Source organism: Pseudomonas sp. RA_15y_Pfl2_54, assembly GCF_963971015.1.
GTDB classification, from domain to species: Bacteria; Pseudomonadota; Gammaproteobacteria; order Pseudomonadales; family Pseudomonadaceae; genus Aquipseudomonas; species Aquipseudomonas baetica_A.
This window is the reverse complement of sequence record NZ_CAXAPN010000016.1, coordinates 57672-115342: the sequence shown is the minus strand read 5'-3', so window position 1 is coordinate 115342 and position 57671 is coordinate 57672. Positions and strand designations below refer to the sequence as shown.

Annotated in this window: 48 protein-coding genes and 2 pseudogenes (1 of these 50 only partly in view); 25 read left to right on the top strand and 25 right to left on the bottom strand. The window is 57.4% G+C overall.

Annotated elements, in window-relative coordinates:
• Positions 1-375 precede the first annotated feature (375 nt).
• Complete coding sequence (locus AACY50_RS13845) at positions 376-1671, bottom strand: ImmA/IrrE family metallo-endopeptidase (protein ID WP_339538701.1); 1296 nt, start codon at positions 1669-1671, stop codon at positions 376-378.
• Between the two features lie 349 nt (positions 1672-2020).
• Between AACY50_RS13845 and AACY50_RS13840 the strand changes: the two genes are divergently transcribed.
• From AACY50_RS13840 to AACY50_RS13830, 3 genes are all read left to right on the top strand, one after another.
• Positions 2021-6607 (top strand): AAA domain-containing protein, encoded by a 4587-nt coding sequence (locus AACY50_RS13840; protein WP_339538700.1) that lies wholly within the window; start codon positions 2021-2023, stop codon positions 6605-6607.
• A 248-nt stretch (positions 6608-6855) separates the two neighbouring features.
• Positions 6856-7194, top strand: a complete 339-nt coding sequence (locus AACY50_RS13835; RefSeq protein WP_339538699.1) for a hypothetical protein — start codon at positions 6856-6858, stop codon at positions 7192-7194.
• A 313-nt stretch (positions 7195-7507) separates the two neighbouring features.
• Entirely contained in the window at positions 7508-8524 is a 1017-nt protein-coding gene (locus tag AACY50_RS13830) for a hypothetical protein (RefSeq protein ID WP_339538698.1), read from the top strand.
• A 488-nt stretch (positions 8525-9012) separates the two neighbouring features.
• On the opposite strand, the gene AACY50_RS13825 is transcribed toward AACY50_RS13830, so the two are convergent.
• The 3 genes from AACY50_RS13825 to AACY50_RS13815 form a co-directional block, all read right to left on the bottom strand.
• On the bottom strand, positions 9013-10725 hold the full coding sequence (locus tag AACY50_RS13825) for a hypothetical protein (protein WP_339538697.1): 1713 nt from the start codon (positions 10723-10725) through the stop codon (positions 9013-9015).
• 529 nt (positions 10726-11254) lie between these two features.
• Positions 11255-11863, bottom strand: coding sequence for a hypothetical protein (locus AACY50_RS13820; protein ID WP_339465023.1), 609 nt, complete (start codon positions 11861-11863; stop codon positions 11255-11257).
• A 99-nt stretch (positions 11864-11962) separates the two neighbouring features.
• Positions 11963-12160: a hypothetical protein gene (locus tag AACY50_RS13815; RefSeq protein ID WP_339494315.1), complete on the bottom strand. Its 198-nt coding sequence runs from the start codon at positions 12158-12160 to the stop codon at positions 11963-11965.
• On the opposite strand from AACY50_RS13815, the gene AACY50_RS13810 reads away from it, so the two are divergent.
• The 5 genes and pseudogenes from AACY50_RS13810 to AACY50_RS13790 all read left to right on the top strand — a co-directional run bounded on the left by AACY50_RS13810 (position 12159) and on the right by AACY50_RS13790 (position 16476).
• The gene (locus AACY50_RS13810; protein WP_339538696.1) at positions 12159-12431 is read left to right on the top strand and encodes a triose-phosphate isomerase; all 273 of its coding nucleotides are present in this window, start codon (positions 12159-12161) and stop codon (positions 12429-12431) included. The genes AACY50_RS13815 and AACY50_RS13810 overlap by 2 nt on opposite strands.
• Before the next feature lie 16 nt (positions 12432-12447).
• Positions 12448-12619 (top strand): annotated as a pseudogene (locus AACY50_RS13805) (hypothetical protein); the annotation flags it as partial.
• 40 nt (positions 12620-12659) lie between these two features.
• Positions 12660-13202: a triose-phosphate isomerase family protein gene (locus AACY50_RS13800; RefSeq protein ID WP_445261486.1), complete on the top strand. Its 543-nt coding sequence runs from the start codon at positions 12660-12662 to the stop codon at positions 13200-13202.
• A 2-nt stretch (positions 13203-13204) separates the two neighbouring features.
• Positions 13205-15436, top strand: coding sequence for a phosphoketolase family protein (locus tag AACY50_RS13795; RefSeq protein ID WP_339538695.1), 2232 nt, complete (start codon positions 13205-13207; stop codon positions 15434-15436).
• The gene (locus AACY50_RS13790; RefSeq protein WP_339538694.1) at positions 15433-16476 is read left to right on the top strand and encodes a class I fructose-bisphosphate aldolase; all 1044 of its coding nucleotides are present in this window, start codon (positions 15433-15435) and stop codon (positions 16474-16476) included. The genes AACY50_RS13795 and AACY50_RS13790 overlap by 4 nt, the downstream gene beginning before the upstream one ends.
• Here AACY50_RS13790 and AACY50_RS13785 read toward each other — a convergent pair.
• A complete protein-coding gene (locus AACY50_RS13785; RefSeq protein ID WP_339538692.1) occupies positions 16463-17155 on the bottom strand; it encodes an HAD family hydrolase in 693 nt (230 codons plus the stop codon). The two genes, AACY50_RS13790 and AACY50_RS13785, sit on opposite strands and share 14 nt — an antisense overlap.
• A gap of 205 nt (positions 17156-17360) precedes the next feature.
• On the opposite strand from AACY50_RS13785, the gene AACY50_RS13780 reads away from it, so the two are divergent.
• The 6 genes and pseudogenes from AACY50_RS13780 to AACY50_RS13750 all read left to right on the top strand — a co-directional run bounded on the left by AACY50_RS13780 (position 17361) and on the right by AACY50_RS13750 (position 28371).
• A complete protein-coding gene (locus AACY50_RS13780; RefSeq protein WP_339465029.1) occupies positions 17361-18008 on the top strand; it encodes a BON domain-containing protein in 648 nt (215 codons plus the stop codon).
• 58 nt (positions 18009-18066) lie between these two features.
• Positions 18067-22996: pseudogene (locus tag AACY50_RS28780) on the top strand (glucoamylase family protein); the annotation flags it as partial.
• Between the two features lie 13 nt (positions 22997-23009).
• Positions 23010-23633 (top strand): GH36-type glycosyl hydrolase domain-containing protein, encoded by a 624-nt coding sequence (locus AACY50_RS13765; RefSeq protein ID WP_339465032.1) that lies wholly within the window; start codon positions 23010-23012, stop codon positions 23631-23633.
• A gap of 195 nt (positions 23634-23828) precedes the next feature.
• Positions 23829-25499: a BCCT family transporter gene (locus tag AACY50_RS13760; RefSeq protein WP_339465033.1), complete on the top strand. Its 1671-nt coding sequence runs from the start codon at positions 23829-23831 to the stop codon at positions 25497-25499.
• A 101-nt stretch (positions 25500-25600) separates the two neighbouring features.
• Positions 25601-26722, top strand: coding sequence for a mechanosensitive ion channel family protein (locus AACY50_RS13755; protein WP_339465034.1), 1122 nt, complete (start codon positions 25601-25603; stop codon positions 26720-26722).
• 161 nt (positions 26723-26883) lie between these two features.
• Positions 26884-28371, top strand: coding sequence for a SulP family inorganic anion transporter (locus tag AACY50_RS13750; protein WP_339465035.1), 1488 nt, complete (start codon positions 26884-26886; stop codon positions 28369-28371).
• A 28-nt stretch (positions 28372-28399) separates the two neighbouring features.
• Here the strand turns inward: AACY50_RS13750 and AACY50_RS13745 are convergent, their stop codons facing one another.
• The 3 genes from AACY50_RS13745 to AACY50_RS13735 form a co-directional block, all read right to left on the bottom strand.
• Positions 28400-29122, bottom strand: a complete 723-nt coding sequence (locus AACY50_RS13745) for a 3'-5' exonuclease (RefSeq protein WP_339465036.1) — start codon at positions 29120-29122, stop codon at positions 28400-28402.
• Positions 29122-30996: a DUF294 nucleotidyltransferase-like domain-containing protein gene (locus AACY50_RS13740; RefSeq protein ID WP_339465037.1), complete on the bottom strand. Its 1875-nt coding sequence runs from the start codon at positions 30994-30996 to the stop codon at positions 29122-29124. The genes AACY50_RS13745 and AACY50_RS13740 overlap by 1 nt, the downstream gene beginning before the upstream one ends.
• A gap of 162 nt (positions 30997-31158) precedes the next feature.
• A complete protein-coding gene (locus AACY50_RS13735) occupies positions 31159-32613 on the bottom strand; it encodes a TrkH family potassium uptake protein (RefSeq protein WP_339465038.1) in 1455 nt (484 codons plus the stop codon).
• Between the two features lie 294 nt (positions 32614-32907).
• Between AACY50_RS13735 and AACY50_RS13730 the strand changes: the two genes are divergently transcribed.
• On the top strand, positions 32908-34203 hold the full coding sequence (locus tag AACY50_RS13730; RefSeq protein ID WP_339465039.1) for a DUF2254 domain-containing protein: 1296 nt from the start codon (positions 32908-32910) through the stop codon (positions 34201-34203).
• On the opposite strand, the gene AACY50_RS13725 is transcribed toward AACY50_RS13730, so the two are convergent.
• On the bottom strand, positions 34197-35519 hold the full coding sequence (locus tag AACY50_RS13725; RefSeq protein ID WP_339465109.1) for a chloride channel protein: 1323 nt from the start codon (positions 35517-35519) through the stop codon (positions 34197-34199). The genes AACY50_RS13730 and AACY50_RS13725 overlap by 7 nt on opposite strands.
• Positions 35520-35751: 232 nt before the next feature.
• On the opposite strand from AACY50_RS13725, the gene AACY50_RS13720 reads away from it, so the two are divergent.
• The 3 genes from AACY50_RS13720 to AACY50_RS13710 all read left to right on the top strand — a co-directional run bounded on the left by AACY50_RS13720 (position 35752) and on the right by AACY50_RS13710 (position 39198).
• A complete protein-coding gene (locus AACY50_RS13720) occupies positions 35752-36705 on the top strand; it encodes a TAXI family TRAP transporter solute-binding subunit (RefSeq protein WP_339465040.1) in 954 nt (317 codons plus the stop codon).
• Between the two features lie 82 nt (positions 36706-36787).
• Complete coding sequence (locus AACY50_RS13715) at positions 36788-38815, top strand: TRAP transporter permease (RefSeq protein ID WP_339494334.1); 2028 nt, start codon at positions 36788-36790, stop codon at positions 38813-38815.
• Positions 38812-39198 carry a DUF1850 domain-containing protein gene (locus tag AACY50_RS13710; protein WP_339465042.1) on the top strand — a complete coding sequence of 129 codons (387 nt, stop codon included), beginning with the start codon at positions 38812-38814 and terminating at the stop codon, positions 39196-39198. Before AACY50_RS13715 ends, AACY50_RS13710 begins: the two co-directional genes overlap by 4 nt.
• A gap of 68 nt (positions 39199-39266) precedes the next feature.
• On the opposite strand, the gene arcC is transcribed toward AACY50_RS13710, so the two are convergent.
• The 11 genes from arcC to AACY50_RS13655 form a co-directional block, all read right to left on the bottom strand.
• On the bottom strand, positions 39267-40217 hold the full coding sequence (gene arcC, locus AACY50_RS13705; protein WP_339465044.1) for a carbamate kinase: 951 nt from the start codon (positions 40215-40217) through the stop codon (positions 39267-39269).
• 29 nt (positions 40218-40246) lie between these two features.
• Positions 40247-41155 (bottom strand): F0F1 ATP synthase subunit gamma, encoded by a 909-nt coding sequence (locus AACY50_RS13700; protein ID WP_339465046.1) that lies wholly within the window; start codon positions 41153-41155, stop codon positions 40247-40249.
• Positions 41155-42753, bottom strand: a complete 1599-nt coding sequence (locus tag AACY50_RS13695; RefSeq protein WP_339538689.1) for an alternate F1F0 ATPase, F1 subunit alpha — start codon at positions 42751-42753, stop codon at positions 41155-41157. The genes AACY50_RS13700 and AACY50_RS13695 overlap by 1 nt, the downstream gene beginning before the upstream one ends.
• The gene (locus AACY50_RS13690) at positions 42750-43523 is read right to left on the bottom strand and encodes a F0F1 ATP synthase subunit delta (protein WP_339538688.1); all 774 of its coding nucleotides are present in this window, start codon (positions 43521-43523) and stop codon (positions 42750-42752) included. The genes AACY50_RS13695 and AACY50_RS13690 overlap by 4 nt, the downstream gene beginning before the upstream one ends.
• 3 nt (positions 43524-43526) lie before the next feature.
• A complete protein-coding gene (locus tag AACY50_RS13685) occupies positions 43527-43817 on the bottom strand; it encodes a F0F1 ATP synthase subunit C (protein WP_221731738.1) in 291 nt (96 codons plus the stop codon).
• A gap of 42 nt (positions 43818-43859) precedes the next feature.
• Positions 43860-44561 carry a F0F1 ATP synthase subunit A gene (locus AACY50_RS13680; RefSeq protein WP_339494339.1) on the bottom strand — a complete coding sequence of 234 codons (702 nt, stop codon included), beginning with the start codon at positions 44559-44561 and terminating at the stop codon, positions 43860-43862.
• Positions 44552-44878 carry an ATP synthase subunit I gene (locus tag AACY50_RS13675; protein WP_221731736.1) on the bottom strand — a complete coding sequence of 109 codons (327 nt, stop codon included), beginning with the start codon at positions 44876-44878 and terminating at the stop codon, positions 44552-44554. The genes AACY50_RS13680 and AACY50_RS13675 overlap by 10 nt, the downstream gene beginning before the upstream one ends.
• Positions 44871-45212, bottom strand: coding sequence for an AtpZ/AtpI family protein (locus AACY50_RS13670; protein ID WP_339538687.1), 342 nt, complete (start codon positions 45210-45212; stop codon positions 44871-44873). Before AACY50_RS13670 ends, AACY50_RS13675 begins: the two co-directional genes overlap by 8 nt.
• Positions 45209-45613, bottom strand: coding sequence for a F0F1 ATP synthase subunit epsilon (locus AACY50_RS13665; RefSeq protein ID WP_339494341.1), 405 nt, complete (start codon positions 45611-45613; stop codon positions 45209-45211). The genes AACY50_RS13670 and AACY50_RS13665 overlap by 4 nt, the downstream gene beginning before the upstream one ends.
• Positions 45594-47054, bottom strand: coding sequence for a F0F1 ATP synthase subunit beta (gene atpD / locus AACY50_RS13660; RefSeq protein ID WP_339538686.1), 1461 nt, complete (start codon positions 47052-47054; stop codon positions 45594-45596). Before atpD ends, AACY50_RS13665 begins: the two co-directional genes overlap by 20 nt.
• Before the next feature lie 89 nt (positions 47055-47143).
• A complete protein-coding gene (locus AACY50_RS13655; RefSeq protein ID WP_339538685.1) occupies positions 47144-47908 on the bottom strand; it encodes a Crp/Fnr family transcriptional regulator in 765 nt (254 codons plus the stop codon).
• Between the two features lie 470 nt (positions 47909-48378).
• Here AACY50_RS13655 and AACY50_RS13650 point away from each other — a divergent pair, with 470 nt between their 5' ends.
• The 6 genes from AACY50_RS13650 to AACY50_RS13625 all read left to right on the top strand — a co-directional run bounded on the left by AACY50_RS13650 (position 48379) and on the right by AACY50_RS13625 (position 53371).
• Positions 48379-49374: a TRAP transporter substrate-binding protein gene (locus tag AACY50_RS13650; RefSeq protein ID WP_401157649.1), complete on the top strand. Its 996-nt coding sequence runs from the start codon at positions 48379-48381 to the stop codon at positions 49372-49374.
• 62 nt (positions 49375-49436) lie between these two features.
• Positions 49437-50069: a TRAP transporter small permease gene (locus tag AACY50_RS13645; protein WP_339465049.1), complete on the top strand. Its 633-nt coding sequence runs from the start codon at positions 49437-49439 to the stop codon at positions 50067-50069.
• Positions 50066-51349: a C4-dicarboxylate TRAP transporter large permease protein DctM gene (gene dctM / locus AACY50_RS13640; protein WP_339465050.1), complete on the top strand. Its 1284-nt coding sequence runs from the start codon at positions 50066-50068 to the stop codon at positions 51347-51349. The genes AACY50_RS13645 and dctM overlap by 4 nt, the downstream gene beginning before the upstream one ends.
• Positions 51350-51530: 181 nt before the next feature.
• Positions 51531-51965: a YeeE/YedE family protein gene (locus tag AACY50_RS13635; protein WP_339494343.1), complete on the top strand. Its 435-nt coding sequence runs from the start codon at positions 51531-51533 to the stop codon at positions 51963-51965.
• A gap of 2 nt (positions 51966-51967) precedes the next feature.
• Positions 51968-52423, top strand: a complete 456-nt coding sequence (locus tag AACY50_RS13630) for a YeeE/YedE family protein (RefSeq protein ID WP_339465052.1) — start codon at positions 51968-51970, stop codon at positions 52421-52423.
• Between the two features lie 141 nt (positions 52424-52564).
• Positions 52565-53371, top strand: coding sequence for a PRC-barrel domain-containing protein (locus AACY50_RS13625; RefSeq protein ID WP_339465054.1), 807 nt, complete (start codon positions 52565-52567; stop codon positions 53369-53371).
• Between the two features lie 78 nt (positions 53372-53449).
• Here the strand turns inward: AACY50_RS13625 and AACY50_RS13620 are convergent, their stop codons facing one another.
• The 5 genes from AACY50_RS13620 to AACY50_RS13600 are packed head-to-tail and all read right to left on the bottom strand — an operon-like array spanning position 53450 to position 57279.
• Entirely contained in the window at positions 53450-53635 is a 186-nt protein-coding gene (locus tag AACY50_RS13620) for a hypothetical protein (protein ID WP_445261487.1), read from the bottom strand.
• 7 nt (positions 53636-53642) lie between these two features.
• The gene (locus tag AACY50_RS13615; protein WP_339538684.1) at positions 53643-54470 is read right to left on the bottom strand and encodes a c-type cytochrome; all 828 of its coding nucleotides are present in this window, start codon (positions 54468-54470) and stop codon (positions 53643-53645) included.
• A 25-nt stretch (positions 54471-54495) separates the two neighbouring features.
• On the bottom strand, positions 54496-55986 hold the full coding sequence (locus tag AACY50_RS13610) for an NAD(P)H-hydrate dehydratase (RefSeq protein ID WP_339538683.1): 1491 nt from the start codon (positions 55984-55986) through the stop codon (positions 54496-54498).
• 13 nt (positions 55987-55999) lie between these two features.
• Positions 56000-57034: an alcohol dehydrogenase AdhP gene (gene adhP, locus AACY50_RS13605; protein WP_339507647.1), complete on the bottom strand. Its 1035-nt coding sequence runs from the start codon at positions 57032-57034 to the stop codon at positions 56000-56002.
• On the bottom strand, positions 57031-57279 hold the full coding sequence (locus AACY50_RS13600) for a hypothetical protein (RefSeq protein WP_339465058.1): 249 nt from the start codon (positions 57277-57279) through the stop codon (positions 57031-57033). The genes adhP and AACY50_RS13600 overlap by 4 nt, the downstream gene beginning before the upstream one ends.
• A gap of 216 nt (positions 57280-57495) precedes the next feature.
• Here AACY50_RS13600 and AACY50_RS13595 point away from each other — a divergent pair, with 216 nt between their 5' ends.
• Positions 57496-57671, top strand: the start of a protein-coding gene (locus AACY50_RS13595) for a VIT1/CCC1 transporter family protein (protein WP_339494394.1). 526 nt of this gene lie beyond the right edge of the window; the window shows 176 of its 702 coding nt (coding positions 1-176); the start codon lies at positions 57496-57498; its stop codon lies off the right edge, out of view.

The window sequence follows — 57671 nt, the reverse complement described above, 5'->3', positions numbered from 1 at the left end:
CTGACCGCTTCAGGCGACTATTCCTATGTGGAGACCAGCTTCACTTTAACGATACGGTCGCATATCACCTCGATGCACATAACATCGAAGGTTTGTTGTATGCCTCGTCAGACTCCTTGGAACGAGAGCTGGCACTGGCGCGCTGCCAACGCTTCAATAATATCAACGTCGTATCGCTTGCTACGCAGTTTGGAGTATCCGATTCGGCAATGGCGTTACGACTCAAGGAACTTGGTTTAGTACGCTGGCCGTAGCTTGGGGGCTTGAAGTAGGCGCTAGGTATCGATCGGAGTGCAAAAGAGTGGCGGGGCGATAAAGAACTGTACGCTCAAGAACCGGCCGACCATGCGTCATAAACATCCCGTGAGATGCAGATCAATCTTGCCGACCGACCTCGACCAGCAGTTCCAACGCCCTCATGCGCAATCGGATCGCTGTCTTCGAAACGTTAAAATATTCGCTCAGAGAATTGCACACAGCATGAAACTGGATGACGTTGTCCCCCTGACTGTCCAGGTACAGATGGCCGTGACCACGGTTTCGGATGCCAAGATGCTGTAGTAACAACCCAAACGCAGCCTGAAAGTCCTCTTTAGGCATCAAGAGACATGAAGCAAACGTATTTGCTTGCCACTCCAACCGCTCGACTTCCCCTTTAGGGATGGTGATGAGCTGGCTCTGGTCAATGTCCTGCGCTCGGATGGCTTCTCGTGTCATGTAGCGCTTATGACCTAGAAAGTGATGCCCCAGCTCATGGGCGAGTGTGAATCGGGCCAAGTGGGATTGGCTATCTGCCCCGAAGATTTTGATCTCAAGCGGGTTGAACGTGATACTGCCGAGGGCTGAGCCCGAGTTTTCAATGAAGCTCACGGACAGTCCACTGACATCAGCTTCCCTGGACACTAGCTTAGTCAGATCGACCTCTCCCCGGATGTATGAAATGGATTTCAAAGCCTGCTGCGCCAAGCGATCTATTCTGTCCCGCGAAATGAACGCGACCCTGGGTGTTTCGATAAGCGTGGGCTGACGAATCAGACCCATATCGCTCTCTTTAAAAGCACTCTCAAAGTCGAGGCCTTTCCAGATGCCTTCCCAACCATCCGTAAAGCCGGCAGGAGTTACGGCATAGGCGCTATAAACGGTAGGCCGAAAATCCGCCTTGGTTAGGGCGTATTCGATCTCTGCGCGCTTACGGGCTCTAGCGCTCCGCGCCCCGGTTAGCAGGGCGCGAGGAAGCTCCCATCGAAACTCAGATTGATCGAAGTAACGCAAGACACCGAAGCCACGGTTCCGAGCAATGTTGAACGTGCCGGACTGAAACGCACTGGCGGACGCAAAAATACCCTTAGCATTGAAGCCGGCCACTTGACTGATCTTTGATCCAAACTCTTCGATGTCCCCCACAGGCACTTTGCCGCTGTAATTCTTGCATTCAATGAGCACAAGCAATGATGGGGTCTCGAAGCAAGGCAGGAACACTTCGACCGAAATGTCGAAAACGATGAAGTCTTCTCGGTCACGCGAGTAGTAGCCTTTCTTCCTGAAAATTTTACAGCACTCACGTCGGAAGACATAGAAGCGCCCCTCATTGATCTCACGAGACAGGAATTCAAAGACCTGCTCCTCGAACCGGTCGCCCTTGGCATAGGTGCTGAGCGATTTAATTTCCATATGTGGGGCAGGCTCCGGTTAACGGTTCAGAAAGTCAGTCGTACGTGAATAGATCGCGGTCGAGAAACGGGTTACCACCGGCCATGCTGGCTCTCAGCTCGTTAACATGATGGTCTTTTTTTCTACTTTTATGTCAATGACCAGAAGGTTAGCGTCCAGCCAACCGCTGACGACGTTGTTTGTTTGGCCCGCCGACGCCATCTGCGTATAGGTAGATTTGGCTCCGCCTGATTCTCAAGGACAATCGTCAAACAGCGATTATTTCAAAACCACACCTAGAGGCAATATGGCATCCTTGACTCTATATTGACTGCTGAAGTCGCATCCCCTGAATCATCGGAGTATTAACATGCAACGGACGCCTAACGAGCTCCTCAGTCGACTATTCGAGTACGCAGAGGAAAGCCTCAAGGAGCTTGATCCGTCGCGCTATCAACTCTCGAGTTCTGTTAATGACGTGTATCCGCCTACGAGCCTTCTAGGTCTTCCTGGGCTGCACTTTGATCTCCAGTTCCCAGGCGACAATGTCTGGTTGCAAATCGAACGACTCGAAGAGTCACGTGCTCCAGCACCAATTGACAGAGGTTATAGCTCCGTCATCAAAGCCAGTGACAATCCCACCAAGCCACCATTGCTCTCTGAGCAGGTGCTCCTCCAGTTAATCCGCGAACAGCAAGACAAAGATCCGGATGGGGATATCGCCGCAGTGGAGTCCGAAGTACGCGCGCAAGCTTCGGCTGCTCTTACGGCGTATCTTGTCCTGTGGCACGAATGGGCTGAGCTTGAGAAACCACGTCGCAAGACCATTAGTCTCTATGGCGACATGTTTGCATTGATGCAGCAGATGGAGACGGGAAAATCTGCTCGCGAGCTGGTATGGGGCGTGGGCGTTAGCGCTTGGACGTTAACGATCAACGATGCGCAGCAGGTATTCAATTATCCATTGTTGACCCAAGCCCTCGACATCTCTTTGAACGAGGAGAGCATGGCGGTCGAAGTTCGCCCGCGTGCCACAGAGCCGATGATCGAGTTCGATGCACTGATCAACGCCAATATCCCTGGCGCCAGCGAGTGCGAAAGAGCTATTCGCGATCATCTAGGCAGACATATCGACTCCCCTTTGAACCCATTCTTGCCATCGACATTTGCTGACGTGCTAAAGCTCTCGGCCAGAAGCCTCGACAGCAAAGGCAAATATTTGGAGGTGATGGGAGATGCAGCCCAGGGCTTCCCGGAACCAGGAGACTCGCTCCAAATAAGCGATGCGTGGGTGGTGTTTGCTCGCCCCAAACCCAGCAACTGGCTGATCAACGACCTTCGTAAGATCCGGGAGAAGCTTAAGGAATGTCTCGAGCTTCCTGCCGGCCCACTTGCGTTGGTGACCCCGGCCTCGAACATTGCAATCGATTACCAGGACGTTAACTTCCGCGGGCTTTCCAGCCGAAGCATGGATGGATCTAGAGCAGAACCCAAGGAACTGTATTTCCCCCTTCCATACAATGACGAGCAGGTCACTATCGTTCAGCGTCTGGAGCACGCACCAGGGGTTGCCGTTCAGGGCCCTCCTGGTACCGGCAAAACCCATACGATCGCCAACATCATTTGCCACTATCTGGCGACTGGCAAACGTGTCCTAGTTACCTCTCGGGGCGAGCAGGCCCTGAAGGTACTCCAGTCGAAAATACCGGCTGAGGTTCGGCCACTGACGGTTGCGCTGCTGACCAGTGACCGCGAGGGGATCCGGCAATTCCAAGGCTCGATTGAGGCTATCCAACACCAAGTTTCGCAAATCAATCCATCACTTGCTCGGGGAGAGATTGATCGCCTGCACCAGTCCATTGATCTTGCTCATACCGAGCTGGTGAGGCTTGATCGCCGCGTCAATGAGATTGCCCTGAATCAGCTTTCCGATATCCAGGTAGGCGATGCCAAGTATCGTGCGGAAGAGCTTGCTGAGCTTCTGATGAAGGGCGGCGACCAGTACGCCTGGTTTGACGACGAACTTTCGTTGTCTCCCGAACACTCGCTGCCTTTTGACGATGAGTTCGGTAGGGGCTTAAGACAGGCCCGTCGCGACCTCGGGCGTGACCTTGTCTACATCAATTCCAGTCTGCCTGAAGTTGAGCAATTACCGGCAGCTGCGGAGATCGGCAAGCTCCACGGCTCACTCTGCCAGCTAAAGTCGCTCGAATATGCTCTAGGTCAGGGGGATCTCATACCCCTGAAATCCGACAGTGAAACCGTGGTCGCTGCCGCCAAGAATCTAGATTTGGAGCTGGGTCATTGCGAAGAAAAGCTTGTGGCGCTGCACGACGACGGGGACTGCGAAATTCTTTGGTCGCAGGAGCTGCGACTCAAGGCGGCAGGTGGACGGTACGACAGTGAAATCTCAGTCCTAGTAGGCATGCTTCCAGCCGCCCAGGCCTTGATGCAACGGCGCAAGGTCATGCTGGAAAACTTTGTTGAATTCCCAGAGGAAGCCTTAGATTGCGAGAAAACATCTGAGGCCGTGGATAGAGCTACCGAAACAGGAAAGCCTTTTGGTCTGATGAGCTTCGGAGCATCCCAAGCCAAGACACACGTCAGCAATGTCCGGATCAATGGCTCAGCGCCAAAGTCTGCCGAGCAGTGGAAGATCGTCCAGGACTACCTGAAGCTTTACGCGGACGTGAGATCCTTCACTGCGCGATGGAACCCTCTGGCCGAGACACTGGGGATTCCGCGACTTCAAGCGGGAACGGCACATCTGCGGCAACTGGAGATCACCGTTAGTACAGTTCAGGCTGCGCTCGAGCTCACCTCACGGTACGCGGAAAAAGTACAGCCACTCTGCGAGGCGGTCTTCGCAGATGCGCCCGATAACATGCATAGGCTGACAATCGTCGAGATTCGTCGCCTGCGGGATCACCTCACTCAAAACCTTGCTCGATTAGATCTCAGCATGGCGGGCGCCTCACTCGCAATTCTGCAGGCCAAAGTCGCGGGCGACAGTCCAATCTCCTGCCGGCTTCGTACATTCGTTCTGGAGTGCCTGGGCAGCCCGGATCAGGATACGCATCGGGTCGTGTCCCAGTATGTCGACCTGCTGACAGAACTACAGCGGATCAGAGAACTCGATGGCCTCCTGAATTATGTCAGGGAGGGCGCGCATCGGGTGATGACAGCTGGAGCGGAAAATCTTTCCGGTCGGTTGCTGACCGTTCCTGTTGAAAACGGAGCTGAAGACCTGGCTTTCCCAAGTAGTTGGAAGGAGGCGTGGCAGCATGCGCAAATACACTCTCACCTGCAGAGCATCGAAGCGCGTCATGAGCTCGTCGAGCTAAATGGCAAGCGAGTAAAACTCGAAGCTGGCCTGGCACGTATGTATCGGGAAGTGGTGAGCCGAGCGGCTTGGCTGTCCACTAAAGCCAATGCCAGCCCGATGGTACTGCAAGCATTAGCCGGCTACTCGACAGCGATACGCAAAATAGGGCAGGGGACAGGGCCGAACGCGGAGCGTTATCGCCGCGATGCTCAACAGTGCATGCAGGATGCTGCCGGCGCCGTGCCATGCTGGATCATGAGTCACGCCAAGATTTCCGAATCCATGCCGGCAGAAATTGGCGCCTTCGACCTGGTGATTGTGGATGAGGCAAGCCAGTCAGACTTATGGGCTTTGCCGGCTATCGTCAGGGCCAAAAAGGTACTGGTAGTAGGGGATGACAAGCAAGTTTCTCCCGATGGCGGCTTCAAATCCGGTAAGAGGATCGGCGAGCTTCGTAACCGGTTCCTGAATGACCAGCCCTATGGCGCCGACATGACGCCTGATAAATCGCTCTACGATTTGGCATCGCGAGTGTTCGCTGGCCACATGGTCATGTTACGTGAGCACTTCCGCTGCGTCCCTCCCATCATTTCCTATTCCAACCAGTTCTACGGCGGTGCGATTCAGCCCCTTCGAATCCCTCGACCATCCGAGCGCCTCGATCCACCTTTAGTGGACATTTATGTCAAAGACGGAGTGAGGAACAAGAAGGGCTGCAACAAGCTTGAGGCAGAAGCCATCGTTGAAGAAATCCAGGCACTGATCAATGACGACAAGTATGCGGGTCGCTCGATTGGAGTGGTGACACTGTTGGGGGGCATGGAACAAGCCAAATTCATCGATTCGCTAGTACGGGAACGATGCCCGGCCGTGGAGCTCCACGCTCGCGAATTTGCGTGTGGTGACGCCAGCACCTTCCAGGGAAGCGAGCGCGACATCATCTTCATTTCTATGGTCGCAGATCCGGAGAACTGCCATCCGCTTTCAGGCATTGCTGCTGAACAGCGGTTCAACGTAGCCGCAAGCCGTGCACGCGATAGGATGTACCTGATTCGATCGGTGACCCTGGATCACCTTTCCCTGAAAGATGTTCGTCGTACACTCCTGGAGTACTTCAGCAAACCACTCACAGAGCAGGAGGTCGATCAGGACGGCCTCATCAAGCTTTGCGAGTCTGGATTTGAGCAGCAGGTCTTCAGCAGACTGGTTGAACGGGGCTACCGCGTCGTCCCGCAGGTGAAGAGTGGGGCATTCAGGCTCGACATGGTCGTCGAGGGAGCCAACGATAATCGTCTGGCAATCGAGTGTGATGGAGATGCCTTCCATGGCCCCGATCGCTGGGAGGCAGACATGAATCGCCAACGTATCCTCGAACGTGCAGGCTGGACGTTTTGGCGTTGCTTTGCCTCGTCTTGGAGCATGCATAAAGAGGAAATCTTCGAAGAACTTCTGCAGCGCTTGGTGGAGCTCGGGATCGAACCAACCAATGCCCTGGAGAAGATACCAGCCGTAGTAGAGCTACGGGAATGGTCAACCGCTGGTAGCACATCCCTGGATGAAGAGGAGGAAGACTTCGGCGGCCAGGCAGGCCTACCGAGTATCGATGAGGAGCAGCAATCCTTAGCGATCTGAAGAGTTAACTGACCGCGCGCAGGATGCTTTTACGCGTGGTTAGTTCCAAGCCGGCTGGTTCGACGTACTAGCTGGCGATGGAGATAGAGCTTCGTGGTCGAGGAAACCAGGGCGGGTAATCCCGGTGCTATCATCGGCATCCGCAGGTATCAACCATGCTGTCGAACCTACCACCTGCATACATAACCAATCCGAGTACGACGGGCACTCTACCCGTGACAGCTTTCAGTGCTTTCCAAGGTAGATTTATGGCTATTGAATTAAGTGAAGAGGAAATGCGAAAGGCACTCTTCGGAGCCAGTGTGGATCCGGTGACGGCTAAGGCAACAACACCAGTAGTTGATACAACATCTACTCCACCAACACCGAGTCCAGCCACCAGCCCGAAGAAAATTACTGGTTACCATACGTCTAAGCTACGTGTGACTTTGCATGTATCGAAGGTGTATGACGGTAAAGTCGAAGTCTTTGTTCACGACTCGAGCAGCCTGAGCAAGCTGGTAGCCGAGCAGGAGGCGAAGGCAGCAGCGAAGAAGCAAAAATACAAATACTTGGAATTGGTGTCTGTTGAGCCAATTTCGAAGTAGCCTGAAATCATGATAGGTGAGAGTTTTAGCCCATGGCTTAGGAAGCCAAGTGCGCAGATTAGCATGCGATGGTTGCGATAAAGACCGTCGCACTGAAGACAACACCTAAAGTGGATCGCCTCGATGCTGTTGAAGCTACCTATGTCTACTGGGTAGATGCTGCGAAAAAGTGATGGACTATCCCCGCCGTGTCCGCATGGACAGATTTTCTGCAGCTTGTTGTGGCACTGCACATCTAACCATTCTCGCTGTGTGGGCTACAGCGGTATCGCGGCTAGTCCGAGCCTGCAGCCGAGTACCCTAGGATCCAGATATGTCATTCGCAAACGCGCATCAGGCAGCGATGAAGCTGCAAAGCAAGAAGGGGCGCTGCCTGCATTTCAGTGATGGCATACAATGCAATGAGATCATCTCAGCCCACTCCATACAGAAACGAGGGCAACTGGGACTGATTGCTGAAGATGGTCATGTGTATCGACTCAATGCCGACCTGTCGACCCTGAAGGAAACGGGAGGCAAACCACTACCAAAAAAAATTGGGGTGAATCGCGCGTCTACGTTCCCAGGGATGTGCAAGCAGCATGACAACAAACTTTTCTCACCCATTGATGATCGTCCCCTTTCCGTCGATCCCCAACAGGTGGCGTTGTACGCTTACCGCAGTATCTGCCGAGAATATTTTGTCAAAGAGAACGCATCGAAGACCCTCACTGAGATGCTCGAGCACCCAGGACTGACACCTGAACAGCGCCATTTTCTGATCGGCGCGGCCTATGGACAGTCCCTTGGTTTTGAGCGACTCAAGCGCCACAAACTAATATACGATGATTGCCTAGCTGCCAGCGATTTTACCGAGCTGAAATTCATCATCTTTGGCTCGACGTCTCGATGGTCGATACAAGCCTCGGGGCTGATATTTCCTGATTTTGATTTTCAAGGGCACCAACTACAGAACTTGGGGCCCGAAACCAGTGATATGGATATTCTGGTCTTCTTTACGGCTCCGACAGAATACGGTTGGGCGTTTGTTCTGGCATGGCATGAATCAAGCAATCTGAGCTGCCAGCGACTCGTTCACTCCTTAGCGAAATCAGGACGCAGTGGAGCAAAAATTGAGGACATGCTGCTCAGATTCTCACTCGCGTGTTGCGAGAACCACGCGATCCGGATCTCCTGGTGGAACTCGCTACCCGCAGTAGCGAAAAATCAGGCCTTAGATTTCATGGCGTTCATGGCGGATCCTACATTGGGGATACGCGCTGACTACCTAATGGCAGGTTGCGAGGGGCTGGCGGATTGGTCATTTGACAACGTTCGAGATGTAAGTTGAACCGTACAAATGGTCAGAAAATACATCAGTCATGGGCCGACGTATCGCTTCTAACCCGATCAGAGCTCGCAGAGGAAGGGGCGACCTTCACGGATAGCCGAGCCTCGTCGGCGTTGTCTTCCAGAATCTTCGCAACGAGTCCGGCAGGGGCTTTTGGCTTCTTCTGGGGCTCAGCCTGCGGCGTAGTAACTCCCTCACTTACCTCAAAAGCTGGTGCCTTCGATGGTTTATTCGTGGGCGAGGGCAGGGTGTCGTCACGCGGCAATTCGATGTACACGATCTTGTCGTAAGCAAGCACGAACGGCTTCGTCGTTTTTACCTTTGATGTTTGCGAACTGTTGGATGGGCTTTATGAAGTGGTCGAGCAGGACTTTCCTTCAGCTTCCGAGCTGTGGCCCAGTCCAATCACCATAGACGTCGAATGGCGATGCCGACTGGGCACAAGTTGGTTGAATGGTTCGCGTCAAGCATGTCCCAGGTGTGCGCCCTCAAAGCCTGTCGGCGGTTGGCCTAGAGCCAGTTCCCCAAAGCTTACAGCTTAACGTATGAAATATGTTCGTTCTCACTAAACCATTTAGGAGGAGCCAATCCTGAGCTGATTCACAACACTGAATTATTCTAGCTGCACGCATAGAAAAGTTGGCATGGTCAGAATTGGACTCTATAAAAAACGGCTTCCATTCGGGGTTTGAAATCAACACAGACGGATCGTCAGTTTTAATAAACCTTCTGACTCGCCTATTACATACCCAAGACTCAGGCGGCCTAGAGCAGAAGTTATAAAAAGCGATTGCATCCTCCTCCAACAGCTGTGATGGCGGTGAGTCGCGCACAAGCAGTGACCAAAGCAGGAATTTTTCATAGGCTATAGACTTAAGCAATGATCCGCGTGAGCCAACTCCGGATAAAAACCTTATGAATTTAATAAGCTCCGACAGATATTCATCGCACACAACTAGATCACTCTTCGACCCTAAAAGCTTGAATAGGTTATCAAAATCAACATACCACGCAATCCTACTTGCATCTACAGGATATCTAAATAGTGGAAGGGGAACGAATATTCCCTTTTGACTTTCTAATTCGGCTCCAATTAAATTTTGCTCTTGATCAAAGCTTCTTATTGCATGCTGAATCTTTTCATAATACAAAGAGCTTTTATCCAGCCCGGTGTCTTTGGGATAGAGATCGATATCTTCTTCTAAATCAGAGCATCTTTTGGATAGCTGCTGCAACAACTTCGGAGCTGATATCCCTAATGCCTTGACCCGAGGGAGTCTCGCTCCCCAATCATACACTGTGTCGCGATTAGCCTGAGCATCCCAACCCTTTGAAGGAAATAATGGGCCTTTCTCTTGTGCATCTAGAGCCGGAGAAAGGCCCAGATGAGTTTTGTAGCGACTAAAATAGTGATTAAATTCTTCTGGGAGAACTCGTCGGACTTCAAATTGGGGTGATTTAGCTAAGATTTCAAATCGCCCTTCAGGTAAATATTTAAAATTTTCCATATGAAGGTAATCTGATAAGTTCGCGAACGCCGGAAGTGATATTTGAAGATAGTATGCACAAACAAATACAAATAGCTGTTTCTCATGCCTACCCCTTGGTGATGTGGAGCCCGAGATTATTTCCAAATATTTCGCAGCTGCAGCCTCGATTTTGCCAGGATCCACCGGCGCCTGTTGTGCTCGTACTCTTGCGTGCCTCGGAATGCGAACTGTCCGCCCGAAAAATACTTTGTTGATAGAAAAAAAATGGTTAATAAGTGGGCAGCACCACACCGAGTCATTTTGCTGACACCTGAATGGGCGCCAAGAGTCATTATTAGTGGTACCTTCCCGCGAGTGCAAAAATCTTTTCCCTATTGGCGCAATCCAGCTTTCCGGCGGTGATTCAAAAAAATCTAGAAATATTAATAATTCGCCACTCTCGATATCAAGCAACGATTTACGTTTGACCAAAAAGCACCAGAGAAGAAGCTTCTCGATTACCGATTTATAATCCTTCAGAGCACCGCGTCGGGTATTAGCTATCAGCTTCAAGTAGTCACATACCAACTGATGGCTTTCTACCGCACCAACTATTCTTGTGGAGCACAAGAAATCAGATATGAGGGAACGTTCCTCAGGATTCTCGCTGGCATGAGCGCACAAAAACGACGTCGCCTGTCCGAATAAAGGGGCAGGGTATAAATACTTCATAACATCAACTCACCATGACGCCGTTGGTCAATCTTAATTTAATGACTAATTTTTAAAGATCAAGCTAGGTTGATCAAATAATCGACCAGTTAATTTTTTGAAATTTACACCTATCGACGCTAAGGCGTGCAAGGGGCTTTTCAGGGTTTTTTCAACAGGTTGGAAGCTCGGGGGCGAAATCGTCCATTCTTCTTTTTGAAACTGATAACGAGCAGACGCAAAAATGACCTTTTGTGAATTAAAACAACAGATTAGCAAAGATTCCACCGTCCATTTAATTGCCGTAATCACCACAGCCGGCAATCCCATTTACGGGCATAACTTTCTGTTTTGAATACCATTTCCTGAGCGCTGAATCACCATGCAGTTAATTCGCAGCGTTCACATTTGTGCAAAACCGACCGGGGATAAGTGGAAATGAACATATCTGACATAGCACCTGATTTAACATAATATACATTATGCGTACCTTCCTATGCGGACTTGGGGGGCTCTGCTGGTCAGATTTCGAGCCAGGCCAAAGCCTCGATCATGAAGTGCCGCTAGGCTCGACAAAACGCTTTTCGATGAAGTCGGCCAACGTCAAGCCACTGCTCTTGAAATCTCCGGTGTATACGACCCGGCCACCATTGATAGCTGCATCATGGATTGGACCTTTCTTTCCTAGCTTTGCACCTTTCTTCTGGTCAACGGTGATCAGAACTGAACTCAGTGAGGCCACAGCCTGAGAAACGTCCGCTTCATTTTTTCTCAGGACCGAGGATTTACTCTTCGAAGCGCCGATCACATAACGCTTAGTATTCTCGCGCTGACGCCAATCTCGCTCGATATCAGATTCAAAGGTGCCTTGGCCAAAGCCGCCATAACGAGCAGGATCATCGGGGCTTTCTCCACAATAAAAACCAAACACGCAGGTGGTCTCAACCTGACGGCGCTCGATGCTATTGCGGATGAACTCCTTCAAGGGCCGCTTATCAACACCTTGCTTGGACTCGTCAGGGATCTGAAGCAGCTCTAATTCAACCTCGCGAGTGATGAACAAAGAAAATCTCTCAGCAGGTAACTCGACGCAAAGGTCGTAGTTATTGTCGAAAAAAAAGTCCCATGCACAACAATCAATCGTTACAGGTATGGTCATCTGATCCTCGTTATTCTTCGTTGCTGAAGCAAATTGTAGCCTTCCTAATAGTGGAAACTAATAACCTGAAGATATAACTACACTAAATAGCAATTTAGTTTAGTTATAAACAAGGAGCTTGCCTAAGTCCTTGCTGACGCGACCTACCGCTTCACCGCCCTTGCCTTTCAGTTCGCTCCTGTCGTTGAGCTTGGGCAATAACACGAGTCGAGCGCAGCGTGCGCTGGCGCACAGAACAAAGCGCTGTTCAAGCGCATCGTCGAGCCTTATTGATGAGCCTTGCGGGATGGTTTTCATGACGATGCTTGACCCAGCACAAGCGGTTCATCCGCCCAATGTCGATCCTGTGTCGCTCCAGAAGTACCGGAAGCCGCTGATCGCCGGCAACTGGAAGATGAATGGCATGGTGGCCCAGCTCAGTGAAGTTGAAGCGGTGGCGACTTCGGTGCAAGCGAAGCAGCCACCGGTCGAGGTTTTGATGTGCCTGCCCGCGACGCTGATTGCGCAAGCGGTGTTGACGGCCGCTGGCCGCATCGCCATTGGCGGTGAGGATTGCAGATGTGGGTGAGGATGAAGCCGGGCTGAAGAAGTTGTTCAAGCAGTTCTCCTTTCCGGGCGGTATTTCCAGTCATGTCGCACCGACGACGCCAGGCTCGATTCATGAGGGGGGTGAACTCGGGTATTCGCTCAGCCACGCCTTCGGTGCCGCATTTGATAACCCTAATCTGATCGTCGCCTGTGTCATCGGCGATGTGGCGATATTTCGGGGGCTTTTACCGGCGACCTCAGCGCAGAGATGCTTAAGGGGGCCGGCGCCAGCGCGGTCATCGTTGGGCATTCGGAACGCCGCCAACATCACGCGGAGACCGATGCAATCGTGGCGAGGAAGGCAAAAGCGGCGCGGCGCGCAGGTCTTCTGGCAATCATCTGCATCGGTGAAACGAGTGAACAGCGGCTGGCAGGGAACGCCATGTCCGTCTGTGGTGATCAGATCGCCGGGAGCGTGCCTGAAGGCATGACGGCGTCCAACGCGGTGATCGCCTACGAGCCTCTCTGGGCGATCGGATCGGGCCACATACCAACGTGCGAACAAATCATTGAAATGCATGCGCACATCCGGGCCTGCCTGACCCAGAGTCTGGGGGCTGAGGGTAAAAACCTGCGCATTCTGTATGGCGGGTCGGTCAAACCCGCCAGTGCCCACTCCATCCTCACGCTGCCGGAAGTCGGTGGTGTCCTCGTCGGCGGCGCCAGCCAGAAGTCTGCGGATTTTCTTGCGATCTGCCAGGCAAGCACGGTCACGTCTGCTCATTCCGCCAATTTCCCAAAGGAACAGTGACCATGAATGATGCGATCACGTTGACGCAAGAGAGTGAAAACGTAGAACTCCCCGGCCTTTCAGCCGCTGATGTCCCAACATTGGGTGCAGAAGAACTGCAGCGGATGAACGCCTACTGGCGCGCCGCCAATTACCTCTCGGTCGGCCAGATGTACCTCTACGACAACCCGCTGCTTCGCGAGCCGCTGACAATGGCGCACGTCAAGCCGCTTGTTGTCAGTCACTGGGGCACGACACCAGGACAAAACTTCATCTACGTCCATTTGAACCGAGTCATCAAGAACCACGATCTGGACATGATCTACGTTGCCGGTCCCGGCCACGGCGGCCCGGCAATCGTGGGCAACGTTTACCTCGAAGGCACCTGGAGCGAGGTCTATCCGGGCGAAGCCGAAACCGGCCCCTTGGCTACGGCGTGGCAGTCCAACAAGTTTCTCGATCCGGTCACCGACGGTGCGGTGCTTCCGATCCTGCATTTGAACGGTTACAAGATCAGTAATCCGACGGTACTTGCGCGCATCGGTCATGACGATCTGGAGCAGTTCCTTCGAGGCTCCGGCTGGGAACCGTACTTTGTCGAAGGCGACGACCCAATGACGATGCACGAGTTGATGGCCCGTGCCACTGACAAAGCCATCGCGCAAATCCAGCAATTGCAAACGCACGCCCGAACGACCGATACGCCCACACTCCCCCTCTGGCCGATGATTGTTCTCAGATCGCCCAAGGGCTGGACCGGGCCGAAAGTTGTCGACGGGCTGCCTGTCGAAGGGACCTTCCGCTCGCACCAGGTGCCGTTGCTGGTCGATGCCAATCACCCTGAGCACGTGGCCGAGCTTGAGCGCTGGATGAAGCGTTACAAGGCCGAAGAACTGTTCGATACCAACGGCCGATTGATCGAAGAACTGGCTGAAATGGCGCCCAAAGGCCTGCGGCGCATGGGTGCAAATCCAAATGCCAACGGCGGTCTGTTGCTACGCGATCTGCACATGCCCGACTTCCGTGTGCACGCGGTGCGTGTCCCCTCCCCCGGCGCCGTCTTCGCCCAGGACACTCTGGTACTCGGTGAGTTCTTCAAGGACATCATCCAGCTGAACCCCGACAACTTTCGTATCTTTGGCCCGGACGAGACCATGTCGAACCTGCTTGGCGCCGTCTTCAAGGTCACCAACCGCCAATGGGATGCGGCGACCGTTTCAAACGACGAGTTTCTTGCACCGGCCGGCCGCGTGCTCGATTCGATGCTCAGCGAGCATCAGTGCGAAGGTTGGCTGGAGGGCTACCTGCTGACCGGTCGGCATGGGCTTTTCAATAGCTACGAAGCCTTTATCCGTATCATCGATTCGATGTTCAGCCAGCATGCCAAATGGCTCAAGGTCACCAAAGAGCTGGCGTGGCGGCGGCCGATCGCCTCGCTGAACTATCTGCTCGCCTCACACGTCTGGCAGCAGGACCATAATGGTTTCACGCACCAGGATCCCGGCTTCCTCGATCATGTGATCAACAAGAAAGCCGACATCGTTCGCGTCTATCTGCCGCCCGATGCGAACTGCCTGTTATCGACATTCGATCACTGCCTGCGCACCCGCAATTACGTCAATGTCGTCGTCGCTGGCAAGCATGCGTTGCCGCAATGGCTGACCATGGATGAGGCAATCGTGCACTGCGCTCAGGGCGTTGGCATCTGGCAGTGGGCGAGCAACGATCAGGACAGCGAACCGGATGTCGTCATGGCTTGCTGCGGCGATACGCCGACACTGGAGATTCTGGCGGCGGTGTCCATCCTGCGCGAGTTTTTGCCCGAACTGAAAATCCGCGTGGTCAACGTCGTTGATCTGATGAAGTTGCAGTCCGCCAGCGAACATCCGCACGGGTTGAGCGATGCGGACTACGACTCACTGTTCACCAAGGACAAGCACATCATCTTTGGCTTCCACGGCTACCCCAGCCTGGTGCACCGGCTTACCTATCGCCGAAACAACCGCAACCTGCACGTGCGCGGCTATAAGGAAGAAGGCACGATTACCACGGCGTTCGATATGCGCGTTCAGAACGACCTGGACCGGTTCCATTTGGTACAGGACGTTGTCGACCGCCTCCCTCATCTCGGCAGCCGGGGGGCTTATCTGAAGCAGATGGCACGGGACAAGCTGGTCGAACACAAACTCTACATTAATGAGCACGGCGAGGATCTGCCGCAGATTCGTAACTGGAAATGGGGGGCGCCCGCATGAACGCTGTGCAACTTGTCGACACGGCGCGCCAGATGCTGGCTAACGGCAAGGGCCTGCTGGCGATGGACGAAAGTTCACCGACTTGCAACGACCGCTTCGCTGCACTCGGCATTACGCCGTCTGAAGCGTCGCGCCGGGCCTGGCGTGAACTGCTCATCACGGCGCCGGGGCTGTGCGAGAGTATCGGCGGCGCCATTCTCTACGACGAGACAATCCACCAGAAGTGTACCGACGGCACGCCGTTCGTGAAGGCGCTGACTGACGCCGGCATCCTGGTCGGGATTAAGGTTGATGCCGGTGCGAAAGCACTGGCGGGGCATCCCGGCGAAAGGATTACCGAAGGGTTGGACGGTTTGCGTGAGCGTTTGCAAGGCTATGCGGCCATCGGTGCGCGCTTTGCTAAATGGCGCGCAGTGATCTCATTGGGCGCCGATCTTCCCAGTGCGGCGTGCATCGTGGCCAACGCCCATGCACTGGCGCGCTACGCGGCCCTTTGCCAAGAGGCCGAGCTTGTCCCCGTGGTCGAACCTGAAGTGTTGATGGCGGGTGATCACTCGCTACGACATTGTGCCGACGTCAGCGCAAAACTGCTGCACGAGGTCTTCGAGCAGCTACAGGCACAGGGCGTGCTGCTCGAAGGCATGGTGTTGAAACCGAACATGCTCCTGCCGGGCCTGAGCTGCCGCCATCAGGACAGTGTCGACGAGGTCGCCGACGCCACCGTGACGACCCTGCTACGTGCCGTGCCAGCCGCCGTGGCGGGCATTGCGTTCCTGTCTGGCGGGCAGAGTCCCGAGTTGGCTTCTGCGCGGCTGAACGCGATGAACCGACGCTTCAAGTCGCGATTGCCTTGGGCGTTGACGTTTTCTTTCGCGCGCGCAATCCAGCAGCCAGCCCTCGAGATCTGGGGCGGCGACCCCGGTAAAGTCGCGCAAGCTCAACGTGCGTTACTGCACCGCGCCGCCTGCAACCGGGCGGCGCGGCAAGGTGATTACTCGGTCGACATGGAAAACCCGGTAAACCTGATCATCGGCGCATAGCCGGCGGACACAGGTGCGAGAGATCAAGCGTGGCGAGATCGCCGATGCACTCAATCGTTAAATCGGCTTGCGGGTGGGCGGCGATGATTCGCGGATCCATCGCGTAATGGCCCTGTCGCACAAAAACGCTGGTCAACCGTTCACCCCATATGGCCTTCATGGCCGCCAGAATCGCCAGCTTGTCGTCGACCATCACGTAATGCCGGGCGGGATAGTGGCGTTCTACGGCCTGTAGCATCTTTTCCTTGTGAACATAGACCAATGCACGGCCCTCCATGGCCTGCCACAGACCTGAGCGCTGTAACTTGCGCGGCTGTAAAACCACATCGCCGTCGGACAGGATTACGGTCAGGCCGTACAGGCCCAAATGCGTGATGACGTCCATTGCGTGGGGATAGAGTCGATCGGCAAACGGGTAGTCGATGAGGAAGGATGACATCAACAACAGTCTTTGTTCATCCGCACTGCCCTGCCCAATCTCCAGCCGAAAGCGCTGCAAGGCACCCAGGTAATCGACATAGCCGAGCTCTTTGCGCAACGCGTTGAAGACCGCCCAGTATCGCTGTGCAAGGACGTCACCCAATTGCGCCTTCAAGTGCCGGTGAAAATCGGCGACAACGCGGTCGCCGTCCAGCAACGTGTTGTCGACGTCCAGCAGGAACACCACGTCAGCCATCATCGGCAGGCTCGTTGGGCTTGACCGACCTGTAGCAGTGCATCTGGGGCAGTGCCGTGAGGATTCAAGGCGCGACGCTCCTTTGTGGTGTTGGCAGACGATCAGGCAGCGTGCGCGAGGTCGTTGCAGCACGTCTGTGTGCTGACGCACAGACGGCTGTTTTTCTTGAGGTCACTGTGGCTTCGGGCAAGCGCCAAAAGGATTGATGATGAATGACCTGACGTTACGCAGAACCATTCTGGACGAGCTGGAGTTTTTGCCGCACATCGATGCTGCGGCTATCGGTGTCACCCTCGAAAACGGTGTTGTCGTGCTCCGCGGGCATGTGCGGACTTACGCTGAAAAAATCGCCGCTGAGCGCGCCGTCCAGAGCGTTAAAGGCGTCGTCGCCGTGGCCGAGGAACTCGAAGTGCGGGTGTCCGGCGCTCACACTATCGATGATGGCGTGATCGCCTCGCGTTGCCTGGATCTGATCCGCTGGGACACGGCGATTTCCAAGGAACCCATTCACATCAAAGTGCAGCACGGGTGGGTAACGATTGAGGGAAACGTGGAGTGGCAATACCAGAAAGACGCCGTGAAAGCGCTCATACAACAATTGCAAGGGATTGTGGGCATCGACAATTGCCTAGCGATAAAGCCTAAAGACAGCATTCAAGACATCAAAACACTTATCGAAGAAGCCTTGGCACGAAGTGCCGAACTGGATGCCGGCAAGATTCACGTCACGGTTCATGGCAATCAAGTAACGCTCGAAGGCACTGTTAACAGATGGCTCGAACGTAAAGCGGTGGAACACACAGCCTGGGCAGTACCCGGTGTCTATCGTGTAGAAAATCACCTGCTCATCAGTTGACCCAGCACCGCGCGCGGTTATCCGGGTGTGCGCGCGCATGTCTCAGATCAGGAGAAATATGACCAGCATAGGGACACGCATCAGGCTGTTGTTACCTCGTTTGGCTGCCTTTTGTCGAACCGGCAAGTTCCCCAGTCTCAAGTTCGCCTATGAGCCGATTCTGCGCGCCGAACTGTTCAATGCTGACCAAATGGCCAGTCACGGCATCGCTCTGGCCAACCAGCATCAGGTCAGTGCCGTGTCTTCCCGCGACGCTCTACTGGGCAGGCTGGACGACAATGAGGTGGTGCTCAACCGCAGTTGCACCGCGCTGACACAGGCGCAGTCTTCCAGTCGGCCTGTCACCCCGGCCGCCGAGTGGTTACTGGACAACTACTTCCTCGTTGAAGATCACATTCGTACCGCCAGAAAGCATCTGCCCAAAGGCTATAGCCGAGAGTTGCCACGCTTGACCAACGGCCCTTCCGCGGGCCTTCCAAGGGTCTACGACATTGCGCTGGAAACGATCTCCCATGGCGACGGCCGATTCGATGAGTTGAGCCTCAGGCGCTTCATCGTTGCGTATCAGACCGTCATGCCACTGGCACTGGGGGAACTGTGGGCGATCCCGATCATGGTGCGCCTTGCATTGATCGAAAACCTGCGCCGAGTGGCGTCACGGGTAATGGCAAATTCGGACGACCGAAACAGGGCGGACGACTGGGCCGAACGTCTGATCGAGGTCTCCGGTCGCGATGTAAAAAATGTCGTACTGACCGTCGCCGACATGGCCCATTCGGGACCCCGTTTGAGCGCAGCGTTCGTCGCCGAGTTCGCCCGCCGCTTGCAGGGCCAGAGTGTGGCCCTCGCCCTGCCCCTCAACTGGATCGAACAAATACTGGGTGAAACGGGCTCCAGCACAGAGCGTCAGGTGCACCTCGACGCGCAGCAACAGTCTGCCGACCAAGTGTCTATCAGCAATAGCATCGCAAGCCTGCGCCTGCTGACGGCCACCAATTGGCGCGAGTTCGTCGAATCGATGAGTCATGTCGAACAGACCCTGAAGAACGACCCCGCCGCCGTTTACCCATTCATGGATTTCGCCACCCGCGACAGTTATCGACACATGATCGAACGGCTCGCCAGGCGTAGCCATCGCTCAGAGATCCAGGTGGCTCAGATCGTCGTGGATCTATCGGGACAGCAGCACGCCGCGGCACTCGACAGTGCGCTGCACAACCACATCGGGTATTACCTGATCGGCGCCGGCATCGGTGCTCTTGAGCAAAGGCTTGTCGCCAAAGTGCCTCTGCATGAGCGTTGGAAACGCCTTCTGCAGTTTTCTCCTTTGGTGTTTTACCTGACACCGGTTGGCGTTCTCACGCTGATTTTTGCCTTGCCATTGCTCGCATCTGCAAGTCGCGACGGACTGCCCGACGTTGCCTTGCTGGCGCTGGCAGTGCCCTGCCTGATCATGACCAGTCGCCTGGCCATCAGCCTGATCAACTGGCTGGTGACCTTCAGCCTGTTGCCCACGATATTGCCGAAGATGGACTACGCCGGCGGTATTCCTGAGGAAGCTCGCACGCTGGTAGCCATTCCTTCACTCATCGCCACGCGTGCCGATGTCGAGGAGTTGGTAGAAGGCCTTGAGGTCAGGTACCTGGCCAATCGTGACGGCAATCTGTTTTTCGCCTTGCTCACTGATTTTCTCGATGCGCCAGAAGAGGTCGAGGTTCACGACGCACAATTGCTGGCACTCGCCGCTCAGGCGATCAACCAGCTCAATCGTAAATATGCTGAAGGCACGGTCGACCGGTTCTTCCTGTTTCATCGATCGCGTTGCTGGAATCCCGGCCAACAGGTGTGGATGGGGCATGAACGCAAGCGCGGCAAACTCAATGACCTCAATGCGTTGCTGCGTGGCACGGGCGAGACGCGTTTCACGACGATTGTCGGCGACATACGCCCCCTTCTGTCCGTGCGTTACGTGCTGACCCTGGATACCGATACATTGCTGCCGCAGGATGTTGCTCGCCAATGTGTGGCCGCCATAATGCACCCACTCAGCCGGCCCTTGTTCGACACTGGCAAGGAAAAAATCGTATCCGGTTACGCGTTGTTGCAGCCGCGTGTCGGCATCAGCCTGGCGAGCACACCACGCACCCTGTATTCCCGGCTGTTTGGTTGTGACGGGGGTGTCGACCCCTACACCCGTGCGGTGTCGGACATCTATCAGGATCTGTTCCAGCAAGGGTCTTTCATTGGCAAGGGCATCTATGACGTGGATGCCTTTACCTGTGCGCTGGAAGGCTGCCTGCCCGATAACCAGATACTCAGCCACGACTTGATCGAAGGCTGCTACGCACGCTCGGGTTTGCTCAGCGATGTGCAGTTGTATGAGCAATACCCCTCGCGTTACAGCGCCGACATTAAACGCAGGCATCGCTGGATCCGTGGTGACTGGCAGTTAGTCCCATGGCTGCTCCCTTGGGCGCAATACACGAGGTGAATGGACGCGCAATCGCTTGGGTGTCATGGCGCGCTGGAAGATTCTCGACAATCTGCGGCGCAGCCTGGAGCCACTGGCGTTGCTGTCAATGCTGGTCTGGGGCTGGTTTGCCAGCAGTGAGCCCTTGGCCTGGACATTGGCGGTGGTCGGTTTGCTCGTCATCCAGCCGTTGCTCAGAACCCTTACCGATGTCCTGCAACCGCCGCTGAACGTGCCTTATCGGGCGTACCTCAGAGCCCTTCTTGATGGGCTGGCACAAGACCTCGCACAAGTCTGCGCCACCATCGCCTGGCTGCCTTTCGAGATGTACTACAGCGCTGGCGCTATTGCGCGGTCGCTGTGGCGGATGTTTTTCAGCCGGCGTTTGCTGTTGCAATGGCAACCGTCCCGCGAGGTGGAGCGCAGTTCGGCGAATCGGCTGTCCGGACTCTACCGCGAGATGTGGTTTGGGCCAGTGCTTGCGCTGATCGCGCTGGCCGGGTTATTGACTGAACCGCTCAGGCTGGCCATTGCCGCCCCACTGCTACTGGCCTGGTTGGTCGGCCCATGGATCGCCTGGCGCCTGAGCGCCAAACCTGAGCACGCGACATTCACCCCTTCGCCCGAGTCGTTGAACTTTTTGCGGGTGCTGGCCCGTCGAACCTGGGCGTTTTTCGATGAGTACGTAGGCCCGCAGGACAACTGGTTACCGCCGGACAATATTCAAGAAGAACCTAAAGCGGCGATTGCCCACCGCACCTCCCCCACCAATATGGGCATGGCGCTGCTCGCCCACCTGGCGGCCCACGACTTCGGTTATTTAAGTACCGATCGCCTGTTGCAACGCTTGGCCGCCTCATTGGACAGCATGAATGCGCTGGAGCGTCACCGGCAGCATTTCTACAACTGGTACGACACGCAGACCTGCCAGCCGCTGAGGCCGCAATACATCTCGACGGTGGACAGCGGCAACCTGGCGGGCTTGTTACTCACTTTGCGGGCGGGCCTGGTGCAACTGCCGGATCAACCACTCTTCGGCCTTTGCGTCATTAAGGGCCTGCAAGACACGTTGAATACACTGGCTGAAACCCAAGGCACGAAAGCGCTGTGTGATCAGCTAAGCCCGGTCCTTGAGCGCGCCGCGCAAACCATCGAACCCCATGCCTTGCTGGATCACTTGCAAACGGCTAGGGCCATCGCCGCCGCCGCGCAGGCAAACGCCGATGACGAAAGCGCCTACTGGCAGCGTGTGTTCACCGCTCAATGCGACGACTGGATCGCCACACTTGTTCGCTATCAACTGCCTGCGCCACTCAGCAACCACGAACCGTTCAGCCAAACGCTAAGGCAACTGGCCCGGCTCAACCGTGACGACTGGTCCGCCGAACACCATGATTGTATTGAGGCGGTACGTAAACACGCCGGCGAGGCCATCATCGTCCTGGACCGGTTGATCGAGCTGAGCGGCGACCTCGCGCAGATGGATTTCTCGTTGCTCTTTGACAGCAACCGCGATTTGTTCTTCATCGGCTACAACGCTGAAGAACGTCGCCTGGACACCGGCTACTACGACCTGCTGGCCTCCGAGGTGCGCCTGACCAATTTCGTGGTGATTGCTCAGAGCCAAATACCCCAACGGGCCTGGTTTACCCTGGGCCGATTGTTAGGCGTCTATGCCGGCGTACCGACCCTGATGTCCTGGTCCGGATCGATGTTCGAATACCTGATGCCGTTGCTGGTCATGCCCAACTATGACGGCAGCCTGCTCGACCAGACTTGTCGTGCCGCCGTCACTCTACAGATCGAACAAGGCAAAGGCCTGGGCATCCCTTGGGGCGTATCGGAGTCGGGCTACTACATGCTCGATACCCACTTCAATTACCAATACCGAGCGTTTGGCGTGCAGGCGCTGGGCCTAAAGCGCGGCTTGAGCGAAGACGTGGTGATAGCGCCCTACGCCAGTGCCCTGGCGCTGATGGTAAATCCCGAGGCGGCCTGCAAAAACCTGCAACGCCTGGCGAGTCAGGGGGCGGCGGGACGTTTCGGACTTTACGAAGCCGTTGACTACACCGAAGCCCGATTGCCGCGAGGCCAGCGGTTCGCCTTAGTGCAATCGTTCATGGCTCACCATCAAGGCATGAGCCTGCTCGCCTTGACGAGCGTACTGCTCAACCAGCCGATGCAACGTCGTTTCGAGTCCGACCCGGCATTGCGATCGGCCCTGCTGTTGTTGCAAGAGCGCGTCCCCAAGACCGCAGAGCCTTATCTGCAAACCGAACAACCGACAGCCGTGGGTGACAAAGGTCTCAACCAGGACAACACACTGCGTTTTTTTGCCCATCCAGGGCATAAGCGCACCGCCGTTCAATTGCTCTCGAACGGCAACTACCATGTGATGCTCAGCAGTGTCGGCGGCGGCTACAGTCGCCGTAGCGACATGGCCGTGACGCGTTGGCGCGAGGACATCACGCAAGATAATGGGGGCACGTTCTGTTATTTGCGGGACATCGCCAGCGGCGAGAATTCGCGCCGTGTTACTGCTTGATCCGCCGTTTGACAAAGGCGAACAAGACCCCGGTTATATCAAGGGCTATGTGCCAGGTGTGCGAGAGAACGGCGGACAATACACCCACGCCGCAATCTGGGCGGCAATGGCATTTGCTCAATTGGGCGATACCGAAAAAGCCTGGGAATTGCTGAACCTGATCAACCCCGCCGACCCGCTCAACAACGCCAGGATCGAGACCTACAAAGTCGAGCCCTACGTGATGGCCGCCGATGTTTACGCCAAAGCCCCCCACGCCGGACGGGGCGGCTGGACGTGGTATACCGGCTCGGCGGGCTGGATGTACCGCTTGGGGGTGGAGTCACTGCTCGGCCTGCAACGCAGTGGCAACACGCTCAGGATCGAGCCGTTGATCCCGCAGGATTGGCCCGGGTTTACGCTGACCTACCGCTTCGGTGCAACCCAGTACCATTTCCAAATCAATCAAGGCACGACAGACACCACCTCAATGACGCTTGACGACCAGCGCGTTGAAGAGGATGCACTGTTACTGATCGATGATGGCATCGAACACCGGGTTCACATCGAGTGCCGCGTTCGCTCGCCTGGCCGGCAGCAGCGCGAGTATGCGAAAGCGAACGATGAGTAGATATATCTGTCGACGTATAGGTGTCTGGACAAATCTATTCATTTCTACGTCGATATTGATTGGAGATTTCGATGGATTTTCGGGATTTGTGTCAAAACTTGTTAGGATAGAGCGGCAAATTTCTCGTTTAAACATAGGAACAGCGGGGCTACAGACCATCGCACGCACAAGCGTGCCACTACCAAGGAGGCTCTCATGGGGAAAAACCCTATGGATGATCTACCAGCTAATTCTCAATCTGCCAGTGAGGATGGCATCCCGGCTCCAAGCGGAGCAGCCAATCTGATCGATACCGACTACGTCATCGGTCAAGACAATATCAAAGGTGAGTTTTCGTTCTCGCTCGATATCCACGGCAAAGTTTTCATCATCTCGGCAGCCACGATCGTGCTCTTCGTCATCTTGACGCTGGCACTGCAAAACGAAGTAGAGCCACTCTTCAGTTCGATCCGTAACTGGTTGACCAGCCATTTGGCCTGGTTCTTCATGAGCGTCGCCAACATCTTTGTAGTGCTGTGTCTGGCGTTGATCGTTTCGCCACTGGGAAAGGTTCGGTTGGGCGGCCGCGACGCCAAGCCTGATCACACGTATCTGGGCTGGTTTTCAATGCTCTTCGCTGCCGGCATGGGCATCGGTCTGATGTTCTACGGCGTTGCCGAACCCATGTCGCACTACGCGGCCTCGATGGGGGGCGTCACGCTCGACGCCAACGGGGTTCGTACTGACTGGGCACCTCTGAGTGGTGCCGCAGGCGATATGAAAGGCTCAGCCGAACTGGCCATGGCCACGACGATCTTCCACTGGGGCCTGCACCCTTGGGCGATTTACGCGATTGTTGCTCTGTCGCTCGCGCTGTTCTCCTATAACAAAGGCTTGCCACTGTCGATCCGTTCGATCTTTTACCCATTGCTGGGTGAACGGGTCTGGGGCTGGCCGGGGCATATCATCGATATCCTCGCGGTATTCGCGACACTGTTCGGGTTGGCGACGTCCCTGGGCATCGGCGCGGAACAGGCCGCAGCGGGGATCGAATATCTCTTTGGCATCAAGTCGACGAATCTCAGCAAAGTACTGCTGATCATCGGCATTACCATGGTCGCGTTGTGGTCGGTGCTTGCCGGCCTGGACAAGGGCGTCAAGGTGCTGTCCCAGATCAACATGGGCCTGGCCTTGCTTCTGCTCGGGTTCATCATTGTCGTGGGCCCTACCCTGGCCATCTTCACGGGTTTTTTCAAAAACCTGGTGAGTTATGCCGAGTATCTGCCCGCCCTTTCCAATCCTTTTGGACGAACCGACACTGAGTTCACCGAAGGCTGGACGGCGTTCTACTGGGCGTGGTGGATCAGTTGGTCGCCTTTTGTCGGGATGTTCATTGCCCGGGTGAGCCGTGGTCGTACCGTACGAGAGTTCCTGATCTCCGTTCTGCTGGTGCCTACTGTGGTTTCGGTACTGTGGATGACGACGTTCGGCGGAACGGCGATTGATCAAGCGACCGTTCAAGGTTTTGTGGGCGTTAAAGATGCCGTCCTCGAACTGAAGCTGTTCGCCATGCTGGGGCATTTGCCGCTCAAGGAAATCACTTCATTCCTGGGCATTGTTCTTGTCATCGTGTTTTTCATTACCTCCTCGGACTCCGGCTCGCTGGTGATCGACACCATTACCGCGGGTGGCAAGGTCGACGCACCTGTTCCGCAGCGTGTTTTCTGGGCTGTGATCGAAGGTGTGATTGCTATCGCGTTGCTGCTCGGCGGTGGTTTGGTGGCGCTACAGGCCATGGCGGTCTCCACCGGTCTGCCTTTCGCTATTGTGCTGATGGTGGGATGTATCTCTCTGGTCAAAGGACTGCTGTCTGAACCCCGATCCTGATGCGTCATTGCTTTCAAATGGATAGGTAAGTTCGATTTACCTGCGAGACTGTGATTTGGTTGTTCGATTACATGTCTCGCAGGGCTTTACTGGAGACCTGCATGCTACAAAACACAATTGACCTCTTTGTAAATTACAGTTTTCTGGGGATCGCTTTAGGGCATTGGCTACTGGCGCTCCTGGCAACAGTCCTCAGCTTCATTCTGGCCAGAACGGCCATTCGATTTGCCCTCAAGAAAATCCGAAAGAGATCCTCGCTACCCGACGCTGACCTCAGTCACATCGCGCTCGAAGTGCTTTCGGTTACCAGCAACACCCTTTTGTTTTTAGCCTCGGTCCTTATCGGCATCGGCTTTCTTGATTTGCCTGAGCGCTGGCTGGGGCGTGTCAGCAGCCTGTGGTTCGTGGTTGCCGCCTTGCAAGCGGGCCTTTGGGCGAACCGTGCGATTGCACTGGCGCTAGCACGCTACTTTCGACGCCATGGCTCTGCCGAGACTTTCCAGGCCAGTGCCTTGGCAACGCTCAGCCTATGGGGTGCGAAAGTATTTCTGTGGGTCGTCGTGGTCATGGCAATGCTGTCAAACGTCGGGGTGAACATCACCGCCTTCGTTGCCAGCCTTGGCGTGGGCGGTATTGCGATTGCGTTAGCGGTGCAGAACATCCTTGGAGACGTATTCGCCTCTCTCTCCATCGCGGTCGACAAGCCTTTTGAAGTGGGCGACTTTATTGTCGTCGGCTCGCTGTCCGGTACGGTCGAACATGTCGGTCTGAAAACCACACGGATCCGCAGCCTCGGTGGCGAGCAGATCGTGATGGCGAATGCGCAAATGATCGGCAGCACCATACAAAACTATAAACGTCTGCAAGAGCGCCGCATTGTGTTTGAGGTTGGCCTGACCTACGACTGCTCTGCCCAACAGGTCAAGGAAGTACCGCAGCGGATCGAGAAAATCATCAAAGCGCAAAAGCTGGCGCGGTTCGACCGCTCGCACTTCCGCAGTTTCGGCGATAGCGCCCTGGAGTTCGAAACGGTGTATATCGTGCTTGATCCCAGCTACAACGTTTACATGGATGTTCAGCAAGACATAAACCTGGGGATGATGGACGCTTTTGCCGAACTGGGTGTGAGTTTTGCGTTCCCTTCGCGCACTGTTTATGTCGCTTCATTACCGGATGCCAAGGCGCCCGAGACGGCCAACATGGCCGCTGAACAGCACCGTTGATGCAGTGATCGAGCAAAAACCGGCCCGCCTCCCTGCTGCGGTCCAACTCTGCTGCACGCAATTTTTGCCGTAGCAAACCCACAACCAACTGGATACAGCCACGCCTGCATGGCTCAGCGCTCTGAGCTACGGGTCATGACGTGCCTGATATGGGTAAATGAATGCTTGAGAATATCAAAGCCGCTTGGCTATCAAACATCCGGGCGGATGTACTGGCGGGTCTCGTCGTTGCGCTAGCGCTCATTCCCGAGGCTATCGCCTTCTCCATCATTGCCGGAGTCGACCCCAAGGTTGGCCTCTATGCTTCTTTCTGTATCTGTACCGTCATCGCCTTTGTCGGCGGTCGCCCGGCGATGATCTCTGCGGCCACCGGCGCCATGGCATTGCTGATGGTCAATCTGGTCAAGGATCACGGTCTGCAATATTTGCTGGTTGCCACGCTCCTCTGCGGCGTCTTGCAGGTCATTGCCGGTTACCTGCGACTAGGCGAGCTGATGCGCTTCGTTTCGCGCTCGGTCGTGACCGGATTCGTCAATGCACTGGCGATCCTCATTTTCATGGCGCAACTACCGGAACTCACCGGCGTCACCTGGCCTGTCTATGCAATGACGGCTGCAGGTTTGGCGATCATTTACCTGTTCCCACTATTACCGGTCGTGGGTAAGGTGCTGCCCTCGCCTTTGGTGTGCATCCTGGTGCTTACCGCGATTTCCGTGTCGATGGGGCTCAATATCCATACTGTCGGCGACATGGGGTCGCTGCCGGACAGCCTGCCGATCTTCATGTGGCCTGAGGTGCCGCTGAATCTGAACACCCTACTCATCGTGCTGCCTTATTCCGCCGCGCTGGCGGTGGTGGGTCTGCTGGAATCGATGATGACCGCCACGATCGTCGATGATCTGACCGATACGTCCAGCGACAAGAGCCGCGAATGCAAAGGTCAGGGCGTTGCCAATATCGTGAGTGGGCTGATTGGCGGTATGGCCGGTTGCGCCATGATTGGCCAGTCGATGATCAACGTGAAGTCCGGCGGCCGCACTCGCCTGTCGACGCTCAGCGCGGGCGTGTTGTTGCTGATCATGATGCTCTTCCTGGGTGACTGGCTGGCGCGCATTCCGATGGCCGCACTGGTGGCGGTGATGATCATGGTGTCGATCAGCACGTTCAGTTGGGGCTCCATTCGCAACCTCAAGCAATACCCGCTGTCCACGAACGTGGTAATGGTTGTGACCGTGATCGTCGTCGTTGCCACCCACAACCTGGCCTTTGGTGTGATCGCCGGGACATTGCTGGCCGCGATGTTCTTCGCCAACAAGATTGCCCACTACCTGGACATCTCCTCAAAACGTGATCCCGAGCATCGTCACCGTACGTACTATGTGACGGGGCAAGTTTTCTTCGGCTCGGCAGATCGCTTTGCCAACGCGTTCGACCTCAATGAACAGCTCGAAACGCTCACCATCGATCTGCGCGAAGCGCATTTGTGGGACATCACCGCCGTCGCGGCCTTGGACAAAGTGGTACTCAAGCTTCGTCGCGAAGGCATTGAAGTCGATGTGATTGGCATGAACCGGGCGACAGCCACGCTCGTGGATCGATTCGGCGTGCACGACAAGCCGGATGGCATTGACACGCTGATAGGCCATTAATCGACAGCTCAAAGATTGAGAGGCGACCTCAGTTCCACAGCGCCTCAATCGGCGTCGACGGTGAATAGTGGTTGGCGATTTGTGCCTGCAACAGTTCGGCGGCCGCCAGGGCATCGGTCAAGGCATGGTGCGCGTGGTAAGCCGGCAGGTGGTAGCGCGCGCGACTGTCGGCCAGCCTTATTGAACGCCTGGGGCGGCGCAGCAGCCGGTCGAGCCAGGTTCGCTTTTGTCGATGCATGCGTGCTTCCAGCTGCATCGTGTCGATCACCGGAAATTGCACGCCCTCCCCCAACAGAAGGCGAAGCGCCTGATCGAGGAAGCCCCGCTCGATGTTTCGGTAATGCACGACCATGACTTTACCGGCCATGGCTTCCAGCAACGCCCCGACGATCTCGGAAAGTCGCGGGGCGTCCACAATATCGGTGTGGGTAATGTGGTGGAACGTCACCGACTGGTCGTTAAGCTCTGACGGCGGTTGTATGACCCAATACAACGCCTGACCGCAATGTATCCGCTGCAGCGTGAACGGGATCAGGCCAATGCTGACGATGCTGTGGGCCTGGGCATCAAGACCGGTCGTTTCAATGTCCATCGCCAGCAGTTGCACCTGCTCTATTGAGGTCTGTGCCGGCACAGCCCCGGCCTGATAGAACGTCTTCAGATGGGGATGGCAAGCGCCCTCTGCCAATACCTGAAACCTTGCAGCCCAGTCTATTTTCTCGAACTGTCGATCGACTTTTACGGTGTTCATTACGATTGACGCCCCTTGAGTGGGTAGCGGAATCGCAAGAAATTCTGCGCGTTGCTCAAGACCTGAAATGCATCTTTGAGGTTATGCCGTTCGCTGGTGGAAAACCGCTCCGGCTCGATGTAGTTGTCGGGCAGGGTTCCTTGCTCCAGCGCATCGGCCTGGTGCCGGATCCGGACCATGGACAGGAACTCCAGAGCGTAACGCAGGTGCATCAATGCGTCCGGTGGCATGAGCTGGGTATTGCTGATGGCATCGAGGCGATCAAAGGAGTTTTGCGCCGTGCTTGCGCAAGCAAGGGCGTGGATGCGAATAAGGTCAGTCAGCGGCGCAGTGCCTCGGCCCTTGAGGTTGATGATGCCCTTCTGCCGGCCGTCTGTTTCCACCACGAACGTGCGGAAGAACCCCAGCGGCGGCGTCCGATTAAGTGCGATCCGGGCCAGGGCATGGAGAAACCCTGGGTTGCGACTGGATTTACTGGCGCACAAATTCTTGAGCTCCTGCACTAACTCAAGTTGACCGTAGACCCCGTCCAGATCGAAAAAAATACAGCTGTTAAGCAAAGTGGCCGGATTGGGCTTTTCGATCCATTGCTCAAAGTACGTGCGCCAAACCCGCAGCGGTTGCCGCCATTGATCGTTGGTGGCCATGATTCCACCCTTGCAATAGCTATAACCGCAGGCGGCCAGGCCATCGCTGACAAATGTGGCCAGGCGCTTGAAGTATTCATCATGCTGAACGGGGTCGAATCGATCATCGAGTACCAGGGCGTTGTCCTGGTCGGTCACCAGCAACTGCTCGTCTCGGGCCATCGACCCCAGCACCATGAAGCAATACGGCACCGGTGGCGGCCCCAGTTGTTTCTCCGCCAACTCGATCAAACGCTGAGTGAAGGCACGACCAACACCTGCAATCGCGCTGCCGATCATGTGCGCTGTAGCGCCGTCACGCACCATGCGGATGTAGGTCGCGCGCAGATCACGCAACAGTGATCGCAGGCCCTCGACTGAAGTTTGATTGGAGATTCGGTTGACCAGGTACAAGCTGCTTTGGGATTCGTACCGGATGATGTCCGACAGGTTGATCAGACCTAAAGTCCTGCCTTTATAGACGACCGGGAGGTGATGGATATTGCGTCGCAACATGACCAGCATGGCTTCGAATACCGAGTCATCGCCCTGGATCGCCGCCGGATCGGTCGACATGATTTCACTGATGCAGGTAGCACTGTCACTTCGTCCTTCAGCGACCACACGGGTACGCAAGTCGCGGTCGGTGACAATGCCGACCATTTCCGCTTGCCGCCCCGCGGGTCCCATGACCACGACACAAGAAACGCTTTGCTCGGTCATCACTTTCGCCGCTTCATGAACTGAAGTGTCGCTGCTCACCCATACCAGTTCACGCGATATCAAGGCGCGGCATTTCAACTGGATGAGTTCACTCGCGCGGCCCTGTGCCTCGACGGCGGTCTGTAGCCTTGAGTGACCTTCAGCCTCGACGAAGTCAGCGAACGCATCATGCTGCGCGCACAAGTCTGCGAACATATCGGCGGGAATAAAGTAGATCAGGCTGTCTTCGAGAGCCCTGGCGGGAAAACGAACTTTGTTGCTGCGTAATAAACCCGCCTGCCCGAAGATATCGCCCTCGACGAGGCGGTTATAGAGATCGCCGTTGCGCCGATAAATCTCCACGGCGCCGCTGCGCACGTAGTGCAAATCCTGAATGACGGCGCCGGCCACAAGAATTTCGCTGCCGGCCTTGAAATAACTGACGTCGATACGCCGGGCGATTGCGTCCAGCGACTCCTGAGGCAACTGATCAAAGGGAGGGAAACGATGAAGGTGGTCGCGAATCTCCTGTAACTCGATTTGCATGGAACCTCGGAGATGATCAAGAAAAAGATGACTGAGCCTGGCACCTGCCTATGGGGTCTGGCGCACTGAAGACAGCGCTTACCAGACCATATCCAGTCACGTTGTTCAACCTTTGGCAGTGATCACGTCGCGTCCCACCTTCGTGAGCCATGACATCGACGGTCAATATCTCCAGAACACCGGCGTTATGAGCACCAGCACCGTCAGGATTTCCAGCCGTCCGAGGAGCATTCCGATGGTCAATAGCCATTTGGCAGCGTCAGGCAAAGATTCGAAATTACCCGCCGGCCCAATGATCGTGCCAAGCCCAGGCCCGACGTTACACACTGCCGTCGCTGCGCCGCTCAGGGCTGTTGTCCAGTCAAGCCCGATAAGGGCCAGGCCCAAAGCGATGGCGGCAATGGTAATGGTGAAAAAAAACGAGAAGGTCAAAAGCGAACGCAAGATCTCCTCATCGATGGGGTGACCGTTGTACTTCTTTTGAATCACGGCACGAGGGTGAATCAGTTGTTTCAAGCTGCTGACCAGCAACGTGGCAGCCACTTGAAAACGGAAAATCTTCAGCCCGCCCGCCGTGGAGCCTGAACATCCGCCGACGAAGGTCAGGTAGAAAAAGAGCAGAACGGCGAAGCTGCCCCATAGGGTGTAATCACCCAATGCAACACCCGTGGTGGTGACGACCGAGGTCACATTGACAGCCACGATACGCAGGGCATTCCACCATCCGTAGTCGCTGTTAAAGCACAGCCAGGTCCCCACCGCCAGCCAGGTGACGATCAAGAATCCGATAAAACCGCGTACCTGATGATCCTTGAGCAGCGCACGTCGATGACCACGCAAGGTCGCGACATACAAGGTAAAGGGCAGACTGCCCAGAATCATGATCACCACCGCCACCCAGTGAATCGCGGGCTGCGTCCAATGCCCAAGTGAGGCGTCCGAGGTTGAGAATCCCCCGGTGGAGATCATCGACATGGCGTGGTTGATCGCTTCAAACGGCGTCATCCCGGCGATCCAGAGCGCAAGTGCGCCGGCCCCGGTAAGCCCCAGGTAAAGGAAGAGGATGTACTTGGCAGCCACATGAGAGCGCGGAGTGACCTTCTCCGACCAGTCCGAGGATTCAGTCTGGAAAAGACGCATGCCCCCCACTCGCAGCAGCGGAAGGATCGCCACGGCCATACCGATAAAGCCGATGCCGCCCAGCCACTGCAGCATCGAACGCCAGATCAACAAACCCGGCGAGGCCGTATCCAAGCCACTCAGAACGGTTGAGCCGGTGGTTGTGATACCGGACATGGTTTCAAAAAAAGCGTCGGTGTAACTGATGTGGCTGATAAAGACCATTGGCAACGCGGCGAAGGTACACACCACCACCCAACTGCCGGTCGTGAGCAAGTACATATCCCGGGGACGAAGTTGTGCCGTCTCCGGGCGCCCGCGCACGATCAGCAAAAGACCGCAGATGAAGGTAATCAGACTGGACCAGAGAAAGGCTGACAGATCGTCGCTGCGGTCATAGAGCACTAACGTCAGCATGGGGATGGCCATACTGACAGCCAGCGTGATAAGAAAAATACCCAAAATGAAGCCAATAAGCCGTATTGCCGCTATGGACATAGAACTAACCTGAAATATGAGTGCCGCGCGGTATCGGAGGCTCAGCCTCCGGGACCCGCCATTCTAAGTGCGATCAGCAGGATCACAATGCGTTGGCGTGATTCTCGCCGATTAAGGGGGGCGTCCACCTCAAAACTTTATTATCTCCCCGGTTTTATCCCAATATTGTGTGCTCAGGGCGACTGTTGGATGAACCATCCGTACCCATGGGAACTCAATCATGGGGCGTGATCTTGCGGTCTTTACTGACCGGAACCTGAAGATTGATCACACCACTATTCAAAGGTATGAAAAATGATCGCTCGCTGGCGCTGGCTGTTACAACAACTGACCAAACGGCTGTGGTTCAGAGCTAGCCTGTTTTCCTTACTGGGCGTGGCAACGGCGTTGCTCGCCGTTGTCTTCAAGGACTACATTCCCGCCTCACTGCCTGCACGTATTGGCGCCGACGCCGTCGACAAGATACTGGGCATCATCGCCTCAAGCATGCTGGCAGTGACCACCTTTTCTCTAAGCACGATGGTCACCGCATACGGTGCGGCCAGCAGCGGCGTCACGCCCCGCGCCACCACGCTGGTGATGGAAGACACCACAACACAAAATGCCCTCGCAACCTTCATCGGCTCATTTCTGTTCAGCCTCGTGGGGATCATCGCCTTGAGTACAGGGGCTTACGGCAGGCAAGGAAGGGTCTTGCTGTTTGCAGTGACGATTGCCGTCGTGATTCTGATTGTCTACACCCTGCTGCGCTGGATCGATCATCTTTCCAAGCTTGGACGGGTGGGCGAAACCATCGATCGTGTCGAACAGGCGACTATCGACGCAATAGACAATCGCGTGCAATGGCCTCACTTGGGCGGTGCGCCCTACCCTGACGTCACGAGCATTCCCTCCAGCGCCTATGCGCTGCAAAGTCAGCAAACCGGGTATGTGCAGCACATCGATGTGAACGCGTTGGGCGCCGTCGCCAAGGCTTGCGAGATACAGCTTTTTCTGGAGGTGCTTCCGGGGAGTTTTGTTCACCTTGGCATGCCGCTCGCCCGGATCGTGAGTTTGAACACTGAGCGCGTCGATGAGCAGCATGCCTGCAACGAGAAGATCCTCGCGGCCCTTACCATAGGCGTGCGGCGCACCTTTGAACACGACCCCCGGTTTGGGCTGTCGGTGCTGTCAGAGATCGCCTCACGGGCCCTGTCGCCAGCGGTCAACGATCCCGGCACGGCGATTGACGTGATTGGCCGCGGACTCAGAAGCTTTACTTGCTGGGGCACACCACAAGACCCCGTGGCCAAGGTCCATTCAGATTGCGAGCAGGTTTACCTGCGCGGTCTGGTGGTCGACGATCTGTTCGATGACTTTTTCGCGCCGATTGCCCGGGATGGGGCGGCCCTGCTTGAGGTCGATCTTCGGATGATGAAGACCCTTGTCAGCCTCGCGCAGATCAACCCGGTGTTGTTCAAAAGCGCCTGTACCCGGCACGCGATCCTATTACTCCAGCGGGCAGACCATGCACTCACGCTCAAGGAGGACAAAGAACGGCTGCGAGCATCGGCCGGGGAGCTATTGCACGAGAACGTTCCTGACTACTGATTGGCTTTGTCGACCGGCGGTTTCACCGTTGATGATTGCAGAAAGCCCCGTGCCAACTGCTGATACAACTCGGGGCCCATCCTTGTACTGACCGCTTTGGCAATCAGCGCGACCGCCATGAGACTGATCACCATCCCATGGCTGTCAATCATCTCCATAACGATGATGGCGGACGTGATGGGTGATTGCGTGACCGCCGCCAGGAAACCGACCATGCACAGCGCAATGATCGGCTGCGCAGCCAAGTGGAAGAATTCGGCAGCATTGGCCCCCACCGCTGCCCCTACCGCCAGGGATGGGGCAAAGATACCGCCCGGGATACCGGAAAAATATGTCACCACGGTCGCAAGAAAACGCGTGATCGGCGCGTGCCAGGGCAGGCCGACATCCGACGCAATGATCTGCGACGTCACCCCGTAACCACTGCCAAATGACATCCCGCCGCTGAGCCAGCCCAGTATTGCCACGATCAATCCACACGCACCGGCGAACCAGACCGGATGCATGCGGCGCCACTCCCAGACCACAAATCGATGATGCCGTTGCGGCCACAGGAGCATCCGGCTAAACAGCCCACCCAGTAGACCGCAGCCGATTCCGCTTGCCAGCACCGGCACCACAATACCCAGATTGATGCCCTGAACGTCGAAATGGCCGAAGTAGTTGTAATTGCCCTGCAAGGCGATAGCGACCATCCCTGACAGGATGATCGTGCTGAGCAATACCCCGCTGGTACGGGTTTCCAGCTTGCGCCCCAACTCCTCGACCGCAAAGGCGACACCGGCCAGAGGCGTATTGAACGCCGCCGCGATGCCTGCAGCGCCACCGGCCAGGATGAGATCCTCGGGACGGATGATTCGTGCATTGGGCAGGTAACGGTGAAAGAAGTGCATGATCGAGGCGGCAACCTGAACCGAAGGCCCCTCGCGCCCGGCAGAAAAACCACCGGTCAGTGCCAGGGTGCCGAGGCCTATCTTGGCGAACGCAATACGCAGCGATATCAGCTTGCCAAGGGGTTTGCCTTGATGAGCAAGACGTGTGGCCGCGATGACCTGGGGAATGCCGCTGCCTTGAGCGCCTTCAAAGAACCGCGTGGTCATCCATACCACGAGCATGCCGACCAGAGGCGTGTAAATGAACGGCAGCCAAGGGCGTTCGGCGGTCTGTTGGGCAAATTGCGTCAATGCCAGGTCGGCCAGTCGAGCGAACATCACCACCAGCAGGCCCGCGAGGGTGGCGGCGGCCCAGAGCGTCACTCGAGTGCGCCAACGGATCGAGGTAAAACGACGTCGTATCAGCAATAGCGGTTTGATCACCCGAGCGGATTCCCGTGGAAGTTCAAGAATGTGAAGCACCAAGATTAACCGGTTAGGGGGTGACCTCCAACCGCGGCGGCCCTGATCCATCAAAAAACCGCCAAACACGGCTAAGTCACGCCTCTCGCTCGCCAGGCGATTGCGATATTGACGATCAGTTGCCACTTCTGCGGCGCGATCAACTACAGTTGAGACACTCTGCATAAAGCCATAAAAAGACGGAGAGTTTCCCATGCCAGTAAAAAACCGCCTCACCCTCCTGGTCGCCGCTGCAACCTTGGCAATAACGACCGCGACGCATGCTGCGCCGGTGTTCATCAACATACTGACGGGGGGAACCAGCGGGGTGTATTACCCGATAGGTGTCGGTCTGTCGCAGATCTACAGTGACGGCATTCCAGATGTAAAGACGTCGGTGCAGGCCACCAAGGCGTCAGTGGAGAACCTGAACTTGCTGCAGGCCGGTCGAGGCGAGTTGGCCTTGGCACTGGGTGACTCCGTGGCCGATGCAAAAAACGGCGTTGAAGATGCAGGCTTCAAAGCGCCGCTGAGCAAATTGCGCGCAATTGCCGGGGCATACCCCAACTACATTCAAATCGTGGCCAGCAAAGAGTCCGGAATCAAGACGCTTGCAGACCTCAAAGGCAAGTCCATCTCGGTCGGGGCGCCGAAGTCGGGCACCGAACTCAACGCCCGGGCGATCTTCAAGGCGGCGGGTCTGACCTACGAAGACATGGGCAAGGTGCAATACCTGCCCTTTGCCGAATCGGTCGAACTGATCAAGAACCGGCAACTGGATGCCACGTTGCAGTCCTCCGGTTTGGGCATGGCGGCCATTCGCGACCTGTCCTCGGTAATGCCATTGAACTATGTTGCGATCCCTACTGACGTCGTCGCCAAAATCGGCAATCCGGCGTATCAGAGTGCAATGATCCCGGCCAATACCTATGACGGGCAGCCTGAGGCGGTGCCCACTGTTGCGATCACCAATATCCTCGTCACCCGCGCGGATGTACCCGACGAACTGGCCTATCAGATGACAAAGCTGCTGTTCGAAAACCTCACCCGTCTGGGGAACTCTCATTCGGCGGCCAAAGACATCACGCTTGAAAGCGCCGCCAAGAACCTGCCCATTGCCCTGCATCCAGGCGCCGAGCGCTACTACAAGGAAAAAGGCGCGTTGTAACGGCTTAGAGGCGCAGCGTCCGCCCATTGTCGCTGCGCCCATTGTTCGCCCTTGTTCAATGCAGTCATGAGGCAGGCAACTAATGAGTGATGATCATCACGGCATCTCCACGAATCCGCGAGAGTGGCCGAAAACCCTGTTTTACGTAGCCTTGTTGTTCTCGATCTTTCAGATCGTCACCGCCGCATTTGCACCGATCTCAAGCCAGGTCTTGCGCGCCGTCCACGTAGGTTTCCTGCTGTGGGTGGTTTTTCTGAGCTACCCCGCTTATGGCAAGGACCGTCCATGGCAGCCGCTGGCCTGGATACTCAGCCTGGCCGCCATTGCTACGGCCATCTATCAGTGGGTGTTTGAGGCTGACCTGATTCAGCGCTCCGGGGATCTGACGCTCACTGACACGGTGACGGGCATTGTGTTGATCGTGCTGGTGTTCGAAGCCGCACGGCGAGTGATGGGGATTGCCCTGCCGATCATTTGCGGCCTGTTCCTGGCCTACGGTCTGTTCGGCGAGTATCTACCGGGAGAGTTGGCGCATCGCGGCTACGGCTTCGATCAGATCATCAACCAGCTCTCTTTTGGCACCGAAGGGCTGTACGGCACTCCGACCTATGTTTCGGCAACCTACATCTTTCTGTTCATCCTGTTCGGCGCGTTCCTTGAACAGGCGGGCATGATCAAACTGTTCACCGACTTCGCCATGGGCCTGTTCGGCCACAAGGTGGGCGGCCCGGCCAAAGTTGCGGTCGCGTCGTCGGCGCTGATGGGCACCATCACGGGCTCAGGGATTGCCAACGTCGTGACCACGGGGCAATTCACCATTCCGTTGATGAAACGCTTTGGATACCGGCCCGCGTTTGCTGCCGGCGTTGAAGCGACCTCCAGCATGGGTAGCCAACTGATGCCGCCGGTGATGGGCGCTGTCGCCTTCATCATGGCCGAAACCATCAACGTGCCGTTCGTGGAAATAGCCAAGGCGGCGTTGATTCCTGCCACCCTCTACTTCGGCTCGGTGTTCTGGATGGTTCATCTGGAGGCCAAACGCTCCAATCTCATGGGCCTGCCCAAGGATCAATGTCCCAGCGCACTGGGCGCCGTCAAGGAGAAATGGTACCTGCTGATCCCGCTGCTGGTTCTGGTCTATCTGCTGTTTTCCGGGCGCACGCCGTTGTTCTCCGGCATGGTCGGACTGGCCCTGACCGCCATCGTGATTCTCGGCTCGGCCATCATTCTCAGGGTGCAGAGTTTCGGCCTGCGCTGCGCCTTCTGGATCGCGCTCGGGATTCTGTGTACCGGTTTCTTCCAGTTGGGGATCGGTGTGATCTTTGCGGTCGTTGCGGTGCTGGTGTTGATTTGTGCGTTCATCAAAGGAGGGCACGACACACTGATCATCTGCCTGCACGCGCTGGTCGAAGGCGCGCGCCATGCCGTTCCGGTGGGCATTGCCTGTGCACTGGTGGGCATCATTATCGGTGTGGTGTCACTGACCGGTGTGGCCTCTACGTTTGCAGGCTACATATTGGCCATTGGCCGAGACAACCTGCTGCTGTCGCTGATACTGACAATGATCACCTGCCTGGTGCTGGGCATGGGCATTCCGACCATTCCCAACTACATCATCACCAGCTCGATCGCGGCCCCTGCCCTGCTGGAATTGGGTGTACCGCTGATCGTGTCGCATATGTTCGTGTTCTATTTCGGCATCCTCGCCGACCTGACACCCCCTGTCGCCCTTGCCTGCTTTGCTGCGGCACCGATTGCCAAAGAGTCCGGTTTCAAGATCAGCCTCTGGGCGGTGCGAATCGCGTTGGCCGGATTTGTCATTCCATTCATGGCGGTCTACAACCCGGCGCTCATGCTGCAAGGCGATAATTTGTGGATGACCGCCTACATGGTGATCAAATCGGTATTGGCGGTCGGACTCTGGGGAATGGCCTCCACCGGTTATCTACAACGAAAAATGCCCGCATGGGAGCGCTTATTGTGCGTGGCGGCTGGAGGCTTGCTGGTGGTGGCATTGCCGTTGACCGATGAACTGGGCTTCGCCCTTGGGGCCGCCGTGATCCTTCAGCACATCTGGCGTTCCCGCCAGGCCAGGATAGCCCGCGCATGATCGGTTTGTGTCTGGGCCTCACAGGGGCGGTGTGGGCTCAGCTACCGATTTCGCACTTCACGCTGGCGTGGAATCACACCATCGAAAAGATTCGCTGGGAGGAAGATTACCGCGTCACTGCCCAAGGCCTTGTGCTGGAAGAGGCTCGGGTGCGCGGTAACGGCGCGGGCATGGAAATTCCCGAGGGTGCCCGACTGGACAATGGCAGTTGGCACTACCGCCGCACACTGGCGCCTATGCAGCCACTGAGTCTGGGGCGCACCCCCGAGGCTGGCGACTACCAGTTGTGCTTCAACGGCCAGTGCCAGCCAATGAGCCAATGGGTTGGTATGCCGACTTCCAGCCAGCCGTCCATTGAGATGTGGGCCTGCGAGGCGGGCTGAATGAATTCCCGTTCCGGTTGACAGTCCAGCCAGAGGCTCCGGACCTGTCAGCGTGTCAGCGCCCCCATTCAGGACCTCAACGGGCCACCGCCATCAGTGCTTTTCGCAAGGGCCACTTGAGTGCCCGCATGGCCGGCGATCATTTCTTCGATCTGCTCGAGCGAACCGATGACAGCGCGATGCCCCGTGGCGAGTACAAAGCTTCGCGCCGCCTCGACCTTCGGCCCCATCGAACCCTCAGGGAACGGGTACTGGGCAAGTTCCTGCGGTGTGACGTTGCCGAGCGCGCGCTGCGTGGGCAAACCCCAGTCGAGATAGACCGCCGACACGTCAGTGGCGATGACCAGCAAGTCGGCTTCAAGGTCGCGGGCGAGCAGGCTGGTGCACTGATCCTTGTCGATCACCGCTGACACGCCGTGCAGTTTCTTGTCGCCCTTCTCCCCCGTGGCCGCCACCGGAATGCCGCCACCACCGGCGGCAATGACCAGTGCGCCATGTTCCAGCAGCCAGCGGATCGATTGCAGCCCGAGCACTCGCAAGGGCGCTGGTGATGCAACGACGCGCCGAAACGCATCACCGTCCCTGGCCATCACCCAGCCCTTTTGCGAGGCGATACGCGCAGACTCGGCCTGGTTGTACATCGGTCCTATCGGCTTGCTGGGATGGCTGAACGCAGGATCGTGCGGATCGACCTCTACGCGTGTGATCAGTGTGGTTACCGTGCGCGTTTGCGGCAGCAGGTTGGCCAATTCCTGCTCCAGCAGATAGCCCAGCATGCCGTCGGTCTGCGCGCCCAACACATCCAGCGGATAGGCTTGCACTTTTTCATAGGCCGCCGCCTGAAGCGCCAGCAACCCCACCTGAGGACCATTGCCATGCGTCAGCACCAGATCGTGATGCGCGGCCACGCGCGCCAGTTGTGCGGCTGCACCGCGAATGTTCTCCAACTGATTTTCTGCCGTCGGCGGTTGGTCGCGCCGCAACAGTGCATTTCCGCCCAAGGCGACCACGACTTTCATGATTCGGTTTCCTGTTCACAGTTGTCTGTTCAGTGCTGAGGGCCAGAATCTGCACTCGGCAGCAAGGCGTCGAAGCCAGAAATCACGTCGAACAGCTCTTCGTCGATGCCGGCCTGGCGTAAACGGTGGTAGTTGGCGTTCAGCGCTTGCAGAAGTTCGCCGATGTTGCGATCGGCGCGCTGCATGGCGGCGAGACGACTGGCGTTCTCGCTGGCCAACGACTCGGCGCTGGCTCGAAACAAAGACACGAACAGGTGCTCGCGAATGAACGCGCGCAGCGTCTGCGCATTGGCGCTCAGCACTTCGGGCCGTTGCGCCGTGGGCCAGGGCTGGTGTGCCAAGTCCCGCTGCCAATGTCCGTCCAGAGGCAGCAATCGCTGGCTCACGGGCGTGTAGCCAGCGCCATTGGGTCGGTTATAGAAAAGAATCAGCGTGGTGTTGTGCGGTTCAACTTCGCTGCCGGCCATGGGGATTCTTTGCAGAATCTGGCCGACCAGTCGCGTGATTTGCTCGACCGATCCCGGAACGACAAAGGTGCCTTCGAGTTCTCGGCCCGCATCAAGCAATCGCTCATGCACGCGTTCGCCCACGGCCCAGAGCTTTGTCGCCGGGGATGCCGACTGGCCCAAGGCATAGTCGACCACCGCCTCGTTGAACCGCCCCACCAATCCCTGATCCGACCCGAATACCAACGCGTGCACCACGATGTCTTCGGCGCGCGCTGCCGATAACCGTGGAGGCGGCCCACTGGAATCGACCGAGCGCAAACACACCCCCAATCCCAGTTCGACCGTGCGCGCGTAATCGGCCAAGGCCGCCACTGAGCGCTCGTACTGCCCGATCGCCGAGGCTGCCGACGCTTTCATGACACGGACCACGGACTTCAGGTCCCCTGCGCTGCTGATCTGGCGGCGCAGTGCGGTGATGGTGGCAGCCATCAGGCTTGGCCGGTGTCGGTCACGGCACCGGCCTTGGGTGCAACCGTGTTTGGCTGCGCTGGCGCCAGGAACGCGGCAATGGCTTGGCGCGCCACCTCGGTGACCTGCTCGCGATCGGCGTCGGTCAGTTTACCGGCGGCTGTCAGTCGTTGGCTCACGTCTTCGGGCAGCCCATCAGCGGCTTTCTCCACGGCTTGCTGCGCGGCAAGCATGCTGTCGAGCGGCACCGGGTCGAACAGCGCGGCATTTAACGCCAGCAAAATGGCAATCTGTGCAGGCACCGTCACCGGCGAGAACTCGGCCTGAGCCAGGCAGGCGCGGATACGCTTGCCATGGACGATGGACTGTCGCGTGTCTTCGTCCAGTCGGGCGCCGAAGCGCGCAAAGGTTTCCAGTTCTTCGAACTGCGCGTAGGCAAGCTTGAGGTCGCCCGCCACCGCACGATACGCCGCGCGCTGCGCCTTGCCGCCCACCCGCGAGACAGACTGCCCGACATCGATGGCCGGCAGCACGCCCAGTTCGAACAGCGATGGCGACAGCACAATCTGCCCGTCGGTGATGGATATCAGATTGGTCGGGATATAAGCCGAAATATTCTGTGCTTCGGTTTCAATGATGGGCAGTGCGGTCATCGAACCGCCTCCGCGCTCCTCATTGAGGTGCGTGGCGCGTTCCAGCATGCGCGAATGGATGTAGAAAATATCCCCCGGAAACGCCTCGCGGCCCGGAGGACGACGCAGCAGCAGCGACAGTTCGCGATAGGCGCGGGCGTGGTGGGTGAGGTCATCGTAGACAATCAGCACGTCACGACCAGACTCCATGAAGTACTCGGCGATGCTGGTGGCCGCGTAAGGCGCAATGTAGGCCAGCCCCGGCGCCTCGTTACCTTCGGCCACCACGACAACGGTGTAGGCCAGCGCCCCTTTCTCACGCAGGTTGGCCACCGCTTTGGCCACTGCCGACGCGCGCTGGCCGATGGCGCAGTAAACGCACAAAACGTTTTTGTCACGCTGGTTGAAAATGGTGTCGATGGCGATCGCGGTCTTGCCGGTCTGGCGGTCGCCCAAAATCAGTTCGCGCTGGCCACGCCCGATGGGGATCAGCGCATCAATGACCTTCAATCCGCTTTGCAGCGGCTCGGTCACGGGCGCGCGGTCCATGATCGGCGCCGCCGGCCGCTCGATTGGCAGGCGTTCTTCAGTCGCCAACGGCGCACCACCATCCAGCGGCCGGCCCAAGGGATCAATCACTCGGCCCAACAACGCCTCGCCCACCGCCACGTCCATCACGCGGCCGGTGCGGTGGACTTCCTGACCCGCCCGCAGATGAGCGTAGTCACCCAGCAGCACCACATCGACACCCTCCTCGTCCAGGTTGAAGGCGATGCCCGACAAGCCACCGGGAAACCACACCAGCTCCTCAAAGCCCAGGTGCAGCAAGCCTTGGACGCGGGCAATGCCGGTTGAAACGCTGACCACCGTGCCCACTTCGTGCAATACCAATTGCGCAGTGAACGCCTGGAGCCCTTGGCTGATGCTGGCGAACGCGTCTTCAAGGACGCTTTGCAGCGTCACGTCCAGCGACGCGGGCAAGGTCACGCGTGCTCCGTTGTCGGCTGTGGTTTTTTCAGGGTTACTGCCAAGGCGTCAAGGTACTCGGCAATGCTCCAGGCCAGTTTCACGCCCTTCACACTCAGTTCAATACCAGTGACCAGGTCAGGGTCCGACTCGAACGTCAGCGTGATCGGCTGGCCGAGCAACGCGTCGAGCGCGGCCTGAATCGAGGCACGTTGTGCGTCCGGCAATTCAAAGGCGCTGCGCACCCGCGCCGATTCGCCTTGGCTCGTCGCCTTGAGTGCAGCGATCAATGCGTCCAGCGTGGTGCCCTCCAGAGCCTGCAAGCGCTGAATGAACACCTCGCAAGCACGCTGTTCCAGGCTGACGGATGCGAGGTCGCCCAGCACCCGGCGTGAGATGTCGTAAACCTGCCGTTGTGTGCGGCGCACGATCTCGGCGTGCAGGTGCTGCCTCTCAGTCGCCAGAGCCTTTGCTCGCGCCACACTGGCAGCCTCGGCGGCTTGGCGTGCCTCGGCCAACAAGCGCAGACGCTGCGCGTTGGCCTCCTCGGTGGCTTTGCTCAGCAAAGCGTCTCGCTGTTCGTCGAAAGCCTGATTCTTGTGCTCAAACTCATCTTGCTGCTGATGGGCCTTTGCTTTGGTGTCGGCGGCGTCCTTGAGTTCGGCGGCAATCTTCGCCTCCCGCGACGCGATGGCGTCCAGCACCGGTTGGTACAGAAAACGCTTCATCAGCCACACCAGAATGAGGAAGTTCAGCACCTGCGCGCCGACGGTGAACCAGTCGATAAGCACGGTCTATTTTCCTGCCGCTTGGGCCGCCGCCGTGACGGCGGCATTCCAGAACGGATTAGCGAAGATCAGGATCATCGACACAACAAAGCAGTAGATGGCCGTCGACTCGATCATCGCCAGCCCAACGAACAGCGTCCGGGTGATGGTGGCCGACGCGTCGGGCTGTTGGGCCAACGAGCTGAGCGCCGTAGCAACCGCCCTGCCCTCCGCCAGTGCGGGCGCCATTGTGCCGAAGCCGGTCGTCAGGCCTGCCATGACGATGGAGGCGACGGCGATCAAGGTGAGAGAGTCCATAAGCGTGCCTCTGTGTGAGTTGACAGGAAATCGAGCCGCGGCTCAGGTGTCCGGCGTCGATGAAGGGGGGTTGACCGCTGGGCTGCGGCGGGTGGCGGCGGCGATGTAAACCGCCGCCAAAATGGTGAAGATGTAGGCTTGCACCATGCCGGTGAGCAGGCCCAGAACCGTCATCACGATCGGGAAGACAAACGGCGTGATGGATAACAGGATGGCGATGATCATCGCGCCGCTCATCATGTTGCCAAACAGACGCACAGCCAGCGCCAGCGTGCGCGAGGCTTCACTGATGAGGTTGAAGGGCAGCATGATCGGCGTCGGTTGCATGTACGATTTCAGGTAGCCGGCCAGCCCCTGACCCCAAATACCGAACAGCGGAACCGCCACCAGTACGCACAGGGCCAGCGCTACGGTAGTCGACAGCGATGCGGTGGGCGGTTCGTAGCCGGGGATCACGGTGGCTAACGCCGCCGCCGCGATGAACAGGAACAACGTACCGAGAAAACTCAGGTAGCGCTGAGGTTGCTGCAGGCCGACGTCCTTGATCTGCCCGCTGATGGCGGTGACCACAATCTCCAGCAGGTTTTGCCAGCGTGAGCGTTGGTGACCGGTGGCAAGACGTCGCGTAATCAGCGCGGCACCCAGCACCAGCACGATCATCAGTGCCCAAGTGAAGACAATGGTCGCGTTGAGCTTGAACAAACCGTATTGCCAAAAGATCCAGGCATCGGGGGTCAGGCGCATGGTGGCGGTCCGGAGGTTGGCGGCGCCATGGCGACCGCACTCGGTTGAGTGACACGCAAGACAATCACGCGAGCCATGACGAAACCCAACATGCACAGGCCCAGTCGCAGCGGTTGACCGGCACCGACCAGGTAAAAGCCAAATAGCACGGTAGCGGTTCGCAGCAGCAGGCTGGCGAGAAACCAGCGTGCCGGTGTCGGCGATGACGCGCCCCGACGCACCGTCCACCACAGACCGCCGAAAAACACGCCGCCCAGCGCGGCACCCGCCAACAACGCCGCCAGCCAAACCAGCGCCCAAGTACCTTGATCAATCATCACCCTGCTCCTTCTCATCGGGTTCGTCATACATGGCCTGATCTTCCTTGGACACCCAGTGCCAGGCGTTCAGGCAACCGAGGGTGAGCCCCGCCACCAGCAGGGCCAACGTCCAGGAGTGGCCGCCGGGATGGTGCCGATCGATCCACAGTCCAAGGGATGCGCCCAGTAACGTAGGGACCACCACCGACCAGCCAATCAAGCCCATCATGCCCAGGCCGAACCACACCACGGGTGTGCCCCTGCGCCGCGCTTTGAGTTTTCGGGCGGCTTTGGCGCCGACTTGTTCAGCCAGTGTCGGGCCGGCAGGCGTGCGCTTGGGATCCGTTTTCATGACGTGTGATCACGCAACGAAACGAACCGGCGCATGAACCCGGTTTCCAGCCGTGTCATGGTCTGGCGCATGGCTTGCTCTTGCGCATCCAGGGCCAGGAATTGCTGCTCGATGGCGCCGCGCAGGTGGTCCAGATCATCACCACGAAGCGCCCGACGCACCGAAATCACCACATCCGCCCCGGTCTTGACCAACACACCCTCGTCCAGCGCCAGAAACACTTCGCCGTGCGCCTCGCTCTCGAAACTGAGGATGCCCGGCACAAGCGCCGCGACGCAGTCCAGACGCCTGGGCAGCAAGCCGAATGCCCCTTGTGCCGTCTCGGCAACGATGCTCGACACGTTCGCTTCGACGGCAAACACTTCGAAGGGCAACAACACTTTAAGTGTCATCAACAGCATGAGTGGGCTCCTTGGCAGCCTTGCTGGCAGGCGGTTTAACCTTGGCTTTGGCTTCGTCGACCGCCCCGATCATGTACAGCGCGCTCTCGGGGAAATCCTTGAATTCGTCCGCCAGAATGCGCTCACAGCCATCCAGCGCATCCTCCAGGCTGACGAGCTTGCCGCTCATGTTGGTGAACTGCTCGGTGGTGAAGAATGGCTGTGTGAGAAAGCGCTCCAGACGCCGCGCACGGGCCACCACGTTGCGGTCGTCGGGCGACAATTGCTCCAGCCCGAGCATGGCGATGATGTCCTTGAGTTCGGCGTATTGAGCCAGCGTGCGGCGGATGGCCTGCGCCAGTTGGTAGTGGCGCTCGCCGACGATACCCGGCGTCAGCACTTTGGAGCTGGACTGCAGCGGATCGATGGCTGGAAACAGGCCTTCGCTGGCACGTTTGCGCGACAGCACGATCGACGCCGAAAGGTGCGAGAAGGTATGCACCGCCGCCGGGTCGGTGAAGTCGTCGGCGGGCACATACACCGCCTGAATCGAGGTGATCGCACCGCTGTCGGTGTTGGCGATACGTTCTTCCAGTGCCGCCAGTTCGGTGCCCATCGTCGGCTGGTAACCCAGACGGGATGGCATCTGCCCCATCAGACCAGAGACTTCCGAGCCGGCCTGGATGAAGCGAAAAATGTTATCGATGAGCAGCAACACATCGCGTTGTTCGTCGTCGCGAAAGTATTCGGCCATCGTCAGCGCCGCATGCCCCACGCGAAAACGCGCGCCGGGCGGCTCATTCATCTGGGCGAAGATCATCACCATGTTGGGCAGCACGCCGGCGGCCTTCATTTCCCGGTACAACTCTTCGCCCTCACGGGAGCGCTCACCGATACCGCAGAAAATGCTCACGCCCTCCTGATGACCGATCATGTTATGGATCATTTCGGTCAGCAGCACCGTCTTGCCGACGCCGGCCCCACCGAAGAGGCCCGCCTTGCCGCCGCGTTCCAGCGGCGTCAGCACATCAATGGCTTTGATACCTGTCTCGAAGACTTCGGAGCGGGTTGAACGACGCACCAGAGGCGGTGGCGGCTGATGCACCGAACGCCATTGCACAGCATACAGCGCGGGCTGGCGATCGATGGTATTGCCAAAGACGTCGAACATGCGCGACAGAATCTGCTTGCCGACCGGGGCCTGCAACGGCCCGCCGGTGTCATGTACCGGCATCCCTCGCGCCAGGCCCTGCGTGGGCGTCAGCGCGATACCCCGCACATGATGTTCGTCGCGCTGGGCCAAGACCTCGATGGCTATCTTGCCCGCATCGCCTGCGCGCAACAGGGTGTGGATGGGCGGCAGCGCGGCAGCGAAACGAATGTCCACGACGCTGCCACGTATGGCCGCGACCACACCGATGTCAGCCGCATCCTTCCCGGTTCCAGCCTGGCGTTCCTTCATCGTGTCGTCTCCCGTCAAACCTTGCTCCATCATCACTCGCGCGCTCACTGGCCGCTGTGCGGTAGCGAACACAGGAGGCCGTCACAGCATCAGTGGACATGCGCCGTGAGTGCATGACAGACAGGCCTGCGCAAGTGCTCTGGCTGGGCGCAAGGCAGAAGTCGGTCGGTTTCATGCTTAACGACGGCGTAACACTCGCAACTTAATTCCTCGAGTTGGGGGCGGTCGAGCACGGTGATCAGCCCTCGGCAGTACTCGATCACACCAAGCTTCTGCAACTTGCGGGCGGCCTCGGTAATGCCTTCACGCCGCACACCGAGCATGTTGCCAATGAGCTCTTGAGTCATGACGAGTTGGTTACCCGGCAGGCGATCCAGCGACAACAACAGCCAACGGCACAGTCGCTGGTCGATTGAGTGATGACGATTGCAAACCGGCGTCTGCGCCATTTGCGTGATCAACGCCTGGGTGTAACGCAGCATCAGACGCAACATTTCGCCGTGACGATTGAACTCGTCCTTGAGCAGTTGCCCTCTGAGCCGGAACGCGTAGCCGGCGCTCTGCACGACCGCCCGGCTTGAGGTGCTCTCGCCGCCCATGAACAAGGCGACACCAATCAGCCCTTCATTACCCACCACCGAAATATCGGCCGCCGCGCCGTTTTCCATGACGTAGAGCAATGAAATGATGGAGTCGGTCGGGAAATAGACGTAGCGCAAAACGTCTCCGGACTCGTAAAGGACTTTGCCCAGCGGGAATGACACCAGCTCCAGTTGAGGCAGCAGGCGATGCCGAATCTCGACCGGCAGCGCGGCAAGCAAATGATTTTGCTGAGGGTTTGGTAACTCGGACATGTCAGTCGCCTTTTGTTCAGAGCCAGATAAGCCTGCCTGTCTGTCTCTATCAAAATGGATGGGGCCATGGCTGCGCCTGTGAGGGCCGGCAACCACTGCCAGGCATTCGGCAAAAACGCCAAAGCGCCCGCCCTGGCTTTGCATTGCGATGACTTCAATCTAGGCGTCTGAAGGGTTGATGAGTAGCCTCGGAAACTACCTATACGCACCGTATCTCGAGTGCCTGGGCAGCCACCAAGGTGATTGGCAAAAGGTTCGGAAACTACTCAGGGGCAATTGCAGGTCTTGGCGCGCGGGGGCCTGACGTTATTCGCATTACGCTCCAGCGAAATCAGCAAATCAGCAAATCAGCAAATCAGCAAATCAGCCTTCAAACATGATTTTTTGCCTAGACTTGTGGTTGGCCGTATAACGAATGCGCGTCAGAACATTGAACTGTACAAAAACTAAAAGAAGAGGAATTCCCCCAAATGTTCAAATCCCTATGCAAGGCACTCGCCTGCACGCTTGCTTTAGGCAGCATGGGCACGGCCATGGCCGCTGATCCGATCATCATCAAGTTCTCACACGTTGTCGCCGAGCAGACCCCGAAGGGGCAAGGCGCGGTGCTGTTCAAGAAGCTGGTCGAGGAACGTTTGCCCGGCAAGGTCAAAGTTGAGGTCTATCCGAACTCGTCCTTGTTTGGTGACGGTAAGGAAATGGAAGCCCTGCTGTTGGGCGACGTACAGTTGATTGCGCCATCGCTGGCCAAATTCGAGCAGTACACCAAGACCCTCCAGTTGTTCGACCTGCCCTTTCTGTTTGACGACATCACCGCGGTAGACCGTTTTCAAATGAGCCCGCAGGGCCAGGGTCTGCTCAAATCCATGGAGAGCAAGAACATCACGGGCCTGGCCTACTGGCACAACGGGATGAAGCAACTGTCTGCCAACAAGCCGCTGCGTGTTCCTGGCGATGCCCGAGGCCTGAAATTCCGGGTACAGGCCTCGGCCGTACTTGAAGAGCAGTTCAAGGCCTTGCGCGCCAATCCGCGCAAAATGAGCTTTGCCGAGGTGTATCAGGGCTTGCAAACCGGTGTGGTCAACGGTGCGGAAAACCCTTACTCGAACATCTACAGCCAGAAAATGAACGAGGTACAGAAATACATCACCGAGTCCAACCATGGCGTGCTGGATTACATGCTGATCACCAACACCAAGTTCTGGAATGGCTTGCCGCCGGATATTCGCAGTGAACTGGACAAAATCATTGTGGAAGTCACCGCCCAGGTGAACAAAGAGGCCGAGCAACTCAATCAGGACGCCAAGCAAAGCATCGTTGCCGCCAAAACCACCGAAATCATCACCCTGACACCTGAGCAACGCGAGCAATGGCGCGTCGCGATGAAGCCGGTCTGGAAAAAATTCGAAGCCGATATCGGCCCTGAGCTGATCACTGCTGCCGAAGCCGCCAACAAGGCCAAATGACCGGAGGGCAGGTGCTGGCACGCCAGCACCTGCCTGTCATCACGCTACAGGAGATGCCATCCATGAATGCCTTTCGGCGCATATGGGAACACTTCGAGGAGGGTTTCATTGTCTTCCTTTTGGCCGCCATGACCCTGGTGACGTTCGTCTACGTCATCCTCAACAACCTCTATACGCTCTTCTACCGACTTGCCGACAACTGGGAAGGCGCCAGCGAAACACTATTCGCCATGGGCGATCAGGTCATGACAATGGCGCAGGCCATGACCTGGAGTACCTCGCTCACCAAGGCGCTATTTGGCTGGCTGATCTTTTTCGGGTTGTCCTACGGCGTGCGTACCGCCGGGCATATTGGCGTGGACGCTCTGGTAAAACTGGCCAGCAAACCCGTGCAGCGATTGATCGGCATTTTGGCCTGTCTGTGCTGCCTGACCTACGCCGGGCTGCTCAGTGTGGCCAGCTTCGAGTGGATTCATACCTTGATGACAGCAGGAATAGGCGCCGAAGATCTGGGCCATTTCGGCATCATGCAATGGCACATAGGGCTGATTGTTCCCGTGGGTTTTGCGTTGGTATTCATCCGTTTCGCCGAAATTTTCGTGCGCATCCTGTTGCACCGCCAGACCGGGCTGGGCCTGGCCGATGAAGCCGCTGACGTGATGAAACTGACCGAGCACGAGGACGACAAACAATGACCATTGCCTTCCTGTTCGCGACACTCTTTGCACTGATGTTCATCGGTGTACCGATTGCCATATCCCTGGGCCTGGCCGGTTCACTGACCATTGTGTTTTTCAGTCCGGACTCCGTCCGCTCTCTCGCGATCAAGCTGTTTGAAACTTCCGAGCACTACACACTGCTGGCCATTCCGTTTTTCTTGCTGGCAGGCGCCTTCATGACCACCGGTGGCGTTGCACGTCGCCTGATCGACTTTGCCAACGCTTGTGTCGGTCATATCCGTGGCGGCCTGGCGATTGCCGCCGTATTGGCCTGCATGCTGTTCGCAGCCCTTTCCGGCTCCAGCCCGGCAACGGTGGCAGCCGTCGGGTCGATTGCCATTGCCGGCATGGTTCGCTCTGGATATCCGCAGGAATTCGGCGCGGGAATCGTCTGTAACGCCGGGACCTTGGGCATTCTGATACCGCCCTCGATCGTGATGGTGGTCTATGCGGCTGCCACCGAGACCTCCGTCGGCAAGTTGTTCATGGCCGGCGTCATACCCGGTTTGTTGCTGGGTGTATCGCTGATGGTGGCCATCTACATCGTCGCGGTGAAGAAAAACCTGCCCGCCATGCCGCGCGCCACACTGCGTGAGTTTCTCAGCACCGCACGCAAGGCGATCTGGGGCCTGCTGTTGATGCTGATCATCCTGGGAGGCATTTACAGCGGGATGTTCACCCCCACCGAGGCTGCTGCCGTTGCTGCGGTGTATTCGGCATTCATCGCCTTGTTCGTCTACAAGGACCTGACGTTTCGCGAAACGCCCAAAGTCCTGCTGGACTCGGCCAAGCTGAGCATCATGCTGATGTTCATCATTGCCAACGCCATGTTGTTTGCTCACGTATTGACCACCGAGCAACTGCCCCAGCAAATCACGGCCTGGGTCATTGAAGCAGGGCTGACGCCAGTGACCTTCCTGCTGGTGGTGAACGTGGTTTTGTTGATCGCCGGTGCCTTCATGGAACCCTCGGCCATTATCCTGATTCTGGCCCCGATCCTTTTCCCCATTGCCATGAAGCTGGGTATCGACCCGATTCACCTTGGCATCATCATGGTGGTCAACCTGGAGATCGGCCTGATCACACCGCCCGTCGGTCTGAACCTGTTCGTGACTTCCGCCGTGACGGGGATGTCAGTGCCCGCGACCATCAAGGCCGCGATGCCTTGGCTGATGCTTTTGCTGCTGTTCCTGATACTGATCACCTATGTCCCATGGATAACCCTGGCGCTCCCCAACTGGCTGGGCATGAATTAATCCCAGGTTCTCCCAATCCTTGACGAGGGCTCCCGACAGATCTTGCGATATTTGCCACTCGGGAGCTTCAATCAGCCTATCCTCGCGCTGACCGCTTTGGCGGCCAGCGCGACGGCCATCAGATGATCAGGATTGCATCGCGATCAACCTTCACTCCACACGCCCCTGTAAGGAAAGCGTCATGATCGACATGAACCACTTCACGCCGTTGAGCGCCTTGATCGGAGGCTTGCTGATCGGCTCGGGTGCAGTGCTGTTGATACTGTTCAACGGGCGCATCGCAGGCATCAGCGGCATTGTCGGCGGTCTGCTGCGCCCGATAACCGGGGATATCGCCTGGCGTGCGGCGTTTGTTTTGGGCCTGCTAATGGCACCACTGGCTTTTGGTCTGGTCGCCACTTTGCCCGCGATAGAGATCGATGCCGGGTATCCGCTGTTGATTGTCGCGGGCCTGATCGTCGGCATCGGCACGCGTTATGGCGCTGGCTGCACCAGCGGCCACGGTGTGTGTGGGTTATCGCGATTATCGACGCGCTCTGCGGTCGCGACACTGGTATTCATGGGGGCGGGTTTCGTTACCGTTTTCGTCGTTAAGCACCTTCTGGGAGGCCTTTGACCATGCCACTCTTCTACGCGTGGCTTGCCGGGCTGATTTTCGGTTTCGGTTTGCTGATTTCCGGCATGACAAACCCGGCCAAAGTCATTGGTTTCCTCGATCTGGGCGGGCGCTGGGACCCCTCGCTGGCCTTCGTCATGGCCGGCGCCATCGCGGTGGCGGCGGTAGGCTTCAAGTTCGCCAGAGCACGCACCCGATCACTGCTCGGCCTGCCCATGAACCTGCCCACCGCTCGACACATCGACCGGCGTCTGGTCATCGGCAGCCTCTTGTTCGGGGTGGGCTGGGGCCTGGCAGGCATTTGCCCGGGGCCTTCCCTGGTTCTGCTCGGTGCGGGCATCGGCAAAGGCGCCGTTTTCGTCATCGCCATGCTGGTCGGCATGGGGCTGTTTGAATGGCTTGAGCGACAAAAACGTCGCGGGTCGCCGATCCCGTCCTCCGTGAATAAACCCACCTGATTCCTGCGTCTTCAGCGTGCGCCAGCAAACAGACGTTGACGCCGCTAAAAGCACACCCTGTCCTTGGGCAGGTCGAATAATCGGCCTGCAGCCTTTCCATGTGCCGAGGACATCGATCGGTGCGCTACGAAGGACAGTCCTATGTTACGAAGCATGCGAGATCTCAAGGATTACACCATTGCGGCAACCGATGGTGACATCGGGGAAGTCAAAGACTTCTATTTCGACAATGAGGCGTGGGTGATCCGTTATTTTGTCGTTGAGACCGGCGCCTGGCTTGCCAGCCGCAAGGTCCTGATCACGCCCCTTTCCATCCAGGACGCCGACTGGACGCAACGTCGGCTGCACGTAGCGCTCACCAAGGATCAAGTCAAAAACAGCCCAAGTATCGACGTCGACAAACCGGTCTCTCGACAACATGAAATGCAATACCTGGGTTACTACGGGTATCCGTATTACTGGGGAAACGCAGGCATGTGGAATGCCGGGATGTACCCCGGTGGCTACGGGCTGCCGGGTGGTCCCGCTCAAGATGAACATGCCCGCGAACAGAGCGCAAAAGCCGAGCGCGCGCGCCATGAAGATGACGACCCGCACTTACGCAGTTGCAAAGCCATCATCGGGTATCACATCAAAGCCACCGATGGCGAGGTCGGGCATGTCGACAGCGTGCTGATCAACGAACAGACCTGGGCGATTCAATACCTTGTGGTCAACACCAGCAACTGGTGGCTCGGGCACAAAGTGTTGATTGCTCCTGAATGGATTGACGATATCCGTTGGCTGGATAAATCCGTGTCGGTCGACCTCGAATGCGCCTCGATCAAGGCATCGCCGCCTTATGAGTCGTCTGAGCAGTTGAACCGGGAACAGGAATCGAATCTGCATCACCACTACGGACGGACCGGCTATTGGCTGGTTGAAACCGTTATCGAGCACAAGCAGTAAGTGCGCGACAAATCAAAGAGAAAACATCGTTTGCCCGTCAGATATCTGAACGGGCAAGTGACTCTGCGCAGTAGAACCCTAGCCACGCAAGCGCAGTGCATTGGTCACGACCGACAATGAACTCAGACTCATGGCAAACGCGGCAACCATCGGCGGCGACAACCAACCCGTGAACGGAAACAACAAACCGGCAGCCAACGGCACGCCGAGCGCATTGTAGACAAGCGCAAAGCCAAGGTTCTGGATGACGGGTTCCAGCGTCATGCCACACTCAGGGCGGCATGACCCTGCTCAGAGGTTCACCTTCATCATCGATGCCTTGGAGCACTGCACGCTCAAATAACTCAGGCTTCCAGGCACTGGCATCGCCTACCAGTTTGGGCGCTTGAAGCCCCGTCATTCCCGAGCCGCCCTGACCGCCCATTGTGCCCATCCCATTCATCATGCCCTGCCCGCCGTTTGAACCTCCCATACCGGGTGTCATCGCGCCCATGCCAACCGCCCCACCCATTCCACGTTCGCCATGGCATTGGGCGCAGTTGCTTTGGTACAGGGCCGCGCCATCGAGTGGCGCGGCCAGGCAAAAGGTCGAACTCAAGAGCAACACAATCGCAAGATATGAACTTTTCATCGAAAGCTCCCGGTTGTGAGTGGGCCAAGCCCTGCGGTCTGGCCTATTACGGCCCATACCTTTTACGAAGGCACGAGCCATTTTCGTCTTGCGTGAGTGGGCTGCGCGCGCACAGATGAACACCAGGTTGCCGATTTTGCGGTGGCTGGATAGCGCCCGCTTGCCATGACTTTCCACAAAAAACCGGTAGCGCCGATATAGGCCGGAAATATCATCACGCCCGTGATGGAGATCATCATGTTCCAGGCGTTGTTGGAGAAATACATGAGGATCATCACGGCCTGCATCACTACAGTGGAAACCCATAGCGATACCAACGAAGTACTCGCCCCATTTGCCGGCAATCGACCCCAGGATCGCTGCCATGGACGGCGGCGCGATGACCGACAATTGCGCCTGCGTCATCAGCACGTCGGTAGGAATGTCTTCCCAAAATAGTCTGTCGCCGCCGGTATGAAACGCGTGCACGGGGCTATCGGGCCTCGACGGGTAGCTAGACGTCGAGCAGTCGACACAACACCTTTGGCAACAGGTCGGGCAGGTCCTCGGCCAGTAAGCCGGGACCGAATTCGGCGGCCGCCGCACCGTGTAGCCAGACCCCCGCCGCCGCGCTGGCGAAGGCCGGCATTCCTTGCGCAAGCAAACCAAGAATGATCCCGCTCAAGACGTCGCCCGAGCCAGCGGTGGCCAATGTCGGAGGCGCGTTGGCATTGATGATTGCCCTGCCGTCGGGCGCGGCTATCACCGTGTCGCTGCCCTTGAGCACCACAACGGCGCCGCAACGCAGGGCCGCAGCACGGGTGCGTGTGAGCTTGTCGCCGGCGAAGTCGAACACCCGTCGAAACTCCCCCTCATGAGGTGTCAGCACGCAGGGGCCGTGAATCGCGCGATCGAGTACACCGGGTTCGTCCTCAAAAGCGCTGATCGCGTCCGCGTCGATGACGGTCGGGCGTCCACTGGCAAGCATCGCCAGTACGTGCCCAAAGGTTTCCTTGTCCACGCCTGCACCGGGTCCTATCAACCAGGCAGAAAAGCGACTGCCGTTGAGCAGGTGCCCAAAATCTTCCGGAGTCACCCATGGACGCACCATGATGCTGTCCAGCGCTGTCGCATAAATGGCCAACGCCAGTTCCGGCACCGCAATGGTGGTAAGCCCCGCGCCCGCTCTGGCTGCAGCTCTTGCAGCCATTCGAGCCGCACCGGTCATTGGATACCCGCCAAAGATCAGGGCATGCCCACGACTGTGTTTGTCGGTACTCGCCTTGGGGCGGGGCAAACTGGCCAGCCATAACGCCGGGCTGTTCTCAAAGGTGCGGGGGGCGATGGTGTCGATCACCGCGTTGGGAGTGCCAATATCCACAACAATGACTTCGCCGCACAGGTCCCGGCCTGGCAATAGCAAGTGCCCCGCTTTCTTGCACAGAAACGTGACCGTCAGTACCGCCGCGGCTGCCCCCAGCGTTTCACCGGTATCCCCCATGACCCCGCTGGGCATATCGATTGCGATGAGGGGCACACCGCCCTTGCTGGCGGCAGCAAGCGTCGCCAATGCCTGGCCTTCAAGGGGGCGGCTGAGGCCGGCACCGAAAAGCGCATCGACAATCAGTTCAGCCCCCTCAAGCACCGCGGGGCTCATGTCTTCAACGTCCCCTTCCCAGCGCTGGGCGTGTTGCCGGGCTTCGTCCTTCAGGCTGAATCGACTGCCCAGCATCGCCACCCGCACCGGCCAGCCGGCTTGCGCCAACACATGCGCCGTGACGAAACCGTCACCACCGTTGTTGCCCGGCCCGCACAGCACCAGCACCGCCCGTGGTGCCCAGCGCCGCTCGATTTGGTGCGCTACGGCTGCACCAGCGTTGGCCATCAGCTCGAAAGACGACACGCCGGCAACGACCGACAAGCGATCGGCCTCTGCCATCTGCCGAATCGTCAAGACCGAAGTCTGACGACTTTTCAGCGCTGCCTCGCCAATCAAGATGTTCATGCTTTGGCACTCTTCAACCGGCACTGAAATCGATGACCACGCGCGATGGAACATCACCGTGTTCCAGCCGCTCGAAAATCTGGTTGATCGCCGATAACGGCTGCAACTCGATGTCGGCCTTGACCTTGCCCTGAGCGGCGAAGGCCAGTGCTTCGGCCATGTCCTGGCGGTTGCCGACAAAAGAACCGCGAACGGTGATGCAATTGGCAACCACATCAAACAGCGGCACCGGAAACTCGCCCGGCGGCAATCCCACGAGTACGCAAACCCCATGTTTACGGGTCATTGCCACACCCTGTTTGAACGCACTGAGCGAGGGGGCCGTGATGAGTACGCCATGGGCGCCACCGTCGGTAGCCTCTTTGACCGCCGCCGCCGGATCCCCATTTTTGGCGTTGACCACGGCATCGGCACCAAGCCGGGTGGCATGGGCCAGTTTGCGCTCATCAATATCCACGGCGCAGACTTGCAGCCCCATCGCTTTGGCGTACTGAACCGCCAGGTGACCGAGGCCACCGACACCGGAAATCGCAATCCACTGTCCAGGTCGGGCTCCGGTCTCCTTGATGCCTTTGTAAGTCGTGACGCCGGCACAGATGATCGGCGCAGCCTCCCGCGGATCAAGACCATGGGGGATGTGCGCCACGTAGTTCGGGTCGGCGAGGATGTATTGGGCAAAGCCGCCGTTCTTCGTATAGCCACCGAACTGTGCTTGGGCGCAGACCGTTTCCCAGGCCGAGAGGCAGTACTCGCAATGCCCACAGGCCGAGTAAAGCCATGGCACACCCACCCGTTCCCCGATTTTTACGTTGCTGACCCCTGCCCCGATCTGCGTTACCACGCCAATCCCCTCATGCCCGGGAATAAAGGGCAGCGTCGGCTTCAATGGCCAGTCACCACGCGCGGCGTGAAGATCGGTATGGCAGACACCACAGGCTTCGGTCTTGACCAGGATCTGCCCAGGGCCCACTGAAGGGACGTCAAACTCTCTGATGACCAGCGGTTGGCCGAACTGCTCGACCACCGCGGCCTGCATTTTCATCGTCATGAAATGTTCCTCTTGAGGTGCCCCGTAAGCCCCCAGAACGATCCGCACAAGGCACCCATGCCACCCCAGGCCATCACCTTGTCACCGAGTTGGTAGAAGCCAATCGGATGCTCTTCAGTCTGGTAGCCCTTGCCCACGAGGGAGAGTTTCTTAACGTCAAAATCTGCCTGATTCAGAGTACGGATTGCTTCTTCAGCGTCGGCGTGGGTCTTGAAAATGTAGAAATTATTACGGCTGATGCTCATGGTCGCAGGCCTGATCGTTGAAACATGTCTGAAAACGCTGCAAGACACGTGTGCTCATCCGTCGCGCACCGCCTGAACGTCAGAAGGAGACGAGGATGCTGACGTGTCGAGCCAACGTCACAAACCTCAACTTAGGCGCCTGACCCGCTAATGAGTAGCCTCGGAAACTACCTACACTCCGTGCTGAAACCATCGCGCAAAAGGCCAAACACAATGATCAGGTTCACACGCCGTCATGCCGAAACCCATAACAGCGACCGTATCGGCTGGCTCAGAGCGGCCGTGCTGGGGGCAAATGACGGGATCGTCTCAACCGCCAGCCTGTTGATAGGCGTCGCCGCCGCCGGCGCCACGCACAACACGCTGATGGTGACCGGCATGGCCGGCCTTGT

What these genes read in the sequence shown, in the direction of transcription:
- AACY50_RS13600 (WP_339465058.1), bottom strand. Translation starts at nt 57,279, where the DNA reads ATGAGCATCAGCCGTAATAATTTCTACATTTTCAAGACCCACGCCGAC.
- AACY50_RS13715 (WP_339494334.1), top strand. Translation starts at nt 36,788, where the DNA reads ATGAGTGATGATCATCACGGCATCTCCACGAATCCGCGAGAGTGGCCG.
- atpD (WP_339538686.1), bottom strand. Translation starts at nt 47,054, where the DNA reads ATGAAGGAACGCCAGGCTGGAACCGGGAAGGATGCGGCTGACATCGGT.
- AACY50_RS13845 (WP_339538701.1), bottom strand. Translation starts at nt 1,671, where the DNA reads ATGGAAATTAAATCGCTCAGCACCTATGCCAAGGGCGACCGGTTCGAG.
- AACY50_RS13735 (WP_339465038.1), bottom strand. Translation starts at nt 32,613, where the DNA reads ATGTCCATAGCGGCAATACGGCTTATTGGCTTCATTTTGGGTATTTTT.
- AACY50_RS13745 (WP_339465036.1), bottom strand. Translation starts at nt 29,122, where the DNA reads ATGAACACCGTAAAAGTCGATCGACAGTTCGAGAAAATAGACTGGGCT.
- AACY50_RS13720 (WP_339465040.1), top strand. Translation starts at nt 35,752, where the DNA reads ATGCCAGTAAAAAACCGCCTCACCCTCCTGGTCGCCGCTGCAACCTTG.
- AACY50_RS13755 (WP_339465034.1), top strand. Translation starts at nt 25,601, where the DNA reads ATGCTACAAAACACAATTGACCTCTTTGTAAATTACAGTTTTCTGGGG.
- AACY50_RS13835 (WP_339538699.1), top strand. Translation starts at nt 6,856, where the DNA reads ATGGCTATTGAATTAAGTGAAGAGGAAATGCGAAAGGCACTCTTCGGA.
- AACY50_RS13650 (WP_401157649.1), top strand. Translation starts at nt 48,379, where the DNA reads ATGTTCAAATCCCTATGCAAGGCACTCGCCTGCACGCTTGCTTTAGGC.
- AACY50_RS13815 (WP_339494315.1), bottom strand. Translation starts at nt 12,160, where the DNA reads ATGAAAACCATCCCGCAAGGCTCATCAATAAGGCTCGACGATGCGCTT.
- AACY50_RS13790 (WP_339538694.1), top strand. Translation starts at nt 15,433, where the DNA reads ATGAACGCTGTGCAACTTGTCGACACGGCGCGCCAGATGCTGGCTAAC.
- AACY50_RS13780 (WP_339465029.1), top strand. Translation starts at nt 17,361, where the DNA reads ATGAATGACCTGACGTTACGCAGAACCATTCTGGACGAGCTGGAGTTT.
- AACY50_RS13820 (WP_339465023.1), bottom strand. Translation starts at nt 11,863, where the DNA reads ATGACCATACCTGTAACGATTGATTGTTGTGCATGGGACTTTTTTTTC.
- AACY50_RS13795 (WP_339538695.1), top strand. Translation starts at nt 13,205, where the DNA reads ATGAATGATGCGATCACGTTGACGCAAGAGAGTGAAAACGTAGAACTC.
- AACY50_RS13825 (WP_339538697.1), bottom strand. Translation starts at nt 10,725, where the DNA reads ATGAAGTATTTATACCCTGCCCCTTTATTCGGACAGGCGACGTCGTTT.
- AACY50_RS13810 (WP_339538696.1), top strand. Translation starts at nt 12,159, where the DNA reads ATGACGATGCTTGACCCAGCACAAGCGGTTCATCCGCCCAATGTCGAT.
- AACY50_RS13710 (WP_339465042.1), top strand. Translation starts at nt 38,812, where the DNA reads ATGATCGGTTTGTGTCTGGGCCTCACAGGGGCGGTGTGGGCTCAGCTA.
- AACY50_RS13655 (WP_339538685.1), bottom strand. Translation starts at nt 47,908, where the DNA reads ATGTCCGAGTTACCAAACCCTCAGCAAAATCATTTGCTTGCCGCGCTG.
- AACY50_RS13700 (WP_339465046.1), bottom strand. Translation starts at nt 41,155, where the DNA reads ATGGCTGCCACCATCACCGCACTGCGCCGCCAGATCAGCAGCGCAGGG.
- AACY50_RS13610 (WP_339538683.1), bottom strand. Translation starts at nt 55,986, where the DNA reads ATGAACATCTTGATTGGCGAGGCAGCGCTGAAAAGTCGTCAGACTTCG.
- AACY50_RS13670 (WP_339538687.1), bottom strand. Translation starts at nt 45,212, where the DNA reads ATGAAAACGGATCCCAAGCGCACGCCTGCCGGCCCGACACTGGCTGAA.
- AACY50_RS13830 (WP_339538698.1), top strand. Translation starts at nt 7,508, where the DNA reads ATGTCATTCGCAAACGCGCATCAGGCAGCGATGAAGCTGCAAAGCAAG.
- dctM (WP_339465050.1), top strand. Translation starts at nt 50,066, where the DNA reads ATGACCATTGCCTTCCTGTTCGCGACACTCTTTGCACTGATGTTCATC.
- AACY50_RS13800 (WP_445261486.1), top strand. Translation starts at nt 12,660, where the DNA reads ATGCTTAAGGGGGCCGGCGCCAGCGCGGTCATCGTTGGGCATTCGGAA.
- AACY50_RS13730 (WP_339465039.1), top strand. Translation starts at nt 32,908, where the DNA reads ATGATCGCTCGCTGGCGCTGGCTGTTACAACAACTGACCAAACGGCTG.
- AACY50_RS13785 (WP_339538692.1), bottom strand. Translation starts at nt 17,155, where the DNA reads ATGATGGCTGACGTGGTGTTCCTGCTGGACGTCGACAACACGTTGCTG.
- AACY50_RS13645 (WP_339465049.1), top strand. Translation starts at nt 49,437, where the DNA reads ATGAATGCCTTTCGGCGCATATGGGAACACTTCGAGGAGGGTTTCATT.
- AACY50_RS13760 (WP_339465033.1), top strand. Translation starts at nt 23,829, where the DNA reads ATGGGGAAAAACCCTATGGATGATCTACCAGCTAATTCTCAATCTGCC.
- AACY50_RS13665 (WP_339494341.1), bottom strand. Translation starts at nt 45,613, where the DNA reads ATGCTGTTGATGACACTTAAAGTGTTGTTGCCCTTCGAAGTGTTTGCC.
- AACY50_RS13840 (WP_339538700.1), top strand. Translation starts at nt 2,021, where the DNA reads ATGCAACGGACGCCTAACGAGCTCCTCAGTCGACTATTCGAGTACGCA.
- AACY50_RS13620 (WP_445261487.1), bottom strand. Translation starts at nt 53,635, where the DNA reads ATGACGCTGGAACCCGTCATCCAGAACCTTGGCTTTGCGCTTGTCTAC.
- arcC (WP_339465044.1), bottom strand. Translation starts at nt 40,217, where the DNA reads ATGAAAGTCGTGGTCGCCTTGGGCGGAAATGCACTGTTGCGGCGCGAC.
- AACY50_RS13675 (WP_221731736.1), bottom strand. Translation starts at nt 44,878, where the DNA reads ATGATTGATCAAGGTACTTGGGCGCTGGTTTGGCTGGCGGCGTTGTTG.
- AACY50_RS13680 (WP_339494339.1), bottom strand. Translation starts at nt 44,561, where the DNA reads ATGCGCCTGACCCCCGATGCCTGGATCTTTTGGCAATACGGTTTGTTC.
- AACY50_RS13625 (WP_339465054.1), top strand. Translation starts at nt 52,565, where the DNA reads ATGTTACGAAGCATGCGAGATCTCAAGGATTACACCATTGCGGCAACC.
- AACY50_RS13630 (WP_339465052.1), top strand. Translation starts at nt 51,968, where the DNA reads ATGCCACTCTTCTACGCGTGGCTTGCCGGGCTGATTTTCGGTTTCGGT.
- AACY50_RS13685 (WP_221731738.1), bottom strand. Translation starts at nt 43,817, where the DNA reads ATGGACTCTCTCACCTTGATCGCCGTCGCCTCCATCGTCATGGCAGGC.
- AACY50_RS13635 (WP_339494343.1), top strand. Translation starts at nt 51,531, where the DNA reads ATGATCGACATGAACCACTTCACGCCGTTGAGCGCCTTGATCGGAGGC.
- AACY50_RS13750 (WP_339465035.1), top strand. Translation starts at nt 26,884, where the DNA reads ATGCTTGAGAATATCAAAGCCGCTTGGCTATCAAACATCCGGGCGGAT.
- adhP (WP_339507647.1), bottom strand. Translation starts at nt 57,034, where the DNA reads ATGACGATGAAAATGCAGGCCGCGGTGGTCGAGCAGTTCGGCCAACCG.
- AACY50_RS13740 (WP_339465037.1), bottom strand. Translation starts at nt 30,996, where the DNA reads ATGCAAATCGAGTTACAGGAGATTCGCGACCACCTTCATCGTTTCCCT.